The organism is Extensimonas soli (assembly GCF_029211265.1).
In the GTDB taxonomy this organism is placed as follows: domain Bacteria; phylum Pseudomonadota; class Gammaproteobacteria; order Burkholderiales; family Burkholderiaceae_C; genus Extensimonas; species Extensimonas soli.
In genome coordinates this window covers 394,115-450,286 of record NZ_JARGEL010000013.1, presented here as the reverse complement: position 1 = coordinate 450,286, position 56,172 = coordinate 394,115, and the positions used below count along the sequence as shown (strand labels likewise).

Annotated in this window: 50 protein-coding genes, 1 tRNA gene and 1 pseudogene (2 of these 52 only partly in view); 34 read left to right on the top strand and 18 right to left on the bottom strand. The window is 67.4% G+C overall.

From position 1 onward, the window contains the following. Positions 1-159, bottom strand: partial view of a lipoprotein-releasing ABC transporter ATP-binding protein LolD gene (gene lolD, locus PYV55_RS06205; RefSeq protein ID WP_275849804.1) — the start only. Its footprint begins 558 nt before the window's first position; the window shows 159 of its 717 coding nt (coding positions 1-159); its start codon is at positions 157-159; its stop codon lies off the left edge, out of view. After that, a complete protein-coding gene (locus tag PYV55_RS06200; protein ID WP_275849803.1) occupies positions 152-1,408 on the bottom strand; it encodes a lipoprotein-releasing ABC transporter permease subunit in 1,257 nt (418 codons plus the stop codon). The genes lolD and PYV55_RS06200 overlap by 8 nt, the downstream gene beginning before the upstream one ends. 44 nt (positions 1,409-1,452) lie before the next feature. Between PYV55_RS06200 and PYV55_RS06195 the strand changes: the two genes are divergently transcribed. Both PYV55_RS06195 and recJ read left to right on the top strand, forming a co-directional pair. Next, complete coding sequence (locus tag PYV55_RS06195; protein WP_275849802.1) at positions 1,453-2,433, top strand: phosphoglycerate mutase; 981 nt, start codon at positions 1,453-1,455, stop codon at positions 2,431-2,433. Beyond that, entirely contained in the window at positions 2,430-4,139 is a 1,710-nt protein-coding gene (gene recJ / locus PYV55_RS06190) for a single-stranded-DNA-specific exonuclease RecJ (protein ID WP_275849801.1), read from the top strand. The genes PYV55_RS06195 and recJ overlap by 4 nt, the downstream gene beginning before the upstream one ends. Positions 4,140-4,187: 48 nt before the next feature. Here recJ and PYV55_RS06185 read toward each other — a convergent pair whose 3' ends face one another. From PYV55_RS06185 to PYV55_RS06170, 4 genes are all read right to left on the bottom strand, one after another. Then, positions 4,188-5,288, bottom strand: a complete 1,101-nt coding sequence (locus tag PYV55_RS06185; protein WP_275849800.1) for a M48 family metalloprotease — start codon at positions 5,286-5,288, stop codon at positions 4,188-4,190. A 40-nt stretch (positions 5,289-5,328) separates the two neighbouring features. Beyond that, positions 5,329-5,922: a LemA family protein gene (locus tag PYV55_RS06180; protein ID WP_275849799.1), complete on the bottom strand. Its 594-nt coding sequence runs from the start codon at positions 5,920-5,922 to the stop codon at positions 5,329-5,331. A 49-nt stretch (positions 5,923-5,971) separates the two neighbouring features. Continuing rightward, positions 5,972-6,472, bottom strand: coding sequence for a MaoC family dehydratase (locus PYV55_RS06175; RefSeq protein ID WP_407066773.1), 501 nt, complete (start codon positions 6,470-6,472; stop codon positions 5,972-5,974). A gap of 105 nt (positions 6,473-6,577) precedes the next feature. Beyond that, positions 6,578-6,982 carry a group II truncated hemoglobin gene (locus PYV55_RS06170; protein WP_275849798.1) on the bottom strand — a complete coding sequence of 135 codons (405 nt, stop codon included), beginning with the start codon at positions 6,980-6,982 and terminating at the stop codon, positions 6,578-6,580. A 100-nt stretch (positions 6,983-7,082) separates the two neighbouring features. On the opposite strand from PYV55_RS06170, the gene PYV55_RS06165 reads away from it, so the two are divergent. The 9 genes and pseudogenes from PYV55_RS06165 (at position 7,083) to PYV55_RS06125 (ending at position 17,674) form a co-directional block, all read left to right on the top strand. Continuing rightward, a complete protein-coding gene (locus PYV55_RS06165; protein WP_275849797.1) occupies positions 7,083-7,304 on the top strand; it encodes a cysteine-rich CWC family protein in 222 nt (73 codons plus the stop codon). A gap of 122 nt (positions 7,305-7,426) precedes the next feature. After that, positions 7,427-8,188 (top strand): class II glutamine amidotransferase, encoded by a 762-nt coding sequence (locus PYV55_RS06160; protein ID WP_275849796.1) that lies wholly within the window; start codon positions 7,427-7,429, stop codon positions 8,186-8,188. Positions 8,189-8,391: 203 nt separating this feature from the next. Continuing rightward, positions 8,392-9,366, top strand: coding sequence for a DnaJ C-terminal domain-containing protein (locus PYV55_RS06155; RefSeq protein WP_275849795.1), 975 nt, complete (start codon positions 8,392-8,394; stop codon positions 9,364-9,366). 2 nt (positions 9,367-9,368) lie between these two features. Further along, a complete protein-coding gene (locus PYV55_RS06150) occupies positions 9,369-9,740 on the top strand; it encodes a chaperone modulator CbpM (protein WP_275849794.1) in 372 nt (123 codons plus the stop codon). Positions 9,741-9,861: 121 nt separating this feature from the next. Further along, positions 9,862-11,334 (top strand): DUF3375 domain-containing protein, encoded by a 1,473-nt coding sequence (locus PYV55_RS06145; RefSeq protein WP_275849793.1) that lies wholly within the window; start codon positions 9,862-9,864, stop codon positions 11,332-11,334. A gap of 18 nt (positions 11,335-11,352) precedes the next feature. Beyond that, positions 11,353-12,084 carry a DUF4194 domain-containing protein gene (locus tag PYV55_RS06140; RefSeq protein WP_407066777.1) on the top strand — a complete coding sequence of 244 codons (732 nt, stop codon included), beginning with the start codon at positions 11,353-11,355 and terminating at the stop codon, positions 12,082-12,084. Further along, complete coding sequence (locus PYV55_RS06135) at positions 12,077-15,472, top strand: ATP-binding protein (protein ID WP_275849792.1); 3,396 nt, start codon at positions 12,077-12,079, stop codon at positions 15,470-15,472. The genes PYV55_RS06140 and PYV55_RS06135 overlap by 8 nt, the downstream gene beginning before the upstream one ends. Then, positions 15,469-16,668, top strand: coding sequence for a DUF3322 domain-containing protein (locus PYV55_RS06130; RefSeq protein WP_275849791.1), 1,200 nt, complete (start codon positions 15,469-15,471; stop codon positions 16,666-16,668). The genes PYV55_RS06135 and PYV55_RS06130 overlap by 4 nt, the downstream gene beginning before the upstream one ends. A 92-nt stretch (positions 16,669-16,760) precedes the next feature. Further along, positions 16,761-17,674, top strand: a pseudogene (locus PYV55_RS06125) (AEC family transporter). A gap of 15 nt (positions 17,675-17,689) precedes the next feature. Here PYV55_RS06125 and queG read toward each other — a convergent pair. Beyond that, complete coding sequence (queG, locus tag PYV55_RS06120) at positions 17,690-18,832, bottom strand: tRNA epoxyqueuosine(34) reductase QueG (RefSeq protein ID WP_275849790.1); 1,143 nt, start codon at positions 18,830-18,832, stop codon at positions 17,690-17,692. Here queG and tsaE point away from each other — a divergent pair. The 3 genes from tsaE (at position 18,815) to PYV55_RS06105 (ending at position 21,636) form a co-directional block, all read left to right on the top strand. Next, a complete protein-coding gene (tsaE, locus tag PYV55_RS06115) occupies positions 18,815-19,360 on the top strand; it encodes a tRNA (adenosine(37)-N6)-threonylcarbamoyltransferase complex ATPase subunit type 1 TsaE (protein ID WP_407066772.1) in 546 nt (181 codons plus the stop codon). The two genes, queG and tsaE, sit on opposite strands and share 18 nt — an antisense overlap. Then, the gene (locus tag PYV55_RS06110; protein ID WP_275849789.1) at positions 19,357-20,973 is read left to right on the top strand and encodes an N-acetylmuramoyl-L-alanine amidase; all 1,617 of its coding nucleotides are present in this window, start codon (positions 19,357-19,359) and stop codon (positions 20,971-20,973) included. Before tsaE ends, PYV55_RS06110 begins: the two co-directional genes overlap by 4 nt. A 123-nt stretch (positions 20,974-21,096) precedes the next feature. Then, a complete protein-coding gene (locus PYV55_RS06105) occupies positions 21,097-21,636 on the top strand; it encodes a hypothetical protein (RefSeq protein ID WP_275849788.1) in 540 nt (179 codons plus the stop codon). A 7-nt stretch (positions 21,637-21,643) separates the two neighbouring features. Here PYV55_RS06105 and PYV55_RS06100 read toward each other — a convergent pair whose 3' ends face one another. Beyond that, positions 21,644-24,163 (bottom strand): ABC transporter permease, encoded by a 2,520-nt coding sequence (locus tag PYV55_RS06100; protein ID WP_275849787.1) that lies wholly within the window; start codon positions 24,161-24,163, stop codon positions 21,644-21,646. 85 nt (positions 24,164-24,248) lie between these two features. Between PYV55_RS06100 and PYV55_RS06095 the strand changes: the two genes are divergently transcribed. From PYV55_RS06095 to PYV55_RS06085, 3 genes are all read left to right on the top strand, one after another. Then, positions 24,249-25,256, top strand: a complete 1,008-nt coding sequence (locus PYV55_RS06095; RefSeq protein ID WP_275849786.1) for a P1 family peptidase — start codon at positions 24,249-24,251, stop codon at positions 25,254-25,256. A gap of 160 nt (positions 25,257-25,416) precedes the next feature. After that, on the top strand, positions 25,417-26,052 hold the full coding sequence (gene queE, locus PYV55_RS06090) for a 7-carboxy-7-deazaguanine synthase (RefSeq protein WP_275849785.1): 636 nt from the start codon (positions 25,417-25,419) through the stop codon (positions 26,050-26,052). Further along, positions 26,049-26,411: a 6-carboxytetrahydropterin synthase gene (locus tag PYV55_RS06085; protein ID WP_275849889.1), complete on the top strand. Its 363-nt coding sequence runs from the start codon at positions 26,049-26,051 to the stop codon at positions 26,409-26,411. The genes queE and PYV55_RS06085 overlap by 4 nt, the downstream gene beginning before the upstream one ends. Before the next feature lie 357 nt (positions 26,412-26,768). On the opposite strand, the gene aroC is transcribed toward PYV55_RS06085, so the two are convergent. Both aroC and PYV55_RS06075 read right to left on the bottom strand, forming a co-directional pair. Next, complete coding sequence (aroC, locus tag PYV55_RS06080; protein ID WP_275849784.1) at positions 26,769-27,866, bottom strand: chorismate synthase; 1,098 nt, start codon at positions 27,864-27,866, stop codon at positions 26,769-26,771. A 150-nt stretch (positions 27,867-28,016) separates the two neighbouring features. Then, positions 28,017-28,472 carry a CBS domain-containing protein gene (locus tag PYV55_RS06075; protein WP_275849783.1) on the bottom strand — a complete coding sequence of 152 codons (456 nt, stop codon included), beginning with the start codon at positions 28,470-28,472 and terminating at the stop codon, positions 28,017-28,019. Positions 28,473-28,615: 143 nt separating this feature from the next. Between PYV55_RS06075 and PYV55_RS06070 the strand changes: the two genes are divergently transcribed. Together PYV55_RS06070 and PYV55_RS06065 are read left to right on the top strand one after the other, a co-directional pair. After that, entirely contained in the window at positions 28,616-29,926 is a 1,311-nt protein-coding gene (locus tag PYV55_RS06070) for an O-acetylhomoserine aminocarboxypropyltransferase (RefSeq protein WP_275849782.1), read from the top strand. Between the two features lie 2 nt (positions 29,927-29,928). Further along, positions 29,929-30,747, top strand: coding sequence for an alpha/beta fold hydrolase (locus tag PYV55_RS06065; RefSeq protein WP_275849781.1), 819 nt, complete (start codon positions 29,929-29,931; stop codon positions 30,745-30,747). 153 nt (positions 30,748-30,900) lie between these two features. Here PYV55_RS06065 and PYV55_RS06060 read toward each other — a convergent pair whose 3' ends face one another. Next, the gene (locus PYV55_RS06060) at positions 30,901-32,157 is read right to left on the bottom strand and encodes a YihY family inner membrane protein (protein ID WP_275849780.1); all 1,257 of its coding nucleotides are present in this window, start codon (positions 32,155-32,157) and stop codon (positions 30,901-30,903) included. A 21-nt stretch (positions 32,158-32,178) separates the two neighbouring features. On the opposite strand from PYV55_RS06060, the gene PYV55_RS06055 reads away from it, so the two are divergent. From PYV55_RS06055 to PYV55_RS06035, 5 genes are all read left to right on the top strand, one after another. Further along, positions 32,179-32,637, top strand: coding sequence for a DUF2069 domain-containing protein (locus PYV55_RS06055; RefSeq protein ID WP_275849779.1), 459 nt, complete (start codon positions 32,179-32,181; stop codon positions 32,635-32,637). 24 nt (positions 32,638-32,661) lie between these two features. Continuing rightward, positions 32,662-34,077, top strand: coding sequence for an FAD-binding oxidoreductase (locus PYV55_RS06050; protein WP_275849778.1), 1,416 nt, complete (start codon positions 32,662-32,664; stop codon positions 34,075-34,077). 58 nt (positions 34,078-34,135) lie between these two features. Then, positions 34,136-35,836 carry an ArnT family glycosyltransferase gene (locus PYV55_RS06045; RefSeq protein WP_275849777.1) on the top strand — a complete coding sequence of 567 codons (1,701 nt, stop codon included), beginning with the start codon at positions 34,136-34,138 and terminating at the stop codon, positions 35,834-35,836. 36 nt (positions 35,837-35,872) lie between these two features. Beyond that, the gene (locus PYV55_RS06040) at positions 35,873-36,970 is read left to right on the top strand and encodes a glycosyltransferase (RefSeq protein ID WP_275849776.1); all 1,098 of its coding nucleotides are present in this window, start codon (positions 35,873-35,875) and stop codon (positions 36,968-36,970) included. Between the two features lie 215 nt (positions 36,971-37,185). After that, entirely contained in the window at positions 37,186-38,469 is a 1,284-nt protein-coding gene (locus PYV55_RS06035; RefSeq protein WP_275849775.1) for an O-acetylhomoserine aminocarboxypropyltransferase/cysteine synthase family protein, read from the top strand. 51 nt (positions 38,470-38,520) lie between these two features. Here the strand turns inward: PYV55_RS06035 and PYV55_RS06030 are convergent, their stop codons facing one another. The 3 genes from PYV55_RS06030 to PYV55_RS06020 are packed head-to-tail and all read right to left on the bottom strand — an operon-like array spanning position 38,521 to position 40,705. Continuing rightward, complete coding sequence (locus PYV55_RS06030; RefSeq protein WP_275849774.1) at positions 38,521-38,967, bottom strand: PaaI family thioesterase; 447 nt, start codon at positions 38,965-38,967, stop codon at positions 38,521-38,523. After that, the gene (locus PYV55_RS06025) at positions 38,964-39,842 is read right to left on the bottom strand and encodes an SDR family oxidoreductase (protein ID WP_275849773.1); all 879 of its coding nucleotides are present in this window, start codon (positions 39,840-39,842) and stop codon (positions 38,964-38,966) included. Before PYV55_RS06025 ends, PYV55_RS06030 begins: the two co-directional genes overlap by 4 nt. Beyond that, complete coding sequence (locus tag PYV55_RS06020) at positions 39,839-40,705, bottom strand: SDR family oxidoreductase (protein WP_275849772.1); 867 nt, start codon at positions 40,703-40,705, stop codon at positions 39,839-39,841. The genes PYV55_RS06025 and PYV55_RS06020 overlap by 4 nt, the downstream gene beginning before the upstream one ends. Positions 40,706-41,156: 451 nt before the next feature. Between PYV55_RS06020 and PYV55_RS06015 the strand changes: the two genes are divergently transcribed. From PYV55_RS06015 to nrdR, 3 genes are all read left to right on the top strand, one after another. Beyond that, positions 41,157-42,005, top strand: coding sequence for a lytic transglycosylase domain-containing protein (locus tag PYV55_RS06015; RefSeq protein ID WP_275849771.1), 849 nt, complete (start codon positions 41,157-41,159; stop codon positions 42,003-42,005). Between the two features lie 263 nt (positions 42,006-42,268). After that, complete coding sequence (gene glyA, locus PYV55_RS06010; RefSeq protein WP_275849770.1) at positions 42,269-43,513, top strand: serine hydroxymethyltransferase; 1,245 nt, start codon at positions 42,269-42,271, stop codon at positions 43,511-43,513. Between the two features lie 18 nt (positions 43,514-43,531). Then, positions 43,532-43,981 (top strand): transcriptional regulator NrdR, encoded by a 450-nt coding sequence (nrdR, locus tag PYV55_RS06005; protein WP_275849769.1) that lies wholly within the window; start codon positions 43,532-43,534, stop codon positions 43,979-43,981. A gap of 87 nt (positions 43,982-44,068) precedes the next feature. Here nrdR and PYV55_RS06000 read toward each other — a convergent pair whose 3' ends face one another. Beyond that, entirely contained in the window at positions 44,069-45,259 is a 1,191-nt protein-coding gene (locus PYV55_RS06000; RefSeq protein WP_275849768.1) for an aminotransferase-like domain-containing protein, read from the bottom strand. A 121-nt stretch (positions 45,260-45,380) separates the two neighbouring features. On the opposite strand from PYV55_RS06000, the gene nth reads away from it, so the two are divergent. Next, a complete protein-coding gene (nth, locus tag PYV55_RS05995; protein ID WP_275849767.1) occupies positions 45,381-46,031 on the top strand; it encodes an endonuclease III in 651 nt (216 codons plus the stop codon). A gap of 25 nt (positions 46,032-46,056) precedes the next feature. On the opposite strand, the gene vapC is transcribed toward nth, so the two are convergent. Together vapC and vapB are read right to left on the bottom strand one after the other, a co-directional pair. Then, the gene (gene vapC, locus PYV55_RS05990) at positions 46,057-46,461 is read right to left on the bottom strand and encodes a type II toxin-antitoxin system tRNA(fMet)-specific endonuclease VapC (protein ID WP_275849766.1); all 405 of its coding nucleotides are present in this window, start codon (positions 46,459-46,461) and stop codon (positions 46,057-46,059) included. A gap of 3 nt (positions 46,462-46,464) precedes the next feature. After that, positions 46,465-46,698 carry a type II toxin-antitoxin system VapB family antitoxin gene (gene vapB, locus PYV55_RS05985; RefSeq protein WP_275849765.1) on the bottom strand — a complete coding sequence of 78 codons (234 nt, stop codon included), beginning with the start codon at positions 46,696-46,698 and terminating at the stop codon, positions 46,465-46,467. 231 nt (positions 46,699-46,929) lie between these two features. On the opposite strand from vapB, the gene prfB reads away from it, so the two are divergent. The 4 genes from prfB to PYV55_RS05965 all read left to right on the top strand — a co-directional run bounded on the left by prfB (position 46,930) and on the right by PYV55_RS05965 (position 51,962). Next, positions 46,930-48,034 (top strand): peptide chain release factor 2 gene (gene prfB / locus PYV55_RS05980; RefSeq protein ID WP_275849764.1). Its coding sequence is split into 2 segments (ribosomal slippage): positions 46,930-47,010 and positions 47,012-48,034, totalling 1,104 coding nucleotides; the frame shifts between segments, so codons are not numbered across the junction. 86 nt (positions 48,035-48,120) lie between these two features. Then, positions 48,121-50,832, top strand: coding sequence for an aminopeptidase N (pepN, locus tag PYV55_RS05975; protein ID WP_275849763.1), 2,712 nt, complete (start codon positions 48,121-48,123; stop codon positions 50,830-50,832). Positions 50,833-50,867: 35 nt separating this feature from the next. After that, positions 50,868-51,875, top strand: a complete 1,008-nt coding sequence (locus PYV55_RS05970) for a class 1 fructose-bisphosphatase (protein ID WP_275849762.1) — start codon at positions 50,868-50,870, stop codon at positions 51,873-51,875. Positions 51,876-51,886: 11 nt separating this feature from the next. Then, positions 51,887-51,962 (top strand) — tRNA-Thr (locus tag PYV55_RS05965). Positions 51,963-52,058: 96 nt separating this feature from the next. Here PYV55_RS05965 and PYV55_RS05960 read toward each other — a convergent pair. Beyond that, a complete protein-coding gene (locus PYV55_RS05960) occupies positions 52,059-54,182 on the bottom strand; it encodes an acetate--CoA ligase family protein (RefSeq protein WP_275849761.1) in 2,124 nt (707 codons plus the stop codon). A 170-nt stretch (positions 54,183-54,352) separates the two neighbouring features. On the opposite strand from PYV55_RS05960, the gene PYV55_RS05955 reads away from it, so the two are divergent. Then, the gene (locus tag PYV55_RS05955; protein WP_275849760.1) at positions 54,353-55,111 is read left to right on the top strand and encodes an SDR family NAD(P)-dependent oxidoreductase; all 759 of its coding nucleotides are present in this window, start codon (positions 54,353-54,355) and stop codon (positions 55,109-55,111) included. Positions 55,112-55,183: 72 nt separating this feature from the next. Then, positions 55,184-56,172, top strand: the beginning of a protein-coding gene (locus PYV55_RS05950) for an acyl-CoA dehydrogenase family protein (protein ID WP_275849759.1). It continues 1,342 nt past the right edge of the window; only the first 989 of its 2,331 coding nucleotides appear in the window; the start codon lies at positions 55,184-55,186; its stop codon lies beyond the right edge, outside the window.

Sequence of the window (56,172 nt, the reverse complement as noted above, 5' to 3'; positions counted from 1 at the left end):
GATGGCCAGCGTCTCGCCCGCGCGCACCTGCAGATCGACGCCCTGCAGCACACGCACGTCGAGCGGCCCCTCGGTGAAGCGCTTGGCCAAGCCCGTGGCCTGCAGCACCAGCTGGCCGAGCACGGGCGGGGCAAACGAAAGTGCATCCGATTTATTCATAGCGCAGCGCCTCGGCCGGGTTCATGCGGCTGGCGCGCCAGCTCGGGTACAGCGTGGCGACGAAGGCCAGCACGAGGGAAATCAGCACGATGGGCACGATGTCGCCGCTTTGCGGATCGCTGGGCATTTTGCTGATGAGGTAGATGTCCTGCGGCAAAAAGCGCGCGTGGAACAGGCGTTCGAGCGCGGGCACGATGACGTCGATGTTCAGCGCCACGGCCAGCCCCAGCACCAGGCCGCTGAGCGTGCCTATCACGCCCACCAGCGCCCCCTGCACCATGAAAACGCCCATGATGCTGCGCGGGCTTGCGCCCAGCGTGCGCAGGATGGCGATGTCGGCGCGCTTGTCGGTCACGGCCATGACCAGCGTGCTCACGAGGTTGAACGCCGCCACGGCCACGATCAGCGTGAGGATGATGAACATCATGCGTTTTTCCATCTGCACGGCGGCGAACCAGGTGCGGTTTTGCTGCGTCCAGTCGCGGATCAGCAAATTGCCGCTGAGCGTTTGCGCAAGCTCCTGCGCGACTTCGGGTGCGCGATGCAAATTTTGTAGCTTGAGACGCACGCCCGTCGGCCCTTCGAGCCGGAAAATTCGCTCGGCATCGTCGATATGCAGAAACACCAGCGCCGAGTCGTATTCGTAATGCCCCGAAGAAAACGTGCCCGCCACCGTGAGCTGCTTGTAGCGCGGCACCACGCCCGCGGGCGTCACCTGGCCGGCGGGCGCAACCAGCGTCACCACGTCGCCCACGTCCACGCCCAGCGCGCGCGCAAGCTCGTGCCCCAGCAGCACGCGAAACTGCCCGGGCACGAGCTGCGTCAGCGCGCTGCCGCGCAGCGTCTGCGCCAGGTCCGTCACCTGCGGCTCCAGCGCCGGGTCTATGCCGCGCACCATCACGCCTTTCATGTCCTCACCGCGCGCCAGCAGTGCCTGGGACGCTACGAAAGGCGCAGCACCGAGGACTTGCGGGTTGCGCCGCGCCTCGGCCATGGTGCGCGCCGGATCGGGCATGGCGCTGCCGCCGGGGGCAAAAATTTCGATGTGCGGCACCACGCTGAGCATGCGGTCACGCACGTCGCGCTGAAAGCCGTTCATCACGCTCAGCACGATGATGAGCGCCGCCACACCGAGCGCAATGCCCAGCATGGAAACGCCCGAAATGAAGGAAATGAAGCCGTTGCGGCGCGTCGCGCGCCCCGCGCGCGTGTAGCGCCAGCCCAGGGCCAACTCGTAGGGAATGTTCATGGTCAGCGCGGATTGTGGCATCCCGTCCCGCACAATATCGCCCCATGCCTGCTGCCTCGCATCTGCTCATCCCGTACGCGCTCAGCCCGGCCCCAGGTTGCACGCAGGTTCTGCCAGCGCTGGACCTGCCCATGCTGCGCGCACTGCTGCAGCGCCTCGCGCCCGGCGCCTCACTCGCGGGCACGCCCCAGAGCCTCTCCATGCCGCACGAGCGCGCCTGGGCGCAGGCGCTCGGGCTGCCCAGTGAAGACGGGCGCATTCCGTGGGCGGCCTGGCGGCGTGTGGAACAAGGGCAAGCGCCGGGAGCGCAAGCCTGGGCCTTCGTCACCCCGTGCCTGTGGCACATAGGCGCAGACCACGTGACGCTCAGCGACCCCGCCGCGCTGCGCCTCGACGAAGCCGCCTCGCGCGCGCTGCTGGACATCCTCGCGCCGTGGTTTGCCGAAGACGGCATCACGCTGCATTATGAACAGCCCACGCGCTGGCTCGCGCAAGGCGCGCTGTTTGCCGACCTGCGCACCGCCGCGCTCGAGCGCGTGCTCGGGCGCGACGTGCGCCATTGGCTGCCGCCGCTGGCGAGCTCCGAGGCCGCGCGCCGCCTGCAGCGCCTGCACAGCGAGGTGCAGATGCTGCTCTACACCCACCCCTTCAACGCTGCGCGCGAGGCGCAGGGCCTGCCGGCCGTCAACGCCTTCTGGGTGCACGGCGCGGGCGCGCTGCCGGCAGACTGGCACATGTCCCGCGCAGCCACGGCCGCCGCCCCCACCACCCTGACCGTGGCCGAAGACCTGCGCGCGCCCGCGCTGCGCGAAGACTGGCACGCCTGGGCCGCCGCCTGGCAGCAGCTCGACGCCGGGCCCCTTACCGCACTGCACGCGCAAATGCAGCGCGGCGCGGCCGTGCAGCTGACGCTGTGTGGCGAGCATGGCGCCCTCAGCTTCGGCCCGGCACGGCGCAATTGGCTGCAACGCCTTCAGAGCGTTTCTCGGCCTTTGCGCCTATCTGACCTGCATAAAGCGCTATGAAAATCATTAACAGAGAAATCCCCCCGCGTGCCGTCTGGGCACTGGAGCAGGCGGGCGTGCATCCGCTGCTTGCGCGCCTGTACGCGGCGCGCGGCGTGCACAGCAAGGACGAGCTCGACGACGGCCTGGCGCGCCTTCTGCCGCCCGAGGGCCTGCGCGGCATCACGCAGGCGGCAACACTGCTTGCCGACGCCATCGCGCAAGACCGGCGCCTGTGCATCGTGGCCGACTACGACTGCGACGGCGCCACCGCCTGCGCCGTCGGCGTGCGCGGCCTGCGCCTGTTGGGCGCGCGGCACGTCGATTACCTCGTGCCCGACCGCGTGACCGACGGCTACGGCCTCACGCCGCCGATTGCCGAGCGCGTGCATGCGCGCGGTGCCGACATGCTCATCACCGTGGACAACGGCATCGCCAGCGTCGAAGGCGTGGCGCGCGCCAAGGCGCTGGGCCTGGCCGTGCTCGTCACCGACCACCACCTGCCAGGCCCCGCGCTGCCGCCCGCGGACGCCATCGTCAACCCCAACCAGCCCGGCTGCAGCTTCGAGAGCAAGGCGCTCGCGGGCGTGGGCGTGATGTTTTACGTGCTGCTTGCGCTGCGCAGCGAATTGCGCGCGCGCGGGCGTTTCGACGCCGCGAGCCAGCCGCGGCTCGACGCGCTGCTGCCGCTCGTCGCGCTGGGTACCGTGGCCGACGTGGTGCGGCTCGACGCGAACAACCGGCGCCTCGTGGCGCAAGGCCTCAAGCGCGTGCGCGCGGGCCAGATGCCCGCGGGCATGGCGGCGCTTTTTCGCGCGGCGGGGCGGCAGGCGCAGGCGGCCAATACCTTCGACTTCGGCTTTGCGCTCGGGCCGCGCATCAACGCCGCGGGGCGCCTGGCCGACATGACGCTGGGCATCGAATGCCTGTTGACCGACGACCCGGCGCGCGCCGACGAACTCGCACAGACCCTGGACGCCATCAACCGCGAGCGCCGCGAAATCGAAGGCGACATGCGCACGCAGGCCTTCGCGCTCGCCGAAAACCTGTTCGACGCCGCCGAAGCACCGCCGCCTGCGGTGAGCGTGTTTGACCCGGATTTTCATGAAGGCGTGGTCGGCATCGTGGCCTCGCGCCTCAAAGACAAGCTGCACCGCCCGACCTTCGTGTTCGCCGCGAGCGCCGCGCCGGGCAAGGAGCATGAGCTCAAGGGCTCGGGCCGCTCCATCCCGGGCTTTCACCTGCGCGACGCGCTGGACCTCGTGGCCAAGCGGCATCCGGGCGTACTGCTCAGGTTCGGCGGCCACGCCATGGCCGCGGGATGCACCATCGCCGAGGAGCATTTCGAGCGGTTCGAGCAAGCATTCGCGCAGGTAGCGCAGGAGTGGCTGGAGCCGGCCACGCTCACGCGCCAGCTCGAAACCGACGGCCCGCTCGCGCCCGAATACCGCCGCGCCGAACTCGCCGACGCGCTGCAGCGCGAAGTCTGGGGCCAGGGCTTCGCCGCGCCCGTGTTCAGCGAAGAACTCGAAGTGCTGGGCCAGCGCCTGGTCAAGGAAAAGCACCTGTCGCTCAAGCTCAAACACCAGGGCGAACCGGTCGATGCCATCTGGTTCGGCCGCACCGAACCGCTGCCCGCACGCGCGCTGCTGGCCTACCGGCTCGACGTGAACGAATGGCGCGGCGAGCGGCGCGTGCAGTTCGTGATCGAAGGGGCGCAGGGCTGAGCCGCTGCGCAGGGCGCGGCTGACAACCCGTCCTGCAGCGCACCGCCCTCAAAGACGCGCAAACGGATCGACTCTGGACGCCAGCGTCTGCGCGCCGGGCTCGGGCATGGCGGCTGGGCGGCGTGGTGGATCGGGGGCCTCGTAAACGGGCGCTACGGGCAGCGGCGGCATGCTGCGGCCGTAGATGCGCTGCACGCGCTCTGCGAGCGGCGGGTGCGAATCGAGCCAATGCGCGAGCAGGTGCCTGGAGGGCAACTCCACCAGCAGCATGTGCTGCACCACGGGGTGCGCGAGCCCTATGGGGGCCACGCGCTCGTGCGACACCGGCGCAGCCTGCCCGGCCGCCTGCCATTGCGCCAGCACCTTGCGCAGCACGCCGCCCAACCCGTTCTTGCTGCGCGTCCATTGCACTGCGCGCGCGTCGGCGAGGTATTCACGCTGGCGCGAGACGGCGGCCTTGAACACCCGGCCTGCGAGCCAGCCAGCGAAACCGACGACCATCACCAGCGAGCCAAAAAACACCCCCAGCGCTCCGTAGCCGCGCAAGTGGTCACCAAAGCCATGCACCAGTTCGAGGCCCTGCACCATGCCCGCGAGCTGCATCTTGAGGTAGGTGTCGCCCTCGTACAAATGGCTCAGCTCGTGCGCAACCATGCCCTGCAGTTCCTCGCGCGTCAGATAGTCGAGCGCGCCCTGGGTCACGGCAACCACGGCGTCGGCAGGTTCCCAGCCCGCGGCAAAGGCATTGATCACGTCGGCGCGGGGCAGCACCATGGCCTGGGGCCGGGGCATGTGCGCGGCAATGGCCAGTTCGTCGATGATGTTGCACAGGCGCTGCTCGGCATGCGACACCGCGGGCCGCGCCTCGCGCGCGCCTATGCGCTCGGCCAGCCTGACGCCGCCAGCGCGCAGGTTGGAAATCTCGAGCAGCCAGCCCCCGAGCACCAGCAGCAGCGTCACCCCCACGTTGACCTGCGCAAAGCCCAGCGGAAAGGGCAAGCGCAGGTGCAGCATCCAGCCCACGCCCAGCCAGGCCAGCACCAGCGCGCCATGCACGGCCGCGGCCAGCGCGAGCACGGCGAGGGCAAACGCCAGCAGCAGCCGGCGCGTGCGCCTGCGTGCATCCTCCTGGTGTTGCCAGAAATTCATCCCGGATTGTCCACGCGCGCTCTGCGCTCAGGCTACAGGCTCAGAACTGCACCTTGGGCGCAGCGCGCTCTTCTTCGCTGCGCGTGGACTGGAGCATGGGCGCCACCGGAAAGCTCAGCAACCTGGCCACGATGAGCGCCGGGAACCTGGTGGCCTGGTCGTTGAATTCGAGCACCTGGTCGTTGTACGCCTGGCGCGCGAAGCCCAGGCGGTTCTCGGTGCTCGTGAGCTCTTCGCTGAGCGACTGCATGGTCACGTCGGCTTTGAGTTCGGGGTAGTTTTCGGCCACCAGCATGAGGCGCCCCAGACTGCTGCCCAAGGCATTTTCGGCCGCGGCCAGCGCGCCCATGGCGGCGGCGCTGGCAGGCGCGGCGTGCGCAGCCGCCGCCGCACTTTGCGCCCGGCCGCGCGCCTGGATCACGGCCTCGAGCGTGGCGGCCTCATGGGCCAGGTAGCGGCGCGCCACCTCGACCAGATTGGGCACCAGGTCGTGCCGCCGCTTGAGCTGTACGTCGATCTGGGCAAACGCATTGGCGATGCGGTTGCGCGACTGCACCAGCCGGTTGTAAATGGCAACCGCCCAGACCCCGAGCACCACCACGATGCCCACGGCAATCATTGCACCTTTTGACATGGCCCCTCCTCCTATTCCGGGCTGCATCATAGGGCAGGCAAAAGTCAAATCATGCAGCGGCACCCGGCGCGCGCCGCCGGAACATGAACGAGCCTTCCATGGTCAACGCCATTTCATTGTGCTGATTGAACATCTCCCACTTGGCGCGCGTCAGGCCGATCTCGGGGCGCGAGCCCATGGGGCGCGCCCCGATGATGTGCAGGCGCAGTGAGAGCGTGTCGCCGGGGAACACCGGTTTGAGCCAGCGCAGATTGTCCAGCCCCGGCGAGCCCTGACCCGCAGCCTGGCCCAGAAAGTGATCGACGGTGAGCCGCATCGCCATGCTGCAGGTGTGCCAGCCGCTCGCGCAGAGCTTGCCGAACATCGATTGCGCCGCCGCAGCATCGTCGAGGTGAAAGGGCTGTGGATCGTACTGCTGGGCGAACGCGATGATTTCCGCGCGCGAGGGTGTGACGCTGCCAAGGTCGAGCATCGTGCCCACGGGCAGGTCTTCCCAGTAATACTTGATGGCTCTGGGTGCGGCGGCGGAATCGTTTGCGGGCTGGTTCACGGGCTTTCTCCTGAAAAAAACGGAAAAGAAATAACAAGAGCCTATTTCAGCAGGCTCTAAGCTTGCCATAGCGCCGCGGCAGCGCACAAGCACATGCGCGACGCATCACCCGCCTTTGTTGCGCATCCAGTCGGCCGTATTCATGAAGCTCTCATGCAAACGCGCGCGCAGCGCCTCGGGCACGCCGGTTTCGCGCATGGCCTGGTCCATGCAGGCAACCCACTGGTCGCGCTCTTTGATGCCAATGGCAAAGGGCAGGTGGCGCGCACGCAGGCGCGGATGGCCGAAGCGCTCGGTGTAATACGCCGGGCCGCCAAGCCAGCCGCACAAAAACCAGAACAGCTTTTGCCGCGCGCTGCCCAGGTCGCTGCCATGCACGGCACGCAACTGCGCGTAGGCCGGCTCCAGGTCCATGAGGTCGTAAAAGCGCTCGACCAGCGCGCGCACCTTGTCCTCACCGCCCAGCCATTCGAAGGCCGTCGTGACGTTTTCGGGAATTGTGTTTTCCATAAAAAAAGGCCTCTACTGCTGCTGCAGTCTGCACAGCAAGCTATCAAAATGGGGTGCGGTTTGCGCCCCAGACACCAACCATCACCTACACTTGCCGCGCATGCCGACAGCCCCACGACCACCATCGAACACGACCACCGACCCAGGCGCCTGCCCCTGCTGCGGCCGCCCCAACCAGTGTGCGCAGGCGGCACGAACCGGCACACAAAACTGCTGGTGCATGACGGCAAGCATCGCGCCCGAGGCACTGGCCGCCGTTCCTGCCGCACAGCGCGGGAAGGTCTGCCTGTGCCCCGAGTGTGCGGCAGGCCGTTTTTCTTGACGGCGTCTAATTCCAACTCCAACGCGGGGTGCAACTTATCATAGCCCGCACTTTCCCGGCTTCGGCGCCATCGCCTTGCGCCGCGCCCTTTCTTCGGTTTTGGTTTTTTCCACCCGCCACCCATGTGCCAGCTGCTCGGCATGAATGCCAATACGCCCACCGACCTGAACTTCAGCTTCACCGGCTTCACGCAGCGCGGCGGGCGCACCGACCAGCACGCGGACGGCTGGGGCATCGCATTTTTCGAGGACAAGGGCCTGCGCCACTTCGTGGACCCGCAGCGCGCGGTCGATTCACCGCTGGCCGACTTGCTGCGGCGCTACCCTATTCATAGTTGCAACGTCATTGCCCACATCCGCAAGGCCACGCAGGGCCGGGTGGCGCTGGAAAACTGCCACCCCTTCGTGCGCGAGCTCTGGGGGCGCTACTGGGTGTTCGCGCACAACGGCGACCTGAAAGACTTTCGCCCGCGCCTGCACGCGCACTTTCACCCCGTAGGCAGCACCGACAGCGAGCATGTGTTCTGCTGGATCATGCAGGAGCTCGCCAAGTCGCACGCGGGCGTGCCCAGCGTCGCCGAGCTCACGCTCACCCTGCGCGAACTGGCTGCGCGCGTGGCGCCGCACGGCACCTTCAACTTTCTGCTCTCCAACGGCCAGGCACTGTGGGCGCACGCCTCCACGCAGCTGCACTATCTCGAACGCCGCCACCCCTTCACGCAGGCGCACCTGAGCGACGAAGACCTGAGCGTGGACTTTTCCGCGCACACCCAGCCCAACGACCGCGTGGCCCTCGTCGTCACGGCCCCGCTCACCACCGACGAGACCTGGACACCCATGGCGCCGGGTGAGTTGCGTGTTTTTGTGGATGGTGCAAGCGCATAAGACCCTACTTCGGCAGGGAACAAGCCCCATGCCCAGCCGCGCCGCCGCTTCGTTGACAAACCTCGCCCCCCATCCCATATAAAGAAGACGCTGCAAGGCGATCTCGGCCGCTTGAGGCGCACCGTGCCAAGATTGACGGCCTGGACGCGCCCAGCCCGCTCACCGCAGGCTGCCTTGCAATCCCCTTCCTCAGGAGCTTATGCATGGAGTTCAAAGACTATTACAAGATCCTTGGCGTCGAACCGACGGCCACGGCCGATGAGGTCAAAAAGGCCTACCGCAAGCTGGCGCGCAAGTACCACCCCGACGTGAGCAAGGAGCCCGACGCCGCGCAGCGCATGAGCGAGGTGAACGAGGCCAACACCGTGCTCTGCGACCCCGAAAAGCGCGCGGCCTACGACGCCCTGCGCCAGCAAGCCGCGCAAGGGCCGGGGCACGACTTCCGCCCGCCGCCGAACTGGGACGCGGGCTTCGAATTCTCCGACCTCGGCGGGGGCGACGGCTACGCGGGCGATTTCAGCGACTTCTTCGAGCAGCTCTTTGGCCGCGCAGCTCGCCAGGGGCGCACGGCCCACGGCGCACACGGCGCGCGCCACGGCTTCGGCAGCGCCGCGCAGCGCGGCAGCGACCACCACGCCAAGATCGAGCTCGACCTGCTCGACGCCTACCAGGGCGCCGAGCGCATGCTCTCGCTGCACGGCGGCCGGCTCGACGCCCAGGGCCATCTGGTGCAGGAAGAGCGCACGCTGCAGGTCAAAATCCCCAAGGGCGTGCGTGAAGGCCAGCTCATTCGCGTGCCGGGCCAGGGCGCACCGGGCACAGGCGGCGGAGCGGCGGGCGACCTGTTCCTCGAAGTGCACTTCAAGCCCGACCCGCGCTGGCGCGCCGAAGGCCGCGACGTTTACCAGCAAGTGCCCGTGGCGCCGTGGGAGGCCGAGCTCGGCGCGAGCATCGAAGTCGCCACGCCCTCGGGCACGGTCGAAGTCAAGGTGCCCGCAGGCTCCAGGCCAGGGCGCAAGCTGCGGCTCAAAGGGCGCGGCATCCCGGGTAACCCGCCGGGCGACCTGTACCTGGAGCTGAACGTCGCGCTGCCACCCGCACGCACCGAGGCCGAGCGCGCCGCCTACACAGCCTTCGCCCAAACCTTCCCCCGCTTCAACCCCCGCCAAGGAGCCTGAACATGAGCACGACTTCCCGCCTGCCCACCCATGCCACCGTGTTGCAAGCCCTGTCTGCAGAGCTGCTCGACGATGGCGTCTGGCTGAGCCTCGAAGAGCTCGCGCGCAGCTGCCGCATGGGCCCCGACTGGGTGCTGGAGCGCCTCGAAGCCGGCCTGCTGCCCGCGCACGCGCAGCAAGGCCAATGGCACTTCGCCGGCGCCGCGCTGCTGCGCGCGCGCCGCCTCGCGCAGCTCGAGCGCAGCTTCGACGCCGACCCGCAGCTGGCCGCACTCACCGTGGACTTGATCGAAGAAGTCGCCGACCTGCGCCAGCGCCTGCAGCAGATGCAGGCGCAGATGCAAGCGCTCTTCGAGGCGGTGGACGCTGGCTGAGCGGCACCCTTGCTCGCGCGCCCGCCTACACCGTGCCCGAAAATGCCGGCGGCACGAAAGCCCACGGACTGGCGCCACCGGCCACCGTCGTCTCGCATCCACGGAAACACGCTGCAAACCCATGGACCACGCCACCCTCTCCATCCTGCGCGACCGCCACCCGGCCTGGCGTCTGTTGGGATCAAAGCACGCGCCGCTGGTGGCGTGCTTTTTGCACCGGGTGTTCGTGGCGCCGAACGTGCGGGTGATGAGCGAAGCCGATTTGGCCGAAGCCCTGGAGGACGAGCTGTTCGCCCTGCGCGAGCAGCTGGGGCCGGAGGCGTACCCCAGGGGCGCGCCGGAGTATCTCAACGACTGGGCCGCGCCCGACAAGGGCTGGCTGCGCAAGTTCTACAAGCCGGGCACGGACGAGGCGCAGTTCGACCTGACGCCGGCCACCGAGAAGGCCATCGCCTGGCTGCTGTCATTGACCGAGCGGCCGTTCGTCGGCACCGAATCGCGATTGCTGACGCTGTTCGCGCTGCTGGAGCAGATCAGCGCCGGCACCGAGGCCGACCCTGCCAAGCGGCTCGCCGACCTGCGCAAGAAGCGCGACGCGCTCGACGCCGAGATCGCCCGCGTGCTGGCTGGCGACGTGCCGCTGCTGGACGACACGGCGGTCAAGGACCGCTTTCAGCAGTTCCAGCAACTGGCGCGCGAGCTGCTGGCGGACTTTCGCGAGGTCGAACACAACTTCCGCCGGCTCGACCGCAAGGTGCGCGAGAAGATCGCCCTGTGGGAAGGCGCCAAGGGCGCGCTGCTCGACGAGATCATGGGCGAGCGCGATGCGATCGGGGACTCCGACCAGGGCCGCAGCTTTCGCGCCTTCTGGGACTTTCTCATGTCCAGCCGTCGGCAGGAGGAACTGTCCGAGCGGCTGGATCAGGTGCTGGCGCTGCCTGCCGTGGCTCAGCTTGCGCCCGACCCGCGCACGCGCCGCGTGCACCACGACTGGCTCGAAGCCGGCGAGCACACGCAGCGCACCGTGGCACAGCTGTCGCAGCAGTTGCGCCGCTTTCTGGACGACCGCGCGTTTCTCGAACACCGCCGCATCCTCGATGTGCTGCACGGCATCGAGCGCCACGCCCTTGCGCTGCGCGATGCCGTCCCGGCCGGCGCGGTGATGGAGATAGCCGCCATGGGCGCAGACGTGGAGCTGCCGCTCGAGCGGCCGCTGTTCACGCCGAGCCTGAAACCGCGTCTGGCAGACCTTGCGCTTGAAGCAGGCGCGGACGACATCGACACCGCCCGCCTGTTCGATCAGATCGTGGTGGACAAGGCGCGCCTGCGCGCCACCGTGCGCCACGCGCTGCGCCGCCAGCCGCAGGTCACCCTGCACGAGCTGCTGGACGCCGCGCCGCTGCAGCAGGGCTTGGCCGAACTCGTAGCCTATCTGGAACTCGCGCACGCCGGCGCAGGCAGCGAAGCCCTGGAGGGCCTGCACGCGGTGGTGGACGAGGCCGTAATCGAACCCATCCGCTGGCAGGCCCGCGGCGCGGACGGCGCGCCGGTGCTGCGCCAGGCGCGACTGCCGCGCGTGATCTTTGCGCGCTGAACCATGCCCGAAATCGCCATGCCCCTGTCTGAAACCTGGCCTCCCCCTGACGCTGCGGAAACCGCGCCCGAGACTGTTCCGCCGCTCGTGCCCGAGCTGTCGCAGCTCATGATCCACCTGCTCAAAGGCGTGCTTTACCGCGACGACGACGAGCGCCTGTGGGTCAGCCTTTTGCGCCTTCAGGCGCGGGTGCGCGAGCAGGCCGCCGTGCTGTTGCTCGAGCTGGTACTCGACGAGGCCGAGGGCCACGCCTTTCTCAAAAGCCGCCCCGAGGCAGACGAATCCGACGGCGCGCCGCGTCTGCCGCGCCTGGTCGCGCGCCGACCACTTTCTTACCCCGTGAGCCTGATGCTGGCGCTGCTCAGAAAGCGTCTGGCCGAGTTCGATGCCGACGGCGGCGAGGGCGTGGGCACCCGGCTGGTGCTCTCGCGCGAGGAGATCGCCGAACTGCTGCGCGTGTTCCTGCCCGAGGGCAGCAACGAGGCACGTCTGATCGACCAGGTGGATGCAACCATCGCCAAGGTGGCCGATCTGGGTTTTTTGCGCCGGCTGAAGTCCACCGGCGCGAGCACGTCGCCTGCCGCGCAAAGCCCCGCCCACTACGAGGTGCGGCGCATCCTGAAAGCTTTCGTTGATGCACAGTGGCTGGCCGATTTCGAGGCGCGCCTGGCCGGCTACCGCACGGCGCTGTCAGACGCCAAGGCGCCGGGCGCAGCGCGCGCACCTGCGCGGGAGAATGCCGATGTCTGAGGCACCGACACTTGCCCTGGACTTCGTGGGCGACGACAGCCGCGTGGGCTTTCGGCTGCAACGGCTCGAAGTGCTGAACTGGGGCACCTTCGACCAGCGGGTCTGGCGCCTGGAACTCGACGGGCACAACGGCCTGCTCACCGGCGACATCGGCTCGGGAAAGTCCACGCTGGTCGATGCCATTACCACGCTGCTGGTGCCGCCGCAGCGTGTCGCCTACAACAAGGCCGCAGGTGCCGAGAGCCGCGAACGCTCGCTGCGCTCCTACGTGCTGGGCCACTACAAGAGCGAGCGCAACGAGGTCACCGGCACTGCCCGCCCAGTGGCGCTGCGCGATGCGTCGAGCTATTCGGTGATCCTGGGCGTCTTCCGCAACGAGGGCTACGACCAGGCCGTGACGCTGGCGCAGGTGTTCTGGCTGAAGGACCCGCAGGGCCAGCCCGCGCGCCTGTTCGTGGCGGCCGAGCGGGCACTCTCCATCGCCGACGACTTCAGCGGCTTTGGCAGTGACATTACCGCCCTGCGCAAGAAGCTGCGCGGCGCGGGCTGCGAGCTGTTCGACAGCTTCCCGCCCTACGGCGCCTGGTTTCGCCGGCGCTTTGGCATCGAGCACGAGCAGGCGCTGGAGCTGTTCCACCAGACCGTCTCTATGAAGTCGGTAGGCAACCTCACCGACTTCGTGCGCAGCCACATGCTGGAGCCCTTCGACTCGGGGCAACGCATCGAGGCGCTGATCCGCCACTTCGACGACCTCGACCGCGCGCATCAGGCCGTGCTCAAGGCCAAGCGGCAGGTCGAGCTGCTCACGCCACTGGTGGAGGACGGCCGCCGCCATCAGGCGCTGGTCACCGAGATCCAAGGCTGGCGTGAGGCGCGCGACCAGCTTCGGCCGTACTTCGCCCGGCTCAAGGGTGAGCTGCTGGACCGCCGCCTCGGCCTGCTGGCGCAGGATGCCGCCCGGCTCGACGCGCAGATCGAGCATCTGGACGCGCAGCGCGAAAGTGAACGGCTGGAAGTCGCCCGCCTGGAGCGGGCCCTGCGCGACAACGGCGGCGACCGCCTGGAGCAGCTGGCGGCAGAGATTCGCCGTCTGGAACAGGACAAGGAACAGCGCCAGAAAAAGTCGGACCGATTCCAGGCACTGCTGGCGCGCATCGACGAGGCGGCGCCGGCCGATGAGGCCGGCTTTCTCGCCGTGCAGCAGAGCATTGCCCAGCGTGCCGAGGATTTGCGCGAGCGCATCGCCGACCTCGACAACCGCACGAGCGAGGAGGACTTCGCCTTCCGCAAGGGCCGCGAAGAGCACGCCGCCTTGTCCGACGAGATCGACAGTCTCGAGCGGCGCAAGAGCAATATCGACGCCGCCCAGGTGCGCATCCGCGACGCGCTGTGTGCGGCCCTCTCGATCGGTGAGGATGAACTGCCGTTCGCCGGCGAGCTGATCCAGGTGCGCGATGACGAGCGCGACTGGGAAGGCGCCGCCGAGCGGTTGCTGCGCGGCTTCGGTCTGTCGCTGCTGGTGCCGGATGCGCACTACCGGGCCGTGGCCGACTGGGTGGACCGCCAGCACCTGGGCGCGCGGCTGGTGTACTTCCATGTGCGGCCGCGAAAGGCGGCCCAGGGTGCGGCCCTGCATCCGCAGTCGCTGGTGCGCAAACTCGTCATCAAGCCGGATTCGCCGCACTACGAGTGGCTGGAGCAGGAGCTGCGCCAGCGCTTCGACGTGGCCTGCTGTGAGACGGGCGAGCAGTTTCGTCGCGAGGCGCGCGCCATCACGCGCGCCGGTCAGATCAAGGACCCGAGCGGACGCCACGAGAAGGACGACCGCAGCCGCATCGACGACAAGAGCCGCTACGTGCTCGGCTGGAGCAACTCCGACAAGCTGCGCGCCTTGCGCGACCAGCGAGAGCGGCTCGAACACAAGCTGGCCGCGCTCGGGCAGCGTATCGGCGAGATCGGCCAAGCGCGCGCGGAACTGCAGGGTCGGCTGGAGACGCTCGCGCGGCTGGAGGAGTTCACCCGCTTTGCCGACATCGACTGGATGGGCCTGGCCCGCCAAATCGCCGCACTCGCCGAGGAGCGCGCGCGGCTCGAGGCCGCATCCGACACTTTGCAAGAACTCACCCGTCAGCTCGAGGCGGCGCACGGGCGACTCGCGGAGGTGGAACGCCAGCGCGACGCCGTCCGCGACCGGCGCGCCGCGGTCGCCACCAGGCAAGAAGCGGCGCAAACGGCGCGCGATCAGGCCCGCACCGTTTGGGCCGACGCGCCGCTGACCGCGGCGCAGATCGAGCGTCTGGACGGCTGGCGTGCGCAGGCGCTGGGCGAGCATCAACTCACGGTCGAATCCTGCGACAACCGCGAGCAGGAGGTGCGCAAATGGCTGCAGGAGCGCATCGACGCGGAGGACAAGCGCCTGGCGCGCCTTGCCGAGCGCATCGTCAATGCCATGCGCGGCTTCAAGGAGGCGTTCAAGGCCGAGACGGTCGAGATGGACGTGAGCCTAGCGGCGCTGCCAGAGTACGAGCGCATGCTCGCCGGCCTGAAGGGCGACGACCTGCCGCGCTTCGAGGCGCGCTTCAAAGAGCTGCTCAACGTCAACACCATCAACGAGATCGCCAACTTCAACGCCCAGCTGGCGCGCGAGCGGGAGACCATCAAGGAGCGCGTCGAGCGCATCAACCAGTCGCTCGCCGCCATCGACTACAACCCCGGACGTTTCATCAAGCTCATCGCGCAGCCCAGCCCGGACGCCGAAGTGCGCGACTTTCAGCAGGACTTGCGGGCCTGCACAGAGGGCACGCTCAGCGGCTCGGCCGACGAGCAGTATTCGGAGGCCAAATTCCTGCAGGTCAAGGCCATCATCGATCGCTTCCGGGGCCGGGAAGGGCTTGCGGACGCCGACCGGCGCTGGACAGCCAAGGTCACCGACGTGCGCAACTGGTTTTTGTTTTCGGCCAGCGAGCGCTGGCGCGCCGACGGCGCCGAGTACGAGCACTACACCGACTCGGGCGGCAAGTCGGGTGGGCAGAAAGAAAAACTCGCCTACACCGTGCTGGCCGCGAGCCTGGCCTACCAGTTCGGGCTGGAATGGGGCGCGGTGCGTTCGCGCAGTTTCCGCTTCGTGGTGATCGACGAGGCCTTCGGGCGCGGCTCGGACGAGTCCGCGCAGTACGGGCTGCGCCTGTTCCAGCAGCTCAACCTGCAGCTGCTGATCGTCACGCCGCTGCAGAAGATCCACATCATCGAGCCCTACGTGGCCAGCGTCGGCTTCGTCCACAACGAGGGCGGGCGCGACTCGCGCCTGCGCTGCCTGACGATCGAGGAATACCGCGCTCAGAAGACGAGCGCCGAAGCCGCGCCCGCGCCGCGCGCGGCCGTGCCATGAGCTGGAGCACGCCCGCCGAGCTGCGCGCGCAGCTCGAGCGGCTGTGGCAGCGCGGCGACCTGCTGCGCGCTGCGGTGGCAGACGGCATTGCCTGGCCGCTGCGCCTGGCGCTGAAAGCCCCCGGTGCCGCCGATCTGACCGAGCGCTTCGAGGCCGTGCGCGCGTGGCTGCGCGCCCTGGCCGACACGCCGCACGTGCGCATCGAGTGGCGCGAGGTCAAACACCGGGTACAAGGCGCACAGCGCCTGCCGGCCGCCGTGTGGATAGACACGCTGGACGACGCCCTGGCCCTGATCGGCAAGGCGCGCCAAGCCCAGCGCTTTCAGGCACTGTGGCAGCACACGGCGCGCGTACAGCCCCCGCTGCTGCCTTGGCTGTCCCGCCGCCCGCTGCAGGCGCTGGAGCTGGCCGACCGCTGGGAGCACCTGCTGGCCGTGGTCGCATGGCTCGAGTCGAACCCGCGCCCCGGCGTGTATCTGCGCCAGGTCGATGCACCGGGCGTGGACAGCAAATTCATCGAAGCGCACCGCAGCGTGCTCGCCGAACTGCTCGATCTTGCCCTGCCGCCTGCGGCCATCGACGCGCGCGCCATCGGCGTCGCCGGCTTTGCGCGCCGCTTCGGCTTTCTGGACAAACCCGCGCGCATTCGCTTTCGCCTGCTCGATCCGGCGCTGCCAAGCCTGCCCGGTCTTGGCGAAGCCGACCCTCTGCCCGACATCACGCTCGACGCGGTGAACTTTGCCCGCCTCGCCCTCTCGGTGGAGCACGTGTTCATCACCGAAAATGAAACCAACTTTCTCGCCTTTCCGCGGGCACCCCGCGCCCTCGTGGTGTTCGGTGCCGGTTACGGCTGGGAGGCGCTCGCGCAGGCCACCTGGTTGCACGGCTGCCGGCTGCACTACTGGGGCGACATAGACACGCACGGCTTTGCCATCCTCGACCAGTTGCGCGCCCACTTCCCGCAGGTGGGCTCGTTCCTGATGGACAGGCAAACGCTGCTTGCGCACCGTGCGCACTGGGGCGAAGAAACCGACCCCATCCACCACGACCTCACACGCCTCACCGCCGAGGAAGCTGCCGTGTACGAGGACCTGCGCGGCGACCGCCTGCAAACCCGGCTGCGGCTCGAGCAGGAGCGGGTGGGCTTTGGTGCCGTACAAAAAGCGTTGGACGCGCTTTTGCAGCGGTGCGGTTGAGCCCGAGCCTGAACCCAGGCCCACCGGGCTGCTCCCTGTGCCCCCGATCACTGCGCCATTTCGCGGGGCGCTCTCCACGGTATCCTCAAGCCGTGAACTACGCACAGCTGCTTTTCCCCGACTTTTCGCTGATTCTGTTCGGCTACCTGCTGTGCCGCTTCACGGCGCTCGACCGCTCCATCTGGCAGCCCGTGGAGAGCCTGGTGTGTATTACCTGCTCTTTCCGGTGCTGCTGTTTCACTCCATCCTCAAAAGCCCGATCGAGCTGCACGCCACCGCCAACCTGCTCGCGGCGGGGGTGCTTTCGGGGCTCGCGGGCATCGCGCTGGCCTACAGCCTGCCGCACTGGCCCTGGCTCGGGCGCCATATCCCCCGGCGCGACCACGCGGCGAGCGCGCAGGTGGCGTTTCGCTTCAACTCCTTCATCGGCCTGGCCCTGGCCGAGCGCCTGGCCGGAACGCAAGGGGTGCTGTTGATCGCCGTGCTGATCGGCGTGTGCGTGCCGATTTTCAACGTGGCCGCGGTTTGGCCCATGGCGCGGCATGGCGAGCGCGGCTTCGTGCGCGAACTGCTGCGCAACCCGCTGATCATCGCCACCGTCACCGGGCTCACGGCCAATCTGCTCGGCTTGCGCATTCCCACCTGGCTGGAGCCCGCCGTCGGCCGCGTCGGCGCGGCCTCGCTTGCGCTCGGGCTGATGTCGGCGGGCGCGGGCATGCAGCTGGGCCTGTTGCACCGCGGCAAGCTGCTCGCTGCCGGGGTGCTGGGCATACGCCACCTGCTGCAGCCGCTGATAGCCAGCGTGCTTGCGCGCCTGTGGGGGCTGGACGCGCTGCAAACCACGATACTGCTCGCCTTCACGGCCCTGCCCACAGCCTCCACCTGCTACGTGCTGGCCGCGCGCATGGGCTACAACGGGGCTTACGTGGCCGGACTGGTGACGCTGTCCACCCTGCTCGGCACGCTGAGCCTGCCGTTTGCGCTCGGCGTGCTGCGCGGGGCTTGACTTTGGATTCAGCTCTCAACCGCCCTGCGCGAGCGCCCAGACCACGTGTTCGCGCACCAGCGGGCTTGCGTGGCCAGAGCGTGCCTGCAGCGCCGCGCGCATCGCGGCCTGTTCCTCACCCGGCAATGCGTCTGTGCGGCTGCGCAGCGCATTGCCCAGCGCCACCGCGATGTTGCGCAGCCAGCGCTCGTGCCCGATGCGGCGGATCGGTGAGCCTTCGGTACGGCGCAAAAACGTGGCTTCGTCCCAGGCGAAGAGCGACACCAGCCGCTGCCCCGTGAGCTCGGCGCGCGCGTCGAAGTCTGGCAGGTTGCTGCGCCGGGCAAACTTGTTCCAGGGGCAGACAAGCTGGCAATCGTCGCAGCCGTAAATGCGGTTGCCCAGCAACGGGCGCAGTTCGATCGGGATCGCGCCCGGGTGTTCTATGGTCAGGTAGGAAATGCAGCGCCGTGCGTCCAGCCGGTAGGGCGCGACGATCGCCCCCGTGGGGCAGGCGCTCAGACAGGCGCTACAACTTCCGCAGTGCTCAGGCACGGGCTGTGTGGGTTCAAGCGCCAGATCGGTATAAATCTCGCCGAGGAAAAACATCGAACCCGCGGCGCGGTCGATCACAAGTGTGTGCTTGCCGCGCCAGCCCAGGCCACTGCGCTCGGCCAGCGCGGCCTCGAGCACCGGCGCCGAATCGGTGAACACGCGGTGGCCAAACGGCCCTACGGCCGCGGCGATGCGGTCACAGAGCTTTTGCAGGCGCGCGCGCAGCACCTTGTGGTAGTCGCGCCCACGCGCATAGAGCGAGACCACGCCCTCCTGCGGCCGTGCCAGGCGCGCCCATTCGACGGTGCGCCAGTCCTGATCGCCCTCAGCGCCATCCTTTCCCTCATTGCCCTGCACAGACAACCCGCCTGCTTCCGCGCGCGGCAGATAATCCATGCGCGCCGTAATCACGCTCACCGTGCCCGGCACCAGCTCGGCCGGGCGGGCACGCTTCAAGCCATGCGCCGCCATATAGTCCATCGTGCCGTGGAACCCTTGCGCGAGCCATTGCACTAACCCGGACTCGGACGCGGACAAATCGACGCCCGCCACGCCGATTTGGGAAAATCCCAGCTCGCGGCCCCACGTCTGGATTCGAGGAACGATTTGACTGTCACACCCCATACCGAGCGGATTGTAGAAAGCACGGCAGGCGCTGCAGCGCACAGCGGCGCCCTCGCCTGCCTCTGGCGCACCGAGGACGACACCGCCGCCTTCGCGCAGCAGCTTGCGGCGCAGTTGCAGGCGCTGCCGCCCGACGCCAGCGTCTTCATCACGCTGCATGGCGAACTCGGCGCAGGCAAGACCACGCTGGTGCGCCATCTGCTGCGCGCACTGGGCGTGCAGGGGCGTATCAAAAGCCCGACCTACGCCGTGGTCGAGCCTTACGAATTGCCGGGTCTGCCGGTGTGGCACTTCGATTTTTACCGCTTCAGCGACCCGCGCGAGTGGGAAGACGCCGGCTTTCGCGACATCTTCGCAGCCCCCGGCCTCAAGCTCGCAGAATGGCCAGAAAAGGCTGCAGCGCTTATTCCTTCTGCGGATATAGCTATCCATATAGAAGCAATCGACGACACCAGCAGGCGCGCCACGCTGCAGGCCGCAAGCGCTATCGGGCAGCACCTGCTGCAAGACCTGTGTGCATCGCCATGAAGTCTTCACACCCTTCGCCCCCTTCGCATCGGTCGCCCTCTTCCACGCCGCCATTCCCGCGGCGCACGCTGCTGCAGGCTGGCAGCCTGGTGCTGCTGCTGGGCGTGCAGCAGATCGCGCGCGGCGCCACCATCGTGGCCGTGCGCGTCTGGCCCGCGCCCGAGTATTCGCGCGTCACCATCGAATCCGACGCGCCGCTCGTCACGCGGCAGACCTTCGTCACCGCACCGCCGCGCCTCGCGGTGGACATCGAAGGCATAGACCTGAACCCGGCGCTGCGCGAGCTCGTGGCCAAGGTCAAGGCCGACGACCCGAACATCGCCGGCATCCGCGTGGGCCAGTACGCGCCCAACGTGGTGCGCCTGGTCATAGACCTCAAACAAGAAGCCCAGCCGCAGGTCTTCACGCTCCCCCCCGTGGCCGCGTACCAGCACCGGCTGGTGCTCGACCTGTACCCGGCGCGGCCCGTCGACCCGCTCGAAGCCTTGATTGCCGAGCGCCTGCGCGATGCACCGGCCGCCCCCCAAAGACAGGGGCAGACCGCCGCCGCGGCAGCCAAACCTGCCACACCGTCGACCGCATCCGCTGGTCAGCCGTCTGCCCCACCCTCAGCGCCACTGCAACCCGCCACCCCCGCCAGCGCAGCGCGCCCCCCGGTTGCCATGACGGCGCAAGCCGCATCGGACCCGCTGGGCCAGCTCATCACCGAGCGCACGACCCGCCCCGCCTCAGCGCCCGCCGCGACGCCCGCACCCGCAGCGCCGCCTGTCACTGTGGCGGTAGCGCCTGCAACCGCTGCGGCCCAGCCCACTGCACCCACGGCCACATCCGCAGCCCCCACCCCGTCCACCCCCACGCGCAGCAGCACCGGTGCGACGGCGCGCCAGACCGACCGCATCATCATCGTCGCGCTGGACCCGGGCCACGGCGGCGAAGACCCCGGCGCCAGCGGCCCCGCGGGCACGCACGAGAAGGACGTGGTGCTGCGCATCGCCTTCTTGCTGCGCGACCGCATCAACGCCACGAGCGTGAACGGCAACCCCATGCGCGCCTTTCTCACGCGCGACGCGGACTTTTTCGTGCCGCTGGGCACGCGCGTGGAAAAGGCGCGGCGTGTGCAGGCCGACCTATTCATGAGCATCCACGCCGACGCCTTCACCACGCCAGCCGCGCGCGGCGCGAGCGTGTTCGCCCTGAGCCAGAGCGGCGCCTCGAGCACCGCCGCGCGCTGGCTGGCGAACAAAGAGAACCAGGCCGACCTGGTCGGCGGCCTGAATGTGCGTGCACGAGACCAGCATGTGCAACGCGCCCTGCTCGACATGAGCACCACGGCGCAGATCAACGACAGCCTCAAGCTCGGCAGCGCGCTGCTGGGCGAAATCAGCAACGTGGGCCAGCTGCACAAGCCGCGCGTGGAACAAGCCGGCTTTGCCGTGCTCAAGGCGCCCGACATTCCCAGCGTGCTCGTCGAAACCGCCTTCATCAGCAACCCCGACGAAGAGGCGCGCCTGCGCAGCCGCGAATACCAGGAGCGCCTGGCCGACGCGCTGATGCGCGGCATCCAGCGCTACTTCGCCAAAAACCCGCCGCTCGCGCGCAGCCGCTCGGTCTGAATGGTGAAGCTCTCGCCAGGGCAACTGCCCCGCCGCCACTCTCTCCGCCAACCATGGCTTCATGTCATCCCTACGTCACGAAAACACGATGCAATGGGTTTTTAACATGTGATTACATTCGCCATGTTCCTGCGCAAAACCGAGAAAGCACGGCTGGAGCTCTCCCCGGGCGTGCGCACCCTGAGTCTGCGAGAGCGCTCCTTGCTGCTGCTGGCCGAAGGCAAGCGTGCCGCCGAGTTGCACGCCTTGCACAATGGCATGGGCGCCGAGCTGCTGGACAAGCTCATCGCCGAAGGCTATCTGATCGCCGAAAAGATCGCCGAAGCCGTCGAAGCCGTCGAAGCCCAACTACAGCCGGCCCTCTCCGTGCCGCAGTCCACGGCCAAGCCGGCAAGTTCGGCGCAGGCACTGCGCTCGCTGCCGGCGGCGCGCATGTACCTGTTCGACATGTGCGAACGCATGTTTGCGCGGCGCGACCCGGCATTGGCCGACACCTTCCGCGAGGCCCTGCGCAACGCGCGCGACGTCGAAAGCATGCTCCACGTGGGCGCCGCCTTGATCGAAGAAGTGGTGCAGATGGCCGGCCATGAACGCGCGCAAACGATACGTGAACGCCTCAAAGAGCTACTGCCCGAGGAACACGCCGCCCCCTTGGGCACTTGACGCCCGTTCACTCCACCGCGCGGCGCAAGGTCTCCATCACCGGGCGGCGCAGCACCTCACGCAAGCTCCACCAGCCCGCCGCCAGCGCGAGCAGCGCACCGGCCAAGGCGCCCGCCAGCGGCACCCAGACGGGCGCCGTCCAGGCAAAGTCGAACACGTAGTGCGCAAGCGCCCAACCCACGGCGAGCGCCGCCACGCTCGCCAGCAGCCCGGCGAGCAGCCCCACCCCGAGCAGCTCAGCGCGCTGCACCGCACGCAGCAGGCGCGCGCTCGCCCCCAGCGCGCGCAAGATGGCGAATTCGCGCGCCCGTTCCTCGCGCGTGGCCGAGACTGCGGCAAACAGCACCACGAGCCCGGCTGCGAGCGTGAAAACGAACAAAAACTCCACCGCGGCGATCACCTGGTCGAGCACACGCTGCACCTGGCCTAGCGTCTGGCTCAGGTCCACGGCGGTGATGTTCGGAAACTCGCGCACGAGCGCGTTGTCCAAGCCCGCCAGCGCTGGCGCGCGAAAAGCGGCCAGATAGGTCGCGGCCACGCCTTCCAGCTGATCGAGCGGGTAGAGCACGAAAAAATTCGCGCGCATCGAACTCCAATCGACCTTGCGCACGCTCGTGATGCGCGCCTCATTCTGCACGCCGGCCATGTCGAAGCGCAGCCGGTCGCCCAACTGCAGCCCCAGGGTCTTGGCGAGTCCTTCCTCCACGCTGATCGCGCCCGCCTCCTGCGCCACCCAGCGGCCCGCGACCAAGACGTTGTGCGCGGGCAAGCGGCTCGTGTACGAGAGGTTGAACTCGCGCTCGACGAGCTGCCTGGCGCGGTCTTCGGTGAAGCTGTCCGAGCCCACGGGCTGGCCGTTGATGGCCACGAGCCGCCCGCGCACCATGGGGTACCAGTCGTACTGGCGCACGCCGGCCGCATGCAGCCGCGCGCGAAACGCCTGCGCCTGCTCGGGCAGGATGTTGATCACGAAGCGGTTGGGCGCATCGGGCGGCGTGGCCTGACGCCAGCTGCTGATGAGGTCGGTGCGCAACAACACCAGCAGCACCAGCGCCAGCAGCCCCACCGCCAAACTGCTGATTTGCACCACCGTATAAGCGGGGCGCGCCGCGAGCTGGCGCACGGCCAAAATCCACCAGCGCGGCGCTGTGGCCGTGCGCACCCACGCGCGCAAAAGCCGCACCGCCCCCCAGCCCAGCACGGCAAACAGCAACACCGCGCCGGCAAAACCGCCCACGGCGATCAGCCCGAGCTTCAGGTCGCGCCCCACGGCCAGCAGCAGCGCGGCAAAGCCCAGCGTGCCCACGCCCAGCACACCCAGCGACGCCGGCCTCAAGCCCCCCACGTCGCGCCGCAGCACGCGCAGCGGCGGCACCTGCGCCAGTTGCAGCACCGGCGGCAGCCCGAAAGCCAGCAGCAGCGTGAGCCCCATGCCCAGCCCAAACGCCACGGGCCACCAGCTCGGCGCGGGCAGGCCCGATTCCACCAGTCCCGCGAGCAACTGCACAAAACCCAGGTGCACCGCGTAACCGAGCGCCACGCCCAGGCCGCTCGCAAACAGGCCCAGCAGCGCAAATTCCATGCAATAAGCGCCCGCGATGCTGCGCTGGCTCCGGCCGAGCACGCGCAGCAGCGCCGCCGTGTCCAGGTGCGCAGCGGCAAAACTGCGCGCCGCCAGCGCCACCGCCACGGCCGAGAGCAAGGCCGCGAGCAGCGCCACGAGGTTGAGGAACTTGTCCGCGCGCTCAAGCGTCTGGCGCATCTCGGGGCGGCCCGTCTCCAGCGTCTCCAGACGCACGCCGCGCACACCGGGCTGCTTCAGCGCGGCCTCGGCCCAGCGCACGAAGTTGCGCACCGCAGCGGGCGGCCCGGCCACGGCAAAGCGGTACGTGAGGCGGCTCGCGGGCTGCACCAGGCCCGTCGCGGGAAGATCGGCCGCCGCGATCATGGCGCGCGGCGCGAAGTTGATGAAACCGGCCCCGCGGTCGGGCTCGAAGGCGATGGTGTGCGTGATGCGAAAGCGCGCATCGCCCAGCAGCAGCGCGTCCCCAAGGCGCAGCCCGAGTGCTTCGAGCAGCGCCGCATCCACCCACACCGTGCCGCGCGCGGGAATTTCGCGCGTGCTGCGCTCCGGCCCACCCTCTTGCGCCACCACGCGCAGGCTGCCGCGCAGCGGGTAGCCAGGCTCCACGCTCTTGAGCGCCACGAGCTTGCTCGCCCCGCCCTGCGCATCGTCGGCGCGCGCCATGGTGGCAAAGCTGATGCTGGTGACCGAGCGCAAACCCAGCGCCCGCGCGCGCTCGGCGAACGCGGCAGGCGTAGGGTTGTCGCTCACCACCACGGCGTCGCCGCCGAGCAGCTGCAAGGCATCGCGCTGCAGGCCGCGCTGCAGCCGGTCCGAAAAAAAGCCCACGGCACAAAGCGCCGCCACGGCCAGCGTCACGGCCACCACCAACAGCCGCAGCGAACCCGCACGCATATCGCGCCACAAGGTGCGCCAGCCCAAACGCAGAAAAGACCAGTCCATGGCGCGCAACGATAGCGCAAAGGGGTTTCGGAACGGGCGCCTGCGGGCATTCGGGCCTGCAAAAGCGCGCCGCATAATGCCGCACATGAAGCAACTTTCTTCCTCCGAAGCCGGCAGCATCACCCGCGTGGCCGGCATCGAAGTGGGCCACTTCACCGACCCGCGCCGCCCCACGGGCTGCACCGTGGTGCTCGCGCGCGCTGGGGCCGTGGGCGGTGTGGACGTGCGCGGTGCGGCGCCGGGCACACGCGAGACCGATTTGCTCGAACCCGGCAACCTGGTCGAGCAGGTGCACGCGGTGCTGCTCACGGGCGGCAGCGCCTGGGGGCTGGACGCCGCCAGCGGCGTGATGCGCTGGCTCGAAGCGCAAGGCATAGGTTACGACGTGGGCGTGGGCCGCGTGCCGCTGGTGCCCGCGGCCGTGCTGTTCGACCTGCCCGTGGGCGACATGCGCATCCGCCCCGACGCCGCCGCGGGCTACGCCGCCTGCGCCGCAGCCAGCGCACTAGACCCGCCCGAGGGCAACGTGGGCGCGGGCGCAGGCGCCACCGTGGGCAAGCTGTTTGGCCTGCAGCGCGCGATGAAGGGCGGCGTGGGCACGGCCTCGGTCACGGTCGATGGCGTGACGGTGGGCGCGCTGATCGCCTGCAACGCGCTCGGCGACGTGCTCGACCCCGACAGCGCGCAAATTCTGGCCGGCGCGCGCACGCCCGACGGCCGGCATTTGCAGGACACGCGCCGCACCCTGCTGCAAGGCGCGCTGCACCAGCCACCGCTGGGCGGCAGCAACACCACCCTGGGCGTCATTGCCACCGATGCCCTACTCACCAAGGCGCAGGCCCGGCGCCTCGCCCTGACAGCACACGACGGCCTCGCGCGCTGCATTTACCCCGTGCACACCCCGTTCGACGGCGACACCTTGTTCGCGCTGGGCACGGGTCTGGCCGGCAAAAGCCTGGACATGCTGACCCTGTGCACCCTCGCCGCCGAAGCCACCGCCCGCGCCACCGTGCGCGCCGTGCTCGCGGCGCAGGCGCTGACCATTGCAGACCTGCGCCTGCCCTGCGCGCATGACTTGACGCGGCCGGGCTGAGGCTGAGGGAATGGGAGGAGACTCCAACTTCCCCCAGGCGCTCCCCTGCAGCCCCCTGAAACAATCTGCGCAAAAACCGCCAGGCTCGCGCCGCGGTGCTTGCGCCCGTCGAGCCACACCCGACAAGCTGCGAAAATCCTCCCTTTCGCAGGCCAGAAGCATGTCGTACGCAGTCAAAGAGATTTTTTTCACCCTCCAGGGCGAGGGCGCCCAGTCCGGCCGGGCGGCGGTGTTTTGCCGCTTTGCGGGCTGCAATCTCTGGAGCGGGCGCGAAGAAGACCGCGCCACCGCGGTGTGCCGCTTTTGTGATACCGACTTTGTCGGCACTGACGGCAGCGGCGGCGGCAAGTTCGCTACCGCCGAGGCTTTGGCCGATGCCATTGTCGCCGCGTGGGAAGCGCCGGACACGGCGCGGCGCTATGTGGTGCTGACCGGCGGCGAGCCGCTGCTGCAGGTGGATGAGGCACTGACCATCGCCCTGCACGCGCGCGGCTTCACCATCGCCGCGGAGACCAACGGCACGCTGCCGGCACCGCCCGGGCTGGACTGGGTCTGCGTGAGCCCCAAGGACCAGGCTGAAGTGGTGCTGCGGCAGGGCAACGAGCTCAAGCTGGTGTACCCGCAGCCAGGCGTGGACCCGGCGCAGTTCGAAGGCTGGGCCTTCGAGCACTTTTTCCTGCAGCCCATGGACGGGCCGCAGCGTGAACACAACACCGCGCAGGCCATCGCCTATTGCCAGCGCCACCCCCAATGGCGGCTGGGCCTGCAGTCGCACAAGATGATCGGAATTCGATAATGCACGAGATCAGCCAGCGTTTTTTCTTTGATGCCGCACACACCTTGCGCCGTGAGATCGAGGCCGAGGGCAGCCGCCGCGTGCACGGCCACACCTACCATGCCGAAGTCGCGGTGCGCGGCGAACCCACAGCGCACAACGGCATGGTGATGGACCTGGGCTATGTGCGGCGCGAGGTCAACCTGCTGCGCGAGAAGCTGGACCACCACTTCCTCGACGACGTGCCGGGCCTGGGCATCCCCACGCTGGAAAACCTCTGCACCTTCATCTGGAATGAACTCAAGCCCAGGATTCCCGGCCTCGCGGCCGTGACGGTGGAGCGCCACGCGATCGGCGACAGGTGCGTCTATCGGCCTTGATCTGAAGAGTCCAGACCGTGGAATTGGGGCACGACTTACGCAAATCGGGGTGAGGCAAGGCGCTCGCCCCATGGCAAAACACTCTGCAGCATCCTTGTTTGCGTAAGTCCAGTGGGGGCAAGATTCAACCCAGATTGTCCATTAGGCGGCGCTGCGCGCCTACGTGGGCGCTGGCGGACGGCTGACGGTCATTTTGGCCGCAGCTTCGGCGTCCATGGCACCGGCCATGGACTTCTCACCCGCGACCAAACTGCCTCGCCAGCCGCCTCGCCATCATCCCGCGCCCTAATGAACAATCTGGGTTCAAATTTTTCCTGCGCCCCGGTCGGACGGCCGATCATTGCAATTCAGCCTCTCTCACCCCGCGTTCGCAGGAATCGGCGCCAGCGGCGGCGTCACGTCGCCGCATTGGGCGCGGTGGCGCAGGGCGTGGTCTATGAGCACGAGCGCGAGCAGGGCTTCGGCGATCGGGGCGGCGCGAATGCCTACGCAGGGGTCGTGGCGGCCTTTGGTGATGACCTCGGTGCTGTGGCCGTGGATGTCTATGGACTCGCGCGGCGTGAGGATGGAGCTGGTGGGCTTGATGGCCAGGCTGACTTCGATGTCCTGCCCCGTGCTGATGCCGCCGAGCACGCCGCCCGCGTTGTTGCCACGAAAGCCCTGCGGCGTGAGCGCGTCGCCGTGCGTGCTGCCGCGCTGCGCCACGCTGGCAAAGCCCGCGCCGATTTCCACGCCTTTGACGGCGTTCAGCCCCATCATGGCGTAGGCGATGTCGGCGTCGAGCTTGTCGTAGATCGGTTCGCCCAGGCCCACGGGCACGCCGGTGGCCTGCACGCGGATGCGCGCACCGCACGAGTCGCCGGCCTTGCGCAGCGCGTCCATATATTCTTCATAGCGCGCAACGTCGGCCACGGGCGCGAAAAACGGGTTTTGCGGCACGTGTTCCCAGCCCTCGAACGGGATCGGCAGCTCGCCCAGTTGCGTCATGCAGGCGCGGATGTGGGTGCCCCAGCGCAGCGCGAGCCATTTCTTGGCCACGGCGCCCGCGGCCACGGTAGGCGCGGTGAGGCGCGCCGACGAGCGCCCGCCGCCGCGCGGATCGCGGATGCCGTATTTTTGCCAGTAGCTGTAGTCGGCGTGGCCGGGGCGAAAGCTCTGCGTGATCTCGTGGTAGTCCTTGCTGCGCTGGTCGGTGTTGCGGATCAGCAGTGCGATCGGCGTGCCCGTGGTCTGGCCCTCATACACGCCCGAGAGGATTTCGACGCGGTCTGGCTCGTTGCGCTGCGTGACGTGGCGGCTCGTGCCGGGGCGGCGCCGGTCCAGGTCGGCCTGGATGTCGGCCTCGGCAAGCGGCATGCCGGGCGGGCAGCCGTCGATCACGCAGCCTATGGCCGGGCCGTGGGATTCGCCGAAGTTGGTGACGCAGAAAAGGGTGCCTAGGGTGTTGCCGCTCATGGGCTGCGATTATCCGCGAGCCCGGTGGCCCCGAAACGGCCATGAAACCGCCGCAAAACGGCCTTGCGCGGCGCGCCAATCACTATTGCAAAGAGAGCTGCTTACGCAGACTGCATGCGCGCCAGAGGCCAATTTGGCTTATAAAAAAGCTCAGGCCGCAGGGCGCGCGTCGTCCTCGGGCCAGTCGCGGATGTAGGCCTTGAGCATCTTGTTTTCGAAGTTCTGGCTGTCCACCACGGCCTTGGCGACGTCATAAAAGCTGATCACGCCCATGAGCATGCCGCGCTCCATCACGGGCATGTAGCGCGCGTGGCGGTCGAGCATCATGCGGCGCACTTCGTCCATGTCGGTCTCGAGCGTGCAGGTCAAGGGGTGGTCGTCCATGGCCGTGCGCACGCGCATCTGGCCCAGGCTGCCGGCGTTGTTCGCCAGGGTCTGGATGACTTCGCGGAAGGTGAGCATGCCCACGAGGTCGCCGTGCTCCATCACCACGAGCGAGCCTATGTCTTTCTCGGCCATCACGGCCACGGCCTGGGCCAGCGGCTCGTCCGGGTGGATGGTGTAGAGCGCATTGCCCTTGAGGCGCAGGATGTCGCTGACTTTCATGGTGTGTGTTCTCCGCAGGGCGCGGCTGCCGCCGTGCTGCGGCCCATGCCGCAGCCACCCATTTCACAGCGAATGTTAGCCCACAAATCGACCACAATCGCATCCGCACTTTCCCCCACTACCACTCTCTCGCGGAGACTTGCATGCCTGGATATTCCGACCCCGGCTTCGACACGCTGGCGCTGCACGCGGGGGCTGCGCCCGACGCGGCCACCGGCGCGCGCGCCGTGCCCATCCACCTGACCACCTCGTTCGTCTTCGAGTCCAGCGACCAGGCCGCTTCGCTCTTCAACCTGGAGCGCGCCGGCCACGTCTATAGCCGCATCAGCAACCCCACGAATGCCGTGCTCGAAGAGCGCGTGGCGGCGCTCGAAGGCGGCGTGGGTGCTATCAGCGTGGCCAGCGGCCAGGCCGCGCTGCACCTGGCCATAGCCACGCTGATGGGCGCGGGCAGCCACATCGTCGCGAGCACGGCGCTCTACGGTGGCTCGCAAAACCTGCTGCACTACACGCTGCGGCGCTTCGGCATCGAGACCACCTTCGTGCAGCCCGGCGACATCGACGGCTGGCGCGCCGCGGTGCGCCCGAACACCAAGCTGTTTTTCGGCGAAACGGTGGGCAACCCGGGCCTGGACGTGCTCGACATCCCCACGGTGAGCGCGATCGCGCACGAGGCGGGCGTGCCGCTGCTCGTGGATTCGACGCTCACCACGCCCTGGCTCATGCAGCCGCTCGCGCTCGGCGCCGATCTGGTCTATCACTCGGCCACCAAGTTCCTCTCGGGCCACGGCACGGTGGTGGGCGGCATCGTCGTCGATGGCGGCAGCTTCGACTGGGACGGCCCCCGCGCCGCGGGCAGGTTCGCCGAGCTCACGCAGCCCTACGACGGCTTTCACGGCATGGTGTTCAGCGAGGAAAGCACGGTGGGCGCGTTTTTGCTGCGCGCGCGCCGCGAAGGCCTGCGCGACTTCGGCGCCTGCATGAGCCCGCACACCGCCTGGCTGATCCTGCAAGGCATAGAAACGCTGCCGCTGCGCATGGAGCGCCACGTGCGCAACACCGAAAAAGTGGTCGAATTCCTTGCCGCGCACCCCTTCGTCGCGCGCGTGGGGCACCCGCTGCTGCCCAGCCACCCGAGCCACGCGCTCGCACAAAAGCTGCTGCCGCGCGGCGCGGGCGCGGTGTTCAGCTTCGACCTCAAGGGCAGCCGCGCACAGGGCAAGAAGTTCATCGAAACGCTCAAACTCTTCAGCCACCTGGCCAACGTGGGCGACTGCCGCAGCCTGGTGATCCACCCCGCGAGCACCACGCACTTTCGCATGAGCGACGAGGCGCTCGCGCAGGCCGGCATCGCGCAAGGCACGATCCGCCTGTCGATCGGCCTCGAAGACCCCGCCGACCTCATCGACGACCTGCAGCGCGCCTTGAAGGCCGCAGAAAAAGCCGGAGCCTGAGCATGTACCTGCAAGTCCAAGGCCACCCAACCTATTGCTACACCGGGGGCAAAGCCTTCGACCCCGCGCAGCCCACCGTCGTGCTGATCCACGGCGTGCTCAACGACCACAGCGTCTGGCCGCTGCAAAGCCGCTACCTCGCGCACCACGGCTGGAACGTGCTCGCCGTCGATCTGCCCGGCCACTGCCGCAGCACGGGCGAAGCGCCCGCAAGCGTGGAGCAAGCCGCAGAATTCATCATCGCGCTGCTCGACGCCGTGGGCGCGCCGCGCGCCGCGCTCGTGGGCCACAGCTGGGGCTCGCTGATCGCGCTCGAAGCCGCCGCGCGCCTGCAGGAGCGCGCGAGCCACCTGGTGCTCGTGGGCACGGCCTACCCGATGAAGGTATCGAGCGCGCTCATCGAAGCCTCGCTGCACGACCCCGAAAAAGCCCTGCGCATGGTCAACGTGTTCTCGCGCAGCACGCTCGCGCCGCCGCCCTCGGTGCTCGGCCCCGGCACCTGGATCTTCGGCGCGGGCATGGCGCTCGGGCGGCGCGTGCTGCAAAGCAACCCGCAGGTCAACGTGTTCCACCGCGGCTTCGTCGCGTGCGACAGCTACACCGGCGGCGAACAGGCCATGGCGCAGGTGCGCTGCCCCGTGCTGTTTCTGCTCGGCGCACTCGACCAGATGACCTCACCCAAAGCCGCGCAAAGCCTGATCGCCACCGCCCGCCAGACCGGCCAGCCCGTGCAGGTGGTGAACCTGCCCGTAGGCCACCACCAGATGACCGAAGCCCCCGACCAGACGCTGGACGCGCTGCGCGGGTTTTTGGGGTGTTGAGGATTTTGAATGAAATGGGCCTCTAGAGCTGATGCAGCAAGCGCTAGGCGCTATTCTTTTTAATAGCGGTCAGATTCCAATTATTTCTGCGCCCAAGGCCTCTCCAGAAACCCATAAAACCCACTCCAACGCCTACCCAGCAAGCGTTTCCAGCTACTCTTTCAAAAGCACATCCGCGAGCATCAACTCATCCAGTTCCGCCCGCTGCCACAAGGCCTCCACGCTGGGCGTGCGCTCCAGCAGCAGGCGCTGCAGCAAGGGGGCAAGCGGCGTGCTCTGCACCTCGGCGAGCAGCACGTAGCGCAGTTCCACGAGGTTGGGGGCACCGCTGCCGTCGGGGGCGGGGTCGCTGACCTGGCCGACCCAGTCCAGCGCCTGCAAGGTTTCGAGCACGGGTTCGAGCTGCAGCGCGTCCACGCGCAGCCGGCGGGCGAGTGCGCTCAGGCGCAGCCCCTTGGCGGGCTGCCCGCGCACCGCATGCAGGGCCTGCAACACCTCCACCGCGAGCTGAAACGCCCAGCCCGCGCCGCCGCGCCGCGCCACGCCCATAAGCACCACGGGCAGGTACGCGGCGACCACGGCGCCGAACAGCACGATGAGCCAGGCCACGTAGATCCAGAGCAAAAAAATCGGCAGCGTGGCAAATGCGCCGTAGATCACCGAATACGTGGGCACCTTGCTCAGATACAGCGCCAGCAACTTTTTGGCCAGCTCCATGCCGACCGCAACGAACAGCCCGCCGGCCCAGGCGTCGCGCCACTTCACGGGCGTGTTGGGCACATAGCGGTACAGCGCCGCCATGCCCGCCGCAAGCATGAAAAACTGGATCGAGTCGAACAGCAGGCGCACGCCGGCGGGCAAGGATTTGGCCAGCCCGCCCGAGACCGACATCACATACGAGGTGAGCGCCAGACTCGCCCCCAGGGCGAGCGGCCCGAGCGTGAGGCCGGCCCAGTAGATGAGCACGCGCTGCGTGAGCGGGCGCAGGCGCCGCACGCGCCAGATGGCGTTGAGCGTGCCGTCTATGGTCAAAATCAGCGCAAGCGCCGTGACCAGCAGCATGCTGAAACCCGCCACCCCCAGGCGGCTGGCCTTGGCAGAGAACTGCGTGACGTAGCCCAGCACCTGGCGCGCAATGCTTTCAGGCACCAGGCTCTCGACGAGCCAGCGCTGCAGCACCTTCTGCAACTCGGCAAACATCGGAAAGGCCGTGAACACCGCGAGCGCCACGGTGACGAAGGGCACCAGCGCGAGCACGGAGGTAAAGGTCAAACTGCCCGCTGTGAGCGCGAGGTGGTCTTCGTGAAAGCGCTCGCGCAGCGTCTGCAGCGTGTTGCGCCACGGAAAATGCGCGAGCCCGCTCGAAATGACACGCATGCGCGCCAGCGCCGCCTGGAAGGACAAGTTCATGCCCGATATGATGCCAGCCCGATGACCGCGCCCGCCCCCACGCCCCCCTCTGCTCCCACCACCATTTCTTCGCTCCCGCACGCAGCTGGGGCACCTGCCGCGCCCGACCCCGCCGTGGCCGCCACGCGCTGGCTCGCCGTGGGCAGCCTGCTGGCGCTGATCGTGCTGTGCCTGGCCTGGGAGCTGGCGCTCGCGCCGCTGCGCCCGGGCGGCTCGTGGCTCGCGCTCAAGGCGCTGCCGCTGTGCGTGCCGCTCGCCGGGCTGCTGAAGCACCGCATGTACACCTACCGCTGGCTGAGCCTGGGGTTGTGGCTGTATTTCATCGAAGGCGTGGTGCGCGCCTGGAGCGACCGGCCGCCGGGCAACTGGCTTGCGCTCGGCGAAGTGGTGCTGTGCCTGCTGCTTTTTGTCGCGTGCGCGCTGCACGTGCGCCTGCGTCTGCGCAAGGCCCGGACTGCGGCTGCAGCCCCCATGGCTTGATTTTTGTCTGCCGCAGGACGATCCATGTCTGACTTGCTCCACACCCTGCGCCAGATCGTCGGCCCCGCCGAAGTGCACAACGAAGGCGACCTCAGCGCCTGGGAACAGGACTGGCGCCGGCGCGCGCGCGGCAAGGCGCTGGCCGTGGTGCGCCCGGCCAGCGCGCAGGAAGTTGCCGCCGTGGTGCGCGCCTGCGCTGCCGCGGGCACACCCATCGTGCCGCAGGGTGGCAACACCGGCCTGTCGCTGGGCGCCACGCCCGATGCCTCGGGGCGCGAAATCGTGCTGAGCCTCACGCGCCTGAACGCCGTGCGCGCCATCGATCCGGCCAACCTCACCCTCACGGCCGAAGCCGGCTGCCTGCTACATGCCGTGCAGGCCGCCGCGGCGCAGGCCGGACTGCTGTTTCCGCTCTCGCTGGCCTCGGAAGGCAGTTGCACCATAGGCGGCAACCTGGCCACGAACGCCGGCGGCACGCAGGTGCTGCGCTACGGCAATGCGCGCGAGCTGTGCCTGGGCCTCGAAGTGGTCACCGCGCAGGGCGAGGTCTGGAGCGGCCTGCGCGGCCTGCGCAAGGACAACACCGGCTACGACCTGCGCGACCTGTTCATCGGCAGCGAGGGCACGCTGGGCATCATCACCGCGGCCACGCTCAAGCTCTTTCCGCGGCCCGCGGCCCAGCTCACCGCCTGGGCCGCCGTGCCTTCGCTCGCGCACGCCGTCACGCTGCTGGGGCTCGCGCACCAACATCTGGACGCGGGACTCACGGCGTTCGAGGCCATGGGCCGCTTTGCGCTGCAACTGGTGCAGCAGCACCTGCCGCAGCTGCGCGTGCCTTTCGTCGAGCACCCCGACGCGCCCTGGTGCGTGCTGCTCGAAAACTCCGACAGCGAATCGGCTGACCACGCCCGCGCGCGCTTCGAGGCGCTGATGGAGGCCGCGCTGGCGCAGGGCTGCATCAGCGACGCCGTGGTGGCCGAAAACCTCACGCAGGCGCAGCAGCTGTGGCAGATCCGCGAAGGCATCCCGCTCGCGCAGGCCAAGGAGGGGCTCAACATCAAGCACGACATCGCCGTGCCGATCTCGCGCATCGCGGACTTCGTCGCGCACACCGACGCGCTGCTCGCGCGCGCGTTGCCCGGCGCGCGCCTGGTCACCTTCGGGCACCTGGGCGACGGCAACCTGCACTACAACGTGCAAGCGCCGCAGGGCTGCGACGCGCAAGCCTTTTTGCAGGCACATGAAGCACACGCCAACGCGCTCGTCTACGACGCCGTGGCGCAGTTCGGCGGCGCGTTTTCGGCCGAGCACGGCGTGGGCGCGCTCAAGGTGGCGCAACTGCAGCAATACCAGTCCCCCGTGGCGCTGGGGCTGATGCGCACGCTCAAACGCGCGCTCGATCCGCAGAATGTGCTGAATCCGGGGCGGGTTCTGGAGTAGCGCCCCGCTTCGGGCACTCCCGCCCAGCCGGCGATAATCGCGGGCTCGAACGTCCGCCATGCCTACTGCATCTTCCTCTTCTCCCAGCGCCCGCACTATTGCGCCCCCAGATGGCCGCGCCATTTTTTGGCTGATCGCCGGCTTCACCCTGCTGCGCCTGTGCATGGCGGCCACCGTGCCGCTGCTGCCGCAAGAGGCCTACTACTGGACCTGGAGCCGCTTCCCCGATCTGTCGTACTTCGACCATCCGCCGCTGGCAAGCCACATGATCTGGCTGACCACGGCCGTGGTCGGCTCCACGGTGTTTGGTATCAAACTGGCCGCGGTCGTGTGGTCGCTGGGCTGGAACCTGCTGTGGGCCACGCTGCTGCAAGACCTCTGGGGCGACCGGCGGTTGACTTTCTGGTCGCTGCTCGCGCTCAACCTCAGCCTGATGTACGAGTTCTACGGCTTTGGCCCCTCGCCCGACGGGCCGCTGATGTTTTTCTGGCTCGCCACGCTGTGGGCCATTTGGCGCCTGAGCGTCACGGGCCAGGCGCGCTGGTGGTACGTGGCCGGCCTGTGCCTGGGGCTGTCCTGGCTGGGCAAATACGCGGGCGCGCTGCTCGTACCCATCACGGTGCTTTACCTGCTGGTTGTGCCGCGCCTGCGCCACTGGCTGGCCACGCCGCACCCGTATCTGGCGCTGCTGCTGGCCTTGGCGGTGTTCTCGCCCGTGGTGCTGTGGAATTTGCAGCACGACTGGGCTTCGATCGCGTTCCAAAGCAGCCGCCGCGTGGGCGAGATGGATCGCTTCAAGCCGCGCTTTTTCCTGCTGCTGGTGTTCACGCAGTTCGTGGTGCTCACGCCCTACCTGTTCTGGCTGGCGCTGCGCGGCCTCGGCAGCGGCGTGCGCGCGGCGCTGCGGCGCACGCTCGATGCGCAGGGCTGGCTGCTGCTTTTGAGCGCGCTGGTGCCGCTGCTGCTGTTCACTGCCGTGAGCTTTCGCACCAATTCCAAGGTCAACTGGCTCATGCCGGCCTGGTGGGCGCTGGTCGTGCTGGGGCTGCGCGCACTGCTAGGAGCCTGTCGGACTTTGGGCGTCGAAAGCGAGAATGTGCCCCAGCGAGGTCAGTTTTTGCCGGATTCGCAGCCCCATAGTGGTGCTATGGGGCAAGAAGCCGGTAAAAAATGGGCCGCTGCGGCGCATTCGCAGCCGACGATTCCAAAGTCCGACAGGCTCCTAGCGCAACTGGCCACGCAAGCGGCCAAGCTACGCCAGCTGCGCTGGGGGCTGGGCTCGTCGGCGGCGCTGCTGCTCGCGCTGGGTGCGGCCGCGCAGGTGCCCAATCTGCCGCTGCCGGGAGATCTCAACATCTGGAGCGGCTGGAAGGACGCCGCCGCGCGCATCGACCAGATCGAGGCCGAGCTGCACGCGCAGGGGCAAAAGACTTTCGTGTTTTCGCCCTCGTACAAGTCGAGCTCGCTGCTGTGGTTTTACAACGCAGGGCAGGATCGCACCTATGCGCAAGACATTTACGGCGAACGCGCCCTGCAGTACGACTATTTTCCCCGCCCCGACGACCTGCGCGGCGCCACGGGCCTGCTCGTGACCTCCGACATGCCGCAGACCGGCATAGACATCGACAAATTGCGCCCCTATTTCACGCACATAGAGCGCATTGCCGTGGTCGAATCCTCCCAGCTGCAGCAAGACACCCGCCGCATCGAAATTTACCGCTGCACCGGCTACCGCGGCCACCCCAAAGGCCCACACTGAGCCACTGAGCCACTGAGCGAGAGCGCCACCCACCACATGCCACAGCTTTCCATCGTCGTCCCCACCTTCAACGAAGCCAGCAACGTCACCGAGCTGCGCGACCGTGTCGCGCGCGCGCTCGAGGGCGTCGGCTGGGAAATGATCTTCGTCGATGACGACTCGCCCGACGGCACCGCCGACAAGGTGCGCGCCCTCGCACAGTCCGACGCGCGCGTGCGCTGCCTGCAGCGCATAGGGCGGCGTGGCCTGGCCTCGGCCTGCATCGAAGGCATGCTGGCTTCGTCCGCCCCGGTGGTCGCGGTGATGGACGCCGATTTGCAGCACGACGAGCGCCTGCTGCGCGCCATGTTCGAGGCGCTACAGAAAGACGCGAACCTCGACGTGGTGGTCGGCAGCCGCTATGTCGAAGGCGGTGGCATTGGCGCCTGGAAGCAGTCGCGCGCCTTCCTGAGCCGCCTGGCCACGCGGTTGAGCCGCAGCGTGCTCAAGGCCGACCTCAAAGACCCGATGAGCGGCTTTTTCATGATCCGCCACGCGGCGGCGCTGCGCTGCATTCGTCAGGGCATGTCGGGCGTGGGCTTCAAAATCCTGCTCGACCTGTTCGCGAGCTCGCCCACGCCGCTGCGCTATCTCGAGCTGCCCTACCAGTTCCGCCAGCGCTTTTCCGGCGAGAGCAAGCTCGACACCACGGTGGCGTGGGAATACTTCATCATGCTGCTGGACCGCTTTTTCGGCCGCGTGGTGCCCATACGCTTCATCGCGTTCACGCTGGTGGGCGGCTTCGGTCTGCTGGTGCACCTGCTGGTGCTGTCGGTCTGCTTCAAGCTGCTTGCGATGCCGTTTCTGTGGGCGCAGACCGCTGCCACGCTGGTCGCCATGACCAGCAATTTCGTGCTCAACAACCTGCTCACCTACCGCGACATGCGCCTGCGCGGCTGGCAGCTGCTGCGCGGCTGGATCAGCTTTACGCTCGCGTGCAGCGTGGGCGCGCTCGCCAACGTGGGCATCGCCGCCTGGCTGTTCAGCCAGCAGGCATCGTGGGTGCTCTCGGCCTTTGCCGGCGTGGCTGTGGGCGCGGTGTGGAACTACGCCATCACCGCCATCTACACCTGGAACAAGCCCAAGGGCGGCTGAACGGCTCGGCATGTGCTGGCCCGCACCTGCCTGCAAGCCACACTCGCGCCCGCACATGCTCCGCCCCAACGCGCCGCGGAGCCCCCAGGCGGCAACGAACAGGCACGCCCCCGCACATGGGCCACTGGCGTATAAGCTCATGCGCAAATGTTCGTTCTACGCGGCGCAAACGGCGGTAAAAATCGCCCTCTTCCCCCATTCCCTCCCACGCCGCCATGAAACTCGAAACCCTCGCCGTCCACGCGGGCTACAGCCCCGACCCGACGACCAAGTCCGTCGCCGTGCCCATCTACCAGACCGTGGCCTACGCCTTCGACAGCGCGCAGCATGGCGCCGACCTGTTCGACCTCAAGGTGCCGGGCAACATCTACACGCGCATCATGAACCCGACCAACGACGTGCTCGAAAAGCGCATTGCGGCGCTCGAAGGCGGCATAGGCGCGCTGGCCGTGGCCTCGGGCATGGCGGCCATCACCTACGCGATCCAGACGCTGGCCGAAGCGGGCGACAACATCGTCTCGGCCAGCACCCTTTACGGCGGCACCTACAACCTGTTTGCGCACACCTTCCCGCAGCAAGGCATCACCACGCGCTTTGCCGACCCGCGCGATCCGGCCGGCTTTGCGCGCCACATCGACGCACGCACCAAGGCGATCTTCGTCGAGTCGATAGGCAACCCGCTGGGCAACGTGACCGACATCGCCGCGCTGGCTGACGTGGCCCACGCGCACGGCGTGCCGCTGATCGTGGACAACACCGTGCCCAGCCCCTACCTGCTGCGCCCGATAGAGCACGGCGCCGACATCGTGGTGCACTCGCTCACCAAATACCTCGGCGGCCACGGCAACAGCCTGGGCGGCGCGATCGTGGACAGCGGCAAGTTCCCCTGGGCGCAGCACCAGGAGCGCTTCGCGCGCTTCAGCCAGCCTGACCCGAGCTACCACGGCGTGGTCTATACCGAGGCCCTGGGCCCGGCCGCCTTCATCGGCCGGGCGCGTGTGGTGCCGCTGCGCAACATGGGCGCGGCGCTGGCGCCGCTCAACGCCTTCCTCATCCTGCAGGGCATAGAGACGCTCGCGCTGCGCATGGAACGCATCTGCGACAACGCGCTCGCGCTGGCGCGCTACCTGCAAAGCCACCCCAAGGTCGAATGGGTGCGCTACGCGGGCCTGCCAGACCACCCCGACCACGCCATCGCGCAGCGGCTCATGGGCGGGCGCGCGTCGGGCATCCTGTCGTTCAGCCTCAAGGCCCAGGGCGGCGACGCGCGTGCGGCCGGTGCGCGCTTTCTCGACGCGCTGCAGCTGTTCACGCGCCTCGTCAACATCGGCGACGCCAAGTCGCTCGCCACGCACCCGGCCTCGACCACGCACCGCCAGCTCAGCCCCAGCGAGCTCGAGCAGGCCGGCGTGAGCGCAGGCATGGTGCGCCTGTCGGTCGGCATAGAGCACGTGGACGACCTGCAGGCCGACCTCGCGCAGGCGCTCGACAAGGTATGAAAAAGTGAGCTGCCAGCGCTTGTCAGATCTTCTTAAAAGCTCAATTTGGCTTTATACCGTCTTGACAAGCGACTTGGTATATACCCGGTAGGTGCCTATGCCGCGCGCGACGAGTTCGCCGTCGAGCGCGTCGCGCGTGACCTTGACCGAGACGTAGGCCAGCGTTTTGCCGATGAAGTCGGGCGTGCCGCTCGCGTACAGCACGCCGCTGTCGATCGCGCGCATGAAGTCCACCGTGAGCGTCGCGGTCACGGTGGAGCGGATCAACAGCTCGCTGCCCGGAATCTGCCGGTCGATCAGCACACGCCCGCCGATCGCATCGAGCAAGGTCAACGGCACGCCGCCGTGCAGCACGCCATGCGGATTCAGGTGGTCGCGCCGTATCGGCAGCGTGAAGTATGGCCCGCGCTCGCCCTTCAAAATGTCGTAGCCCACGAGCTGCTGGAACGGCCCGTGGAAATACGCAGCCGAAGTTGCTGGGCTGTTGCTTGCGCTCATGCGCCGTTGACCTTGAAGTAGTCGGGCTTGCCGGCGGGCCAGAAATCGCCCCACAGCAGCATACCGCCCTCGACGTTGAGCACTTCGCCCGTGATGAACTTGCCCGAGGGCCCGGCCAGATAGACCACGGCCTCGGCAATGTCCTGCACGTCGCCGGGGCGCATCATGGGGTTGCATTGGTAGAAGGTAGGGACGTTTTCGTCGCGGTAGTTGTTGAAGCCGTTGCTCTCTATCGCGCCAGCGCCTATGCAGTTGAGGCGGATGTTGTGCTCGGCCCATTCGATGGCCAGCGTGCGCGAGAGCGCGATCACGCCCGCGCGCGAGGCGGCGGTGTGCGCCATGCCCGTGAGGCCGCGGTCTATCGCCGCGGTGATGTTGATGATGTTGCCGGGTTTGCCCTGCTCCACCCAGCGCTTGGCGGCGCTTTGCATCATGAACCAGCTGCCGTTGAGGTTGGTGTCTATGACCGCGTTCCAGCCCTTGATGGGGAAGTCCATCGCGTGTGCGGCAAACTGCCCGCCCGCGTTGTTGACCAGAATGTCCAGGCCGCCGAAATGCTCCCACACGGCACCCATCAAAGCATCGACCTGCTCGGGGTCGCGGATGGTCATGGGGTAGGTGAACACCTCGCGCCCCGAGAGCGCGCGCAGCTTTTGTGCACTGTCTTCGAGCTTTTCGGCATTGCGTCCGCAGATTGCGAGCGTCGCGCCAAGGCGCGCAAACAAAAAGGCGATGGCCTTGCCTATGCCGCTGCCCGCGCCCGACACCAGCACCACCTTGCCGGCAAACAAGTCATCGCGGTACACCGTGGGCAACGCGGCAAGGGCCTCGTCGCCGGGGCCGAATTTGGGTTGAGTCGTGTCTTGCGTGTTCATGCGGTCACCTTGAAATAGTCGGGTTTGGGGATGGTCCAGACCTCGCCCCAGAGGACGCCGCCACCATCGACGGTGAGCAGTTCGCCCGTGATGAACTTGCCGCTGGGCGCGCTCAGATAAACCACGGCCTCGGCAATGTCGTGCACGTCGCCCACGCGCTTCATCGGATTGGCGGCCGAGAAGGACTTGACGGCTTCCTCGGAATACTGGCGAAAGCCCGTGCTCGCGATCGCGCCGGGCGCGACGCAGTTGATGCGGATGCCGTACTGCGCCCACTCCACCGCCACGGTCTTGGAAAGGTAGGTCACGGCCGCACGCGCCGCGCAGGTGTGCGCCACGCCCGGCATGCCGCGCTGGAAGGTGGCGACGATGTTCACGATGTTGCCCTGCGTGCCCGTGTCGCGCCAGCGTTTGGCCATGGCGTGCATCATGTACCAGGTGCCGTTGAGGTTGGTGTCTATCACCGCCTTCCAGCCCTTGGTGCTGAAATCCAGCGCACGCTGCGGAAACTGGCCGCCGGCGTTGTTGACCAGCACATCGACGCGCCCGAAGTGCTGCCACACCGCATCCATCAATTGCTCGACCTGCTCGGGGTCGCGGATGCTCATGGGATGCACGAGCACATCGGGGCTGCCGAGCTTGCGCAGCCATTCGGCGCTGGCCTCGAGCTTGGCCACGTCGCGCCCGCAGATCGCGAGCCTGGCGCCCAGGCGCGCGTACAAAAAGGCGATGGCCTTGCCAATGCCGCTGCCCGCGCCCGAAACGAGCACGACTTTGTCGTCGAAAAGCCCAGGGTGATAGACCGTGGGCTGCTGGGCCAGGGTTTCGTCATCGAAACCGAAGGTGATAGGGGGTGCTGTCATGAAGAGCCTCAGAAATCTCAGAAACGGAAAATCCCATAGCGGGGGGGTCGGCAATGGGGAGCGTTGGCTGCACGAGCATACGGGATTATCCAACTCTAACTAGCGTTTGATTGTTTTGCGCAAGGGGAAACCCTTGTTTGCTGCCCAAAACCAGCTTTGACGGTGCGCAAATATCCTTCAAACGCCATCGCAAATAACCAAAATATCTCAAAGTTTATTTTTTAAGCATTGACTTGGCATTTATTGCCTCCCAGAATCCGCCTCTCTTCGGACGCAGTCCGTGCGACTTGCCTCCACTGCCCCACTTGGCTCTGTGCTCGTTTACCACCAGCCCAGCCAAAGACCGGCGCAGCAAACCAGCGATGCGCGTGTATCGCGGCGCCTCAGATGCCTCGCCCGCCCTGCGCATGCAAGGCACATGGCGCCCGCTTCATCTAGGAAAGGAATAGTGATGACAGCGTTCCCTCGTTTCATCTCTGGCACCAAGACCTTCGTCAATGACGTGGTCGAAGGATTTTTTGCCATCACCCACAACGGTCTTGCGTTGCTTGGCTTGGCCGTGGCCTGCATGGCCATGGTCGCTGCAAGCCGGCCCGATCTGCGCGTGAGCGCCGAGGCTCAGCTGTTCGACTGGCTGCGCACCCGCCATGTCGTGGCGCAAGAGCAGGAGGCCCCTGCCGTGGCCGACGCGGGCGACCGTGCCCTGGCCATCAACCCGCACACCCTGCCCAAGGAGCAGGCGGCCATTGCCTTTTGGCTCAGCAAAAAGTACCGCGTAGCACCGGAGCCCGTCAGCGCGCTGGTGGCCCAAGCGTATGACGTGGGCCTGCGCACCAAGATCGAGCCCACCCTGCTGCTCGCCGTGATCGCCGTCGAGTCGAGCTTCAACCCCTTTGCCCAAAGCGCCGTCGGCGCGCAGGGCTTGATGCAGGTGATGACGCGCACGCACACCGACAAATACGAAAACTTTGGCGGCCACCTCGCGGCTTTCGACCCGCAGGCCAACCTGCGCGTGGGCGCCAAGGTGCTGCAGGAGTGCATCCAGCGCGCCGGCTCGGTCGAGGGCGGGCTGCGCTACTACGTGGGCGCGGCCAACCAGGAAGACGACGGCGGCTACACGGCCAAAGTTCTGGCCGAGCAGGCGCGCCTGCGCCAGATCGCCGGCCGGCGCGGGGCGGTTGCGGCCGCGCCCAAGCAGCTTGCAGCACGTGCACAGCCGCAGCCCGCGCCGATACGTCCCGCGGGGGATGCCACGGCACGCAACGACGAAGGCGTTGCTGCAGCGCCGGCGCAGTCCTGAGCGCGCCTTGACAGCGACCCCGGCTTTGCGACGGGCCAGCGCCCTGCTCGGCTACACTCGCGGCGTACGCAACTGGCGATAGGCGCGGCCGCCGGCACACAGGCAGCCGCCGCTGACGTGGAAATCAAACTTGTCAACCACGGGGAAGCGTACCGCCGGGGCCCCCGGTGCCAAGCCGTTCGCCTGGGCAGTCCTTGTCAGTGCCGCAAAACGCCGTTTCGTGGCGCAAAGTGCAAGGAAGTCGCTTTCATCCAAAGACTGCCATGTACCACCGCAACATCCTCGTCGAACACACCGACCCCGAAGTCTTTGCTGCTATCCAGGCCGAAAACCGCCGCCAGGAAGAGCACATCGAGCTGATCGCCAGCGAAAACTACGCCTCGCCCGCCGTGATGTGGGCGCAAGGCACGCAGCTGACCAACAAATACGCCGAGGGCTACCCCGGCCGCCGCTACTACGGCGGCTGCGAGCACGTCGACGTGGTCGAGCAGCTGGCCATAGACCGCCTCAAGCAGATCTTCGGTGCCGAAGCCGCGAACGTGCAGCCGCACTGCGGCGCATCGGCCAACGAGGCCGTCTTCCTCGCCTTCCTCAAACCCGGCGACACCGTCATGGGCATGAGCCTTGCCGAAGGCGGCCACCTCACACACGGCATGCCGCTGAACATCAGCGGCAAGTGGTTCAACGTGGTCTCCTACGGCCTGGACGCCAAGGAAGCCATCGACTACGACGCGATGGAAAAGAAGGCCCACGAAACACGGCCCAAGCTGATCATCGCAGGCGCCTCGGCCTACAGCCTGCACATCGACTTTGCGCGCTTTGCCAAGGTGGCCAAGGACGTGGGCGCGGTCTTCATGGTCGATATGGCGCACTACGCGGGCCTGATTGCCGCGGGCGTCTATCCCAACCCCGTGCCGCATGCCGATGTGGTCACCTCGACCACGCACAAGAGCCTGCGCGGCCCGCGCGGCGGCATCATCCTGATGAGGGCCGAACACGAAAAAGCCATCAACAGCGCGATCTTCCCCGGCCTTCAGGGCGGCCCGCTGATGCACGTGATCGCGGCCAAGGCCGTGGCCTTCAAAGAGGCGCTGCAACCCGAGTTCAAGACCTACCAGCAGCAGGTGGTGACGAACGCGCGCATCGTCGCCGAAACGCTGACCGAGCGCGGCCTGCGCATCGTGAGCGGCGGCACGCAAAGCCACGTGATGCTGGTCGATCTGCGCTCCAAGGGCATCACCGGCAAGGAAGCCGAGGCCGTGCTCGGCGCCGCGCACATGACGATCAACAAGAACGCCATCCCCAACGACCCTGAAAAGCCCATGGTGACGAGCGGCGTGCGCATAGGCACCCCCGCAATGACCACGCGCGGCTTCAAGGACGAAGAGGCGCGCCTCACGGCCCATCTGGTGGCCGACGTGCTCGACAAACCGCGCGACCCTGCCAACATCGAAGCGGTGCGCGCCAAGGTGCACGCGCTCACGGCGCGCTTTCCGGTCTATGGCTGAACGCGGCGCAGCGCAAGCATGAAATGCCCTTTCTGCGGCCACCAGGAGACGCAAGTCGTCGAAACCCGCGTGGCCGAGGATGGCGGCTTCGTGCGCCGCCGGCGCCAGTGCGCTGCGTGTGAGCGGCGCTTTACCACCTACGAGCGCCCCGAGGTGACGCTGCCCACCATCATCAAAAAGGACGGGCGGCGCACCGAGTACGAGCGCGCCAAGCTGCTCGGGTCGTTCAAACTCGCGCTGCGCAAGCGCCCCGTGAGCACCGAGCAGATCGACAGCGCCATCGAACGCATCGAAGAAAAACTGCTGAGCCTGGGCCAGCGCGAGCTGCCCTCGAACCAGCTTGGCGAGCTCGTGATGCGCGAGCTCAAAAAGCTCGACAAAGTCGCCTACGTGCGCTTTGCGAGCGTGTACCGCAACTTCGAAGACGTGGATGCGTTTCGCGCCGTCGTCGATGAAGTGGACAAGTAGCTCATAAAATAATAGCTTCCAGCGCTTGATCTACAAGCGCTGGAAGCCAAATTCATCCAAATTTTCCGGCGCCCTGGCGCGGTGCGCTCACAGCGCCTGCGCGAGCCGGCGCACGCCTTCCTCGATCTTGGGCAGGTCCGCGGTCGCGAACGACAGGCGCAGCGTGGCGCGGTCAGGGTTGGCGCAGTAAAACGGCGCGCCCGGCACGAAGGCCACGCCCTTTTCGATCGCGCGTGGCGACAGCTCTTGCGCGTCGGCGATCTTGCCGCCGGCCCCGGTCAGGCGCGCCCAGATGAACAAGCCCCCTTGCGGCGGCACGAAGTCGATCGCATCCGCCAGCTCGCGCCGCAGTGCCTGCCCCATGGCGGCGGCGCGTTCGGCATAGACCTTGCGCACATGGGCCAGCGTAGCCGGCATGCGGCCCGCGCGCAGGTAGTGCGCGGCCGTGGCCTGGGCAAAGGTGCTGGTGTTGGCGTCGCTGAACTGCTTGCACATCACGGCCTTGGCGAGCAACTCTGGCGGCGCAATCAGCCAGCCCAGACGCAAGCCCGCGCTCAGCACCTTGCTGAGGCTGCCGCAGTGCGCAAGCCACTCGCGGCTGCCCGGCACCTGCGCCGAGAGCGCGAGCAGGCTGGGCGGCGGCGGCGCGTCGAAATACAGGTCGCCGTAAGGGTCGTCCTCGACGATCAGGCACTGGTACTGCACCGCGAGCTCCAGCACCCTTTTGCGCCGCGCAAGGCTCAGCGTCGCGCCGCTCGGATTGCCGTAGGTCGGGATCAAATACACCATTTTGGGCCGGTGCTGCGCCATCAGCTGCTCCAGCACGTCGGTCTGCACACCCTGCGCGTCTATGGGCGCGCTCACGAGTTGCGCGCCAAACAGCCGAAAGCACTGGATGGTGGCCAGAAAAGTCGGCCCCTCGACGATCACCTTGTCGCCAGGGCTGATCATGGTCTTGGCGAGCAAATCAAGCGCCTGCTGGCTGCCCGTGGTGACGATGAGCTGCTCGGGCGCCACATCCTGGGCGCCCTTGCCCGCCATGAAGCTGGCCAGCTGCTCGCGCAGCGCCGGATAGCCCTCGGTCGCACCATATTGCAGCGCGCCGCCGCCGTCTTCCGTCAGTGCGGCATTCACCGCAGTGCGAATGCCCTCGACGTCGCACATCGCGCTGTCGGGAAAGCCCCCCGCAAAGCTGACGATGCCGGGCTTGCCCAGCAGCTTGAAAAGGTCGCGGATGGCGGACGTCTCCACCTGGTTCAGACGGTCGGCAAATTGCATGGCGAAAACACTCCAACGAACGGGAAAGCGCCATTGTCGCAGCGCGCCACAGCGCTGCACGGCATAGTGCAGCACGCCTCAGCATGCTGCAGCGCATGGTGGCAGCCCCTACACTCGCGCCATGACGCCCGCGCAGATTGAAGCCTTTTTTGCCACGCTCCAGGCCGACAACCCCACGCCGCGCAGCGAGCTCGAATACACCACGCCGTTCGAGCTGCTCGTGGCCGTGCTGCTGTCGGCGCAGGCCACCGATGTGGGCGTGAACAAGGCCACGCGCCGCCTGTTTTCCGTGGCCAACACGCCGCAAGCCATTGCCGCGCTCGGCCAGGAGGGGCTGGAGAGCCACATCCAAACCATAGGCCTGTACCGCAGCAAGGCGCGCCACCTGCTCGAAACCTGCCACATCCTGGTCGAGCGCCACGGCGGCGAGGTGCCGCGCACGCGCGCCGCGCTCGAAGCCCTGCCCGGCGTGGGGCGCAAGACCGCCAACGTGATCCTCAACGTAGCCTTTGGCGAGCCCACCATCGCCGTCGATACGCACATCTTCCGCGTCGGCAACCGCACCGGCCTCGCGCCGGGCAAGACGCCGCTCGAAGTCGAACGCAAACTGCTCGAGCGCGTGCCGCCCGCATACCTGCAGCACGCGCACCACTGGCTGATCCTGCTCGGCCGCTACGTCTGCCAGGCGCGCAAGCCGCGCTGCTGGGAATGCAAGGTCGCGCGCTGGTGCGACTACGCGCCCAAGACGCCGGCACCGCAGCGATCGGCCTGAGCCCCGCCTCCACACAGCTGGTGTCTCACCGCTCCAGCCAGTTCTCCACCAACAGCCCCGGAACCCGGGCGAACTCTCCAACGTTATTGGTCACGAGCGTGAGGCCGCTGCTGCGCGCGTGGGCGGCGATGTGCAGGTCGTTGACGCCTATGGGGGTGCCTTTGCGTTCCAGGGCGGCGCGGATGCTGCCGTAGTGGTAGGCGGCCTCGGGTGGATAGGCGAGGAGCGTCAGGCGGCTGGCAAAGTCTTCCACCACGCCGAGGTTGCGCGCGGGGAGTTGGCTTTTTTCTGCGCCGTGGATCAATTCGGCGAGCGTGATGACCGAAATGGCCATGCGGCCGTGGTGCTGGTTGAACACTTCGCGCACCTGCGGTGGCCGGTGCTTGATCACGTAGATCGCGATGTTGGTGTCGAGCAGGTAGCGCAGCATGGCTCAAAGCGCCTCGCGCTCGGCCTGGGTTTGCGATGCACGCTCGGGCAAAAAATCGTCGCTGGGCAGTGGGGTGGACTGGAAAAAGCTGTCCCACGCCTGGTCGATCGGCGCGATCACGCGCTCATTGCCCACGGCGCGCACATCGACGCGCTTGACGTGGTCGGGCAAACGCAATTCGGCCGGCAGGCGAACGGCCTGGGTGCGGTTGTTGGTAAAGACGGTGCTCGTGGTCATGGTAACGACTCCTTGTTGCCATACACGCTGAATATATACAAGCCCCGTGAAGCGCACAATGCCGCACCCGTGGCCGCGTGGCGCGCAGCGCGTGCGAAAATCGCCGCCCACTGGCGCAACCGTTGCCAACCCCGCTGGAAGTCCGATCTGGGAATTCCGGCCGCCCAGCCCCATCTGGGCACGCAGGCATTGCAAGCCCATTCCACCTTCAAGACTTGAGAAAAGACCCCCATGGACGCAGAACGCATCAACCAGATTGGCAACACCCTCAGCGAGCTCAGCGCGCGCACCGAGGATTTACGGAGGTATCTTTGACTTCGATGCCAAGTTTGAACGCCTGAGAACCGTCAACGCCGCGCTCGAAGACCCGGCGGTCTGGAACGACCCCAAAAAGGCCCAGGAGCTGGGCAAAGAGAAGAAAGCGCTCGATGACGTGGTGCTCACGCTCGAGCGCCTCACGCGCGAGCTGGCCGACAACACCGAGCTGTTCGAGATGAGCAAGGCCGAGGGCGACGAGGCCGGGCTGCGCACCATCGAGGCCGAGGCCGCCAAGCTGCAGCCGGCGATCGAGCAGCTCGAATTCCGCCGCATGTTCAACAACCCGGCCGACCCGCTCAACGCCTTTTTGGACATCCAGTCGGGCGCGGGCGGCACCGAGGCCTGCGACTGGGCCAGCATGCTGCTGCGCCAGTACCTCAAGTACGCCGAGCGCAAGGGCTTCAAGGCCACGGTCGAAGAAGAAACCCCCGGCGACGTGGCCGGCATCAAGAGCGCCACGGTGAAGATCGAGGGCGAATACGCCTACGGCCTGCTGCGCACTGAAACCGGCGTGCACCGCCTGGTGCGCAAGAGCCCGTTCGACAGCGCGGGCGGGCGCCACACCAGCTTTGCGAGCGTGTTCGTCTACCCCGAGATCGACGACTCGATCGAGATCGACATCAACCCCGCCGACGTGCGCACCGACACCTACCGCGCGAGCGGCGCGGGTGGCCAGCACATCAACAAGACCGACTCGGCCGTGCGCCTGACGCACATCCCCACGGGCATCGTGGTGCAGTGCCAGGACAGCCGCAGCCAGCACAGCAACCGCGACGTGGCCTGGCGGCGCCTGCGCTCGCGCCTGTACGACCACGAGATGCGCAAGCGCATGGAGGCGCAGCAAAAGCTCGAGGAAACCAAGACCGACGTGGGCTGGGGCCACCAGATCCGCAGCTACGTGCTCGACCAGAGCCGCATCAAGGACTTGCGCACCGGCGTCGAAATCAGCAACACGCAAAAAGTGCTCGACGGCGACCTCGACGCCTTCATCGAGGCCAGCCTCAAGCAGGGCGTTTGATACCTGCATTTTTTAAGCCTTTTTGCCCTCCAGCCAAGATACCACCTGCACAAGCAGCTATCAAAACCAATGCAATGGAACCCGCCATGCGTGAAGCCCAAGCCACCGTCACCCGCCGCGAGGACTACGCCCCGCCGCCTTTTTGGATCGACAGCGTCGATCTGAGCTTCGACCTCGACCCGGCCAAGACGCGCGTGCTCAATCGCATGCGCGTGCGCCGCAACCCCGACGTGCCCGCGCAGCCGCTGCGCCTCGACGGCGAGGAGCTGAACCTCGCGCGCGTGCTCGTCAACGGGCAGGGCACCAGCTTCAAGATGGACGCCGGCCAGCTCGTGCTCGAAAACCTGCCCGCTGGCAGCGAGCCTGTGGAGCTCGAAATCTTCACCACCTGCGCGCCCGCCAAGAACACCCGGCTCATGGGCCTGTACGTGAGCGAGGGCACCTTTTTCACGCAGTGCGAGGCCGAGGGCTTTCGCCGCATCACCTACTTCCTCGACCGCCCGGACGTGATGGCGAGCTACACCGTCACGCTGCGCGCCGACAAGGCCGCGTACCCGGTGCTGCTTTCGAACGGCAACCTGGTCGCGCAGGGCGAACTCGAAGACGGGCGCCACTGGGCCCAGTGGGTCGATCCGCACAAAAAGCCCTGCTACCTGTTCGCGCTGGTCGCGGGCAAGCTCGTGGCGCGCGAGCAGCGCATCCGCAGCCGCGCGGGCACCGAACACCTGCTGCAGGTCTATGTGCGCCCGGGCGACCTCGACAAGACCGAGCACGCCATGCACTCGCTCATGGCCGCGATCGCCTGGGACGAGGCGCGCTTTGGCCTGCCGCTCGATCTGGAGCGCTTCATGATCGTCGCGACCAGCGACTTCAACATGGGCGCGATGGAAAACAAGGGCCTGAACATCTTCAACACCAAGTTCGTGCTCGCCAACGCCGCCACGGCCACCGACGCCGACTACGCGAACATCGAAAGCGTGGTCGCGCACGAATACTTCCACAACTGGACGGGCAACCGCGTCACCTGCCGCGACTGGTTCCAGCTCAGCCTCAAAGAGGGCCTGACGGTGTTCCGCGACCAGGAATTCAGCCAGGACATGGCCGGCAGCCCCTCGGCGCGCGCCGTCAAGCGCATCGAAGACGTGCGCGTGCTGCGCACCGCGCAGTTCCCCGAAGACGCCGGCCCCATGGCGCACCCGGTGCGGCCCGACAGCTACATCGAGATCAACAACTTCTACACCGTCACGATCTACGAAAAAGGCGCGGAAGTCGTGCGCATGATGCAGACGCTGGTCGGCCGTGAAGGCTTCGACGCGGGCATGAAGCTCTACTTCGCGCGCCACGACGGCCAGGCCGTGACCTGCGAAGATTTTGCGCAGGCCATCGCCGACGCCAACCCCGCAAGCGCGCTCGCGCGCCACCTGCCGCAGTTCAAGCGCTGGTACAGCCAGGCCGGCACGCCGCGCGTGCGCGCGCAGGGCGCGTGGGACGCCGCGGCGCGCAGCTACACGCTCACGCTCACGCAAAGCTGCCCGCCCACGCCGGGGCAGCCGCACAAAGAGCCCTTCGTGATCCCGATCGAGCTCGGCCTGCTCGACGCCGCCGGGCACGCGCTGCCGCTGCAACTCGCGGGCGAGGACGCGCCCCACGGCACCACGCGCACGCTGGTGCTGACCGAGCCGAGCCAGAGCTTCACCTTCGTGGACATCGACGCCGCGCCCGTGCCCTCGCTGCTGCGCGGCTTCAGCACGCCCGTGATCCTCGAAGACGAGGCGAGCGACGCGCAGCTGCTCACGCTGCTCGCGCACGACACCGACCCCTTCAACCGCTGGGAGGCAGGCCAACGCCTGGTGCTGCGCGCCGCTATTGCAGCAATAGCTACTAGTGCCCTGCAGACAAGCGCCAGCGGCCCATTGGATGCACAAATTCTGCCCACATCGCTGGTCCAGGCGCTGCGCGAAGTGCTGCGCCACCCGCAGCTCGACGCCGCCTTCAAAGAGCTCGTGCTCACGCTGCCCGCCGAGAGCTACATCGCCGAGCAGCTCGATGAGGTCGATCCGCAGCGCGTGCACGCCGTGCGCGAAGCCATGCGATTGCAGCTCGCGCTCGCGCTGCAGGCCGACTGGCAATGGGCCTGGGAGCAGCACCAGACGCCGGGCGCGTACCGCCCCGACCCCGTCTGCGCTGGCCGCCGCGCGCTCAGCAACCTTGCGCTGCACATGCTGTGCCTGGCCGCGCAGCACCAGGGCGATCAGGTGTGGCCGGGCAAGGCTTATCAGCGCGTCAAGACGGCCACGAACATGAGCGAGCGCTTCGGCGCCTTGAGCGCGCTGGTCGCGAGCGGGCACGAACTCGCCGCGCCTGCGCTCGAGCGCTTTCATGCACTGTTCAAGGACGAGCCGCTGGTCATCGACAAGTGGTTCGCGTTGCAAGCTAGTGCGCCCGACCGCGGCGGCCAGGTACTGCCCATCGTGCGCCGGCTCCTGCAGCACCCCGACTTCCACCTGACGAACCCGAACCGTGCGCGCAGCCTGATCTTCAGCTACTGCATGAACAACCCCGGCGCCTTCCACCGCGCCGACGCCGCCGGCTACCAGTTCTGGAGCGAGCGCGTGCTCGCGCTCGACGCCATCAACCCGCAGGTCGCCGCACGCCTGGCACGCGCGCTGGACCGCTGGAAGAAGCTCGCCGAGCCCTGGCGCAGCGCCGCACGTGAAGCGCTCGCGCGCGTTGCCGCCAAGTCCGAACTCAGCGCCGACGTGCGCGAAGTCGTCGGCCGCGCGCTCGCCGAGGAATAATCCGGCATTCCGTAGAACATCCAGGGAGACTTTGCATGACCCCACACATCAGCCTCACGCGCTACCTGATCGAGCAGCAGCGCGAAGCTGGCAAAATCCCCGCGCAGCTGCGCCTGCTGCTCGAAGTCGTGGCACGCGCGTGCAAGCGCATCAGCCTGACCGTGAACAAGGGCGCGCTCGGCAGCGTGCTCGGCAGCGCCGAGAGCGAAAACGTGCAGGGCGAAGTGCAGAAAAAGCTCGACATCATCGCCAACGAAGTGCTGATCGATGCCAACGAGTGGGGCGGCCACCTCGCCGCCATGGCCAGCGAGGAGATGGACGCCATCTACGTCGTGCCCAACCGCTTCCCCAAAGGCGAATACCTGCTGCTGTTCGACCCGCTCGACGGCTCGAGCAACATCGACGTGGACGTGAGCATAGGCACCATCTTCAGCGTGCTCAAAATGCCCGAGGACGACCGCGGCGTCGATGAAGGCGACTTTCTGCAGCCCGGCCGCCAGCAGGTCGCCGCGGGCTATTGCATCTACGGCCCGCAAACCGTGCTCGTGCTCACCGTGGGCGACGGCGTGGCCATGTTCACGCTGGACCGCGAGCAAGGCTCCTTCGTGCTCACCGAAGAAAAGCTGCGCATCCCCGAGGACACCAAAGAGTTCGCGATCAACATGAGCAACATGCGCCACTGGGCCCCGCCCGTGCGGCGCTACATCGACGAATGCCTGCAAGGCAAGGACGGCCCGCGCGGCAAGGACTTCAACATGCGCTGGGTCGCGAGCATGGTGGCCGACGTGCACCGCATCCTCGTGCGCGGCGGCATCTTCATGTACCCCTGGGACCAGCGCGAGCCGAGCAAACCCGGCAAGCTGCGCCTGATGTACGAGGCCAACCCCATGGCCTGGCTGGTCGAACAAGCCGGCGGCGCCGCCACCAACGGCCAGCAACGCATCCTCGACCTCCAACCCAGCCAGCTGCACGAGCGCGTGAGCGTGATCCTGGGCTCGAAAAACGAGGTAGAGCTCGTCACGAGCTACCACACGGCGCTATAATGCCGGGCTTCGCCGGAGTAGCTCAGTCGGTAGAGCAGCTCATTCGTAATGAGAAGGTCGGGGGTTCGATTCCTCTCTCCGGCACCAGCTAAAAGAATAGCAAACAGGCCGCATGTTTTCTTGGACATGCGGCTTTTTTATTGCCCTGCTTGCGCGTGAGCCCGTGTCACGCACTATGTGGCACTACGCAGCACTGCGTGGCACGATCAAAGCGTCCAGCGCGAGCACCCCTTGCCCGCGCGGCAGCACGAGCAAGGGGTTGATGTCCATGCTCTCAATCGCATCGGCGTGCTGCGCGGCATAGACGGACAGCGCCGCGATGGCAGAGGCCAGCGCCTGCACGTCGGCCGGGGGCTGACCGCGCACGCCGGCCAGCAGCACCTTGCCGCGCACCTCCTCGATCATCGCGCGCGCCTCGGCCACGCCGAAAGGTGCGACGCGAAAGGCCACGTCCTGGAACGCCTCGACGAACACGCCGCCCATGCCGAACATCAGCACCGCGCCAAACACCGGGTCGTGCGCCACGCCGAGAATCGTCTCCACGCCCGGCGGCGCCATCTGCGCGACCACGACGCCGTCGATGCGGGCCGCGGGTGCATGTGTGTGCGCACGCTCGCGCAGCGTGCGAAACGCCGCGCGCACTTGCGCTGCGTCACGCACGCCGACGATCACGCCGCCGATTTCGCTCTTGTGCGCGATGTCGGGCGAGGCGATTTTCAGCACCACGGGGTAGCCAAACTCCTGCGCCACGCGCACTGCCTCGTCTTCGCTCGCAGCCACGCGCTCTTGCACCACGGGGATGCCCGCGCTCGCGAGCACCGCCTTGGCCTCGACCTCGTTCACGACCTGCGCGGGCGGCGGCAGCGCCCCGGCGGGCAAAGGCGGCGGTGCGTCGGCTGCGCCGCGCTTTTGCAACTGCTGCCCGTAGTGCACGAGCGCCCCGGCGGCCCGCACGGCGCGCGTGGGCTCGTCGAACAGCATCACGCCTGCCTGCTCGAACATCTGCCGCACCTCGGGCGAGGCGAGCATGGTCGCAATCACCGTGCGGTCTGGAAAGCGCTGCAGCACGGTCTGTAGCTGCTCGAGAATCCCGCGCCCCAGCTCCGTGACCTGGCCAACGCTAGAGAGAAAGGCCACGATCACGTCGTACCGCCCCTCTTGCAGCATGACCTCGAAATTGCGCTCGAACAGCGTCAGGTCGTTGACCAGCTGCGCCGTCATATCGACGGGATTGCGCGGCCCGCAAAACGGCAGCAGGGCCTTGAGGCGGCGCTGCGCATCCTCGGGCATGGGCGGCATGTCCAGACCCACGTCGGCGGCCACGTCGGCCATCAAGGCCCCGACCCCGCCCGAGACCGTGAGCACACCGAGCCGCCGGCCCTGCGGCAGCGGAGCCGGCGACGCCGCCGCGTAGGAGGTATCGAAAAACTCGTCGATGCTGCGCGCACGCAGCACGCCGAACTGGCGAAACACCCCTTCATAGACCTGGTCGGAACCCGCAAGCGACGCGGTGTGCGATGCCGTGGCATGCGCGCCCGCCTCCGAGCGCCCCACCTTCATGATGACGACGCGCTTGCCGCGCTCGCGCGCCAGCGCCAGGGCGTGGAACAGCCGCTCCTTGTCCGCCGCCGCCTCGAGGTAGCCGGCGATCACCTGCGTTTCTGCGTCGAGCGCAAAGTGCTCGATGCAGTCGGCAACATCGACATCACACTGGTTGCCGGTGGTGATCCACAGGTTCAGCCCCAACCCGCGCTGGCGGATCAGCGACAGGCAATAGCCGCCGAAGGCACCGCTTTGGCTGACCACGCTGATGCGCCCCGGCACGAGGCCAAAGCCCGCAGCACTCGGCGTAAAAGTGCCCAGCAGACGCCGCCGCACGTTGATCAGGCCCATGCAGTTCGGCCCCACCACGCGCATGCCGGTGCGCCGCGCGAGCGCGCTCATCTCCTCCTGCCAGGCCACGCCCGGGCCGCCGACCTCGGCAAAGCCCGCACTCAGCACGACCGCCCCGCGCACGCCATGCGCAGCGCAGTCTTCGAGCGCGGCGAGCACCGCCGGCGCCGGCACCGCGACGATGGCCAGGTCCACCGCATCGGGCACTGCGGCCACCGCAGGATAAGCTTGCAGGCCCTGTATCTGCGGTGCCTTCGGATTGATCGGATACAGTGGGCCGTCGAAGCCGCTTTTTTTCAGAAAGTCGAGCGGGCGCCCACCGATCTTGGTTGGGTCGGACGACGCGCCGTAAATGGCAATCGCGCGCGGATCGAACAAAGGGGCGAGGGATGGCCTGGCGGCTGGGGGTGGCATCGTGCTGTCTCCTTGGCTTTGTTGGTATGCGATGGTTTATACACCGCGCATCCATTTTTTGCCAAAACCCGAGAGAAAGGAGACCGCAGCCGTCCAGTACCCATGAATGGATTACATCCAATGCAACGCATATTCCATCAACAACCATCACATTTACAAGGAGCAAATAGATGTTCAGCGGAAAAGCACTCGAAAACAAGGTCGCCATGGTGACAGGCGCGGCGCAGGGGATAGGCGCCGGCATAGCGCGCGCTTATGCTGCGCAAGGTGCCAAAGTGGCCGTCGTGGACTGGAATGGCGAAAAGGCGCAGGAAGTCGCAGAGGAAATCCGCAAGCAGGGCCAACATGCGATTGGCGTGGCCTGCGACGTTTCAGACCGCGCCTCTGTCGATGCCGCCGTGGCCGAAATCGCGGGCAAACTCGGCCCCGTGGACATTCTCGTCAACAACGCCGGCATCACGCGCACCGCGATGCTGCACAAAATGAGCCGGCACCAATGGGATCAGGTCATCAACGTGCACCTTGGCGGAAGCTTCAATTGCCTGCAGGCCGTGGTCGGCGGCATGATGGAGCGCCAGCGCGGCTGGATCATCAACACCGTGTCCTCCGCCGGCATTCTGGGCACCATAGGCCAGATCAATTACGGCTCCGCCAAAGCGGGGCTCATAGGATTCACCAAGTCCGCCGCGCGCGAATTGGCGCGTTACAACATCGTCGTCAATGCCGTCGCACCCGGCGCCGCGACACCCATGACGGAAACCATCCGCACGGACGAGCGCTTCAAAGACCGTTACCTCGAACGCATCCCGCTCGGCCGCTGGGCCGAACCCGAAGAAATTGCGCCGGTGTTCATTTTTCTCGCGTCACCCGGTGCGAGTTATGTCACAGGGCAAATCGTGGGCGCGGATGGCGGTATGTCCATCCACTGAAATAAATATATCTGAATTCGTGAAAATAAAAACCATAAAACGAATTCAGATATTTTTTATAGGAGACATTGCATGATAGATCTCAACGCGCGTTTGGACGATCTCGATACTGAAGACAATATGCTGCGCCACGCCGCAGCCGATTATTTTGCCCAGGATGGCAATGGCCGCGGAATGCGTGAATGGCGCGGCAAGCCGCCCGGTTTCGACAAGGCCCGCTGGCGCGAGATGGCGGCCATGGGTTGGACGGGGTTGCGCTTGCCGCAGGCCTTGGGCGGCAGCGACGGCACCCTGCTGCAGGCGACGCTGGTGTTGGAGCAGGCGGGCAAGGCCCTGGCGCCCGAGCCCCTGATCGCCGCGGCGTTCATGCCTGCGGCCGCCTTGCTCCATGGCGACAACCCTGCCCTGCAAGCCGCATGGCTGCCGCGCCTGGCCCAAGGCGAATGCACGCTCACGCTGGCCTGGCAAGAGTCCGAGTCCGACCAGGACGGCAGCAACCCCACCCTGCGTGCCCATCCAAGCGGCGACATTTTTGTGCTCGAGGGCTGCAAAAAATACGTCGCCGCCGCCGCAGCCGCAGACGCCTTCATCGTCTCGGCTCGGGGGCCGCAGGGCGACACCCTGCTGTTTCTGGTCGAGGCCACGGCATACGGCCTCACGCAGCGCCCGCATGCGCTGGTGGACGGATCGAGCTGGAGCGAACTCGAATTCCACGGCCTCCAGGTCAGCGCGCAAAACCTCGTGGCCGGGCCGAAAACCGCCGCCCTGGCGCTGCAGCGCACGCTCGACGAGGCGCGCATTCTGGCCGCCGCCCAGATGCTCGGCGTGATGCAGCGCGCGCTCGAGATCACCATGGACTACCTGCGCACACGCGCGCAGTTCGGCCGCCCGATCGGCAGCTTTCAGGCCTTGCAGCACCGCGCCGCAGACATGCTGATCCAGACCGAACTTGCCCGCGCCGTGCTCATGCAGTGCGTGCAAAACGCCGATGTGCTCGGTAGTACGTCGGCAGACACCACGCTGCGCGCCAGCGCCGCCAGCCAGGCGCAAGCACGCTGCAC

Excerpts from the sequence above, each read along its gene's own strand:
- PYV55_RS06200 (WP_275849803.1), bottom strand. The coding sequence starts at position 1,408 with ATGAACATTCCCTACGAGTTGGCCCTGGGCTGGCGCTACACGCGCGCG.
- PYV55_RS06195 (WP_275849802.1), top strand. The coding sequence starts at position 1,453 with ATGCCTGCTGCCTCGCATCTGCTCATCCCGTACGCGCTCAGCCCGGCC.
- recJ (WP_275849801.1), top strand. The coding sequence starts at position 2,430 with ATGAAAATCATTAACAGAGAAATCCCCCCGCGTGCCGTCTGGGCACTG.
- PYV55_RS06185 (WP_275849800.1), bottom strand. The coding sequence starts at position 5,288 with ATGAATTTCTGGCAACACCAGGAGGATGCACGCAGGCGCACGCGCCGG.
- PYV55_RS06180 (WP_275849799.1), bottom strand. The coding sequence starts at position 5,922 with ATGTCAAAAGGTGCAATGATTGCCGTGGGCATCGTGGTGGTGCTCGGG.
- PYV55_RS06170 (WP_275849798.1), bottom strand. The coding sequence starts at position 6,982 with ATGGAAAACACAATTCCCGAAAACGTCACGACGGCCTTCGAATGGCTG.
- PYV55_RS06165 (WP_275849797.1), top strand. The coding sequence starts at position 7,083 with ATGCCGACAGCCCCACGACCACCATCGAACACGACCACCGACCCAGGC.
- PYV55_RS06160 (WP_275849796.1), top strand. The coding sequence starts at position 7,427 with ATGTGCCAGCTGCTCGGCATGAATGCCAATACGCCCACCGACCTGAAC.
- PYV55_RS06155 (WP_275849795.1), top strand. The coding sequence starts at position 8,392 with ATGGAGTTCAAAGACTATTACAAGATCCTTGGCGTCGAACCGACGGCC.
- PYV55_RS06150 (WP_275849794.1), top strand. The coding sequence starts at position 9,369 with ATGAGCACGACTTCCCGCCTGCCCACCCATGCCACCGTGTTGCAAGCC.
- PYV55_RS06145 (WP_275849793.1), top strand. The coding sequence starts at position 9,862 with ATGGACCACGCCACCCTCTCCATCCTGCGCGACCGCCACCCGGCCTGG.
- PYV55_RS06140 (WP_407066777.1), top strand. The coding sequence starts at position 11,353 with ATGCCCCTGTCTGAAACCTGGCCTCCCCCTGACGCTGCGGAAACCGCG.
- PYV55_RS06135 (WP_275849792.1), top strand. The coding sequence starts at position 12,077 with ATGTCTGAGGCACCGACACTTGCCCTGGACTTCGTGGGCGACGACAGC.
- PYV55_RS06130 (WP_275849791.1), top strand. The coding sequence starts at position 15,469 with ATGAGCTGGAGCACGCCCGCCGAGCTGCGCGCGCAGCTCGAGCGGCTG.
- queG (WP_275849790.1), bottom strand. The coding sequence starts at position 18,832 with ATGGGGTGTGACAGTCAAATCGTTCCTCGAATCCAGACGTGGGGCCGC.
- PYV55_RS06110 (WP_275849789.1), top strand. The coding sequence starts at position 19,357 with ATGAAGTCTTCACACCCTTCGCCCCCTTCGCATCGGTCGCCCTCTTCC.
- PYV55_RS06105 (WP_275849788.1), top strand. The coding sequence starts at position 21,097 with ATGTTCCTGCGCAAAACCGAGAAAGCACGGCTGGAGCTCTCCCCGGGC.
- PYV55_RS06100 (WP_275849787.1), bottom strand. The coding sequence starts at position 24,163 with ATGGACTGGTCTTTTCTGCGTTTGGGCTGGCGCACCTTGTGGCGCGAT.
- PYV55_RS06095 (WP_275849786.1), top strand. The coding sequence starts at position 24,249 with ATGAAGCAACTTTCTTCCTCCGAAGCCGGCAGCATCACCCGCGTGGCC.
- queE (WP_275849785.1), top strand. The coding sequence starts at position 25,417 with ATGTCGTACGCAGTCAAAGAGATTTTTTTCACCCTCCAGGGCGAGGGC.
- aroC (WP_275849784.1), bottom strand. The coding sequence starts at position 27,866 with ATGAGCGGCAACACCCTAGGCACCCTTTTCTGCGTCACCAACTTCGGC.
- PYV55_RS06075 (WP_275849783.1), bottom strand. The coding sequence starts at position 28,472 with ATGAAAGTCAGCGACATCCTGCGCCTCAAGGGCAATGCGCTCTACACC.
- PYV55_RS06070 (WP_275849782.1), top strand. The coding sequence starts at position 28,616 with ATGCCTGGATATTCCGACCCCGGCTTCGACACGCTGGCGCTGCACGCG.
- PYV55_RS06065 (WP_275849781.1), top strand. The coding sequence starts at position 29,929 with ATGTACCTGCAAGTCCAAGGCCACCCAACCTATTGCTACACCGGGGGC.
- PYV55_RS06060 (WP_275849780.1), bottom strand. The coding sequence starts at position 32,157 with ATGAACTTGTCCTTCCAGGCGGCGCTGGCGCGCATGCGTGTCATTTCG.
- PYV55_RS06055 (WP_275849779.1), top strand. The coding sequence starts at position 32,179 with ATGACCGCGCCCGCCCCCACGCCCCCCTCTGCTCCCACCACCATTTCT.
- PYV55_RS06050 (WP_275849778.1), top strand. The coding sequence starts at position 32,662 with ATGTCTGACTTGCTCCACACCCTGCGCCAGATCGTCGGCCCCGCCGAA.
- PYV55_RS06045 (WP_275849777.1), top strand. The coding sequence starts at position 34,136 with ATGCCTACTGCATCTTCCTCTTCTCCCAGCGCCCGCACTATTGCGCCC.
- PYV55_RS06040 (WP_275849776.1), top strand. The coding sequence starts at position 35,873 with ATGCCACAGCTTTCCATCGTCGTCCCCACCTTCAACGAAGCCAGCAAC.
- PYV55_RS06035 (WP_275849775.1), top strand. The coding sequence starts at position 37,186 with ATGAAACTCGAAACCCTCGCCGTCCACGCGGGCTACAGCCCCGACCCG.
- PYV55_RS06030 (WP_275849774.1), bottom strand. The coding sequence starts at position 38,967 with ATGAGCGCAAGCAACAGCCCAGCAACTTCGGCTGCGTATTTCCACGGG.
- PYV55_RS06025 (WP_275849773.1), bottom strand. The coding sequence starts at position 39,842 with ATGAACACGCAAGACACGACTCAACCCAAATTCGGCCCCGGCGACGAG.
- PYV55_RS06020 (WP_275849772.1), bottom strand. The coding sequence starts at position 40,705 with ATGACAGCACCCCCTATCACCTTCGGTTTCGATGACGAAACCCTGGCC.
- PYV55_RS06015 (WP_275849771.1), top strand. The coding sequence starts at position 41,157 with ATGACAGCGTTCCCTCGTTTCATCTCTGGCACCAAGACCTTCGTCAAT.
- glyA (WP_275849770.1), top strand. The coding sequence starts at position 42,269 with ATGTACCACCGCAACATCCTCGTCGAACACACCGACCCCGAAGTCTTT.
- nrdR (WP_275849769.1), top strand. The coding sequence starts at position 43,532 with ATGAAATGCCCTTTCTGCGGCCACCAGGAGACGCAAGTCGTCGAAACC.
- PYV55_RS06000 (WP_275849768.1), bottom strand. The coding sequence starts at position 45,259 with ATGCAATTTGCCGACCGTCTGAACCAGGTGGAGACGTCCGCCATCCGC.
- nth (WP_275849767.1), top strand. The coding sequence starts at position 45,381 with ATGACGCCCGCGCAGATTGAAGCCTTTTTTGCCACGCTCCAGGCCGAC.
- vapC (WP_275849766.1), bottom strand. The coding sequence starts at position 46,461 with ATGCTGCGCTACCTGCTCGACACCAACATCGCGATCTACGTGATCAAG.
- vapB (WP_275849765.1), bottom strand. The coding sequence starts at position 46,698 with ATGACCACGAGCACCGTCTTTACCAACAACCGCACCCAGGCCGTTCGC.
- pepN (WP_275849763.1), top strand. The coding sequence starts at position 48,121 with ATGCGTGAAGCCCAAGCCACCGTCACCCGCCGCGAGGACTACGCCCCG.
- PYV55_RS05970 (WP_275849762.1), top strand. The coding sequence starts at position 50,868 with ATGACCCCACACATCAGCCTCACGCGCTACCTGATCGAGCAGCAGCGC.
- PYV55_RS05960 (WP_275849761.1), bottom strand. The coding sequence starts at position 54,182 with ATGCCACCCCCAGCCGCCAGGCCATCCCTCGCCCCTTTGTTCGATCCG.
- PYV55_RS05955 (WP_275849760.1), top strand. The coding sequence starts at position 54,353 with ATGTTCAGCGGAAAAGCACTCGAAAACAAGGTCGCCATGGTGACAGGC.